At 70.3% G+C, this 57,671-nt stretch carries 50 protein-coding genes and 1 pseudogene (2 of these 51 cut by a window edge); 36 read left to right on the forward strand and 15 right to left on the reverse strand.

Features of this window, described 5'->3' with window-relative positions; translation table 11 throughout:
• Positions 1–540, forward strand: the 3' portion of a protein-coding gene (locus tag FY549_RS08275) for a hypothetical protein (protein ID WP_149084616.1). It extends 531 nt beyond the left edge of the window; only the last 540 of its 1,071 coding nucleotides appear in the window; its start codon lies off the left edge, out of view; it ends in the stop codon at positions 538–540.
• 4 nt (positions 541–544) lie between these two features.
• Complete coding sequence (locus tag FY549_RS08280) at positions 545–1,687, forward strand: hypothetical protein (protein ID WP_149084617.1); 1,143 nt, start codon at positions 545–547, stop codon at positions 1,685–1,687.
• Between the two features lie 5 nt (positions 1,688–1,692).
• On the opposite strand, the gene FY549_RS08285 is transcribed toward FY549_RS08280, so the two are convergent.
• The gene (locus FY549_RS08285) at positions 1,693–2,898 is read right to left on the reverse strand and encodes a class I SAM-dependent methyltransferase (RefSeq protein WP_149084618.1); all 1,206 of its coding nucleotides are present in this window, start codon (positions 2,896–2,898) and stop codon (positions 1,693–1,695) included.
• 150 nt (positions 2,899–3,048) lie between these two features.
• Between FY549_RS08285 and groES the strand changes: the two genes are divergently transcribed.
• The 3 genes from groES (at position 3,049) to FY549_RS08300 (ending at position 5,809) form a co-directional block, all read left to right on the forward strand.
• The gene (gene groES, locus FY549_RS08290; RefSeq protein WP_017203655.1) at positions 3,049–3,345 is read left to right on the forward strand and encodes a co-chaperone GroES; all 297 of its coding nucleotides are present in this window, start codon (positions 3,049–3,051) and stop codon (positions 3,343–3,345) included.
• A gap of 131 nt (positions 3,346–3,476) precedes the next feature.
• Complete coding sequence (rarD, locus tag FY549_RS08295) at positions 3,477–4,409, forward strand: EamA family transporter RarD (RefSeq protein ID WP_149084619.1); 933 nt, start codon at positions 3,477–3,479, stop codon at positions 4,407–4,409.
• 143 nt (positions 4,410–4,552) lie between these two features.
• Positions 4,553–5,809 (forward strand): ABC transporter substrate-binding protein, encoded by a 1,257-nt coding sequence (locus FY549_RS08300; RefSeq protein WP_149084620.1) that lies wholly within the window; start codon positions 4,553–4,555, stop codon positions 5,807–5,809.
• A 63-nt stretch (positions 5,810–5,872) separates the two neighbouring features.
• Here FY549_RS08300 and FY549_RS08305 read toward each other — a convergent pair whose 3' ends face one another.
• The 4 genes from FY549_RS08305 to FY549_RS08320 are packed head-to-tail and all read right to left on the reverse strand — an operon-like array spanning position 5,873 to position 9,889.
• Positions 5,873–6,610 carry an ABC transporter ATP-binding protein gene (locus FY549_RS08305; protein ID WP_149086046.1) on the reverse strand — a complete coding sequence of 246 codons (738 nt, stop codon included), beginning with the start codon at positions 6,608–6,610 and terminating at the stop codon, positions 5,873–5,875.
• A 26-nt stretch (positions 6,611–6,636) separates the two neighbouring features.
• A complete protein-coding gene (locus FY549_RS08310; RefSeq protein WP_149084621.1) occupies positions 6,637–7,632 on the reverse strand; it encodes an ABC transporter ATP-binding protein in 996 nt (331 codons plus the stop codon).
• On the reverse strand, positions 7,622–8,599 hold the full coding sequence (locus tag FY549_RS08315; RefSeq protein WP_149084622.1) for a branched-chain amino acid ABC transporter permease: 978 nt from the start codon (positions 8,597–8,599) through the stop codon (positions 7,622–7,624). The genes FY549_RS08310 and FY549_RS08315 overlap by 11 nt, the downstream gene beginning before the upstream one ends.
• A 3-nt stretch (positions 8,600–8,602) precedes the next feature.
• Complete coding sequence (locus tag FY549_RS08320; protein WP_149086047.1) at positions 8,603–9,889, reverse strand: ABC transporter permease subunit; 1,287 nt, start codon at positions 9,887–9,889, stop codon at positions 8,603–8,605.
• A gap of 315 nt (positions 9,890–10,204) precedes the next feature.
• Here FY549_RS08320 and guaB point away from each other — a divergent pair, with 315 nt between their 5' ends.
• Entirely contained in the window at positions 10,205–11,707 is a 1,503-nt protein-coding gene (guaB, locus tag FY549_RS08325; protein WP_149084623.1) for an IMP dehydrogenase, read from the forward strand.
• A gap of 71 nt (positions 11,708–11,778) precedes the next feature.
• Here guaB and FY549_RS08330 read toward each other — a convergent pair whose 3' ends face one another.
• The gene (locus FY549_RS08330) at positions 11,779–12,045 is read right to left on the reverse strand and encodes a hypothetical protein (RefSeq protein ID WP_149084624.1); all 267 of its coding nucleotides are present in this window, start codon (positions 12,043–12,045) and stop codon (positions 11,779–11,781) included.
• A gap of 252 nt (positions 12,046–12,297) precedes the next feature.
• Between FY549_RS08330 and FY549_RS08335 the strand changes: the two genes are divergently transcribed.
• The 17 genes from FY549_RS08335 to FY549_RS08410 all read left to right on the forward strand — a co-directional run bounded on the left by FY549_RS08335 (position 12,298) and on the right by FY549_RS08410 (position 33,435).
• Positions 12,298–12,609: a DUF2277 domain-containing protein gene (locus FY549_RS08335; RefSeq protein ID WP_149084625.1), complete on the forward strand. Its 312-nt coding sequence runs from the start codon at positions 12,298–12,300 to the stop codon at positions 12,607–12,609.
• A 138-nt stretch (positions 12,610–12,747) separates the two neighbouring features.
• Positions 12,748–13,794 (forward strand): response regulator, encoded by a 1,047-nt coding sequence (locus tag FY549_RS08340; protein ID WP_149084626.1) that lies wholly within the window; start codon positions 12,748–12,750, stop codon positions 13,792–13,794.
• Positions 13,795–14,784: an ATP-grasp domain-containing protein gene (locus FY549_RS08345; protein ID WP_149084627.1), complete on the forward strand. Its 990-nt coding sequence runs from the start codon at positions 13,795–13,797 to the stop codon at positions 14,782–14,784.
• Positions 14,781–15,494: a PHP domain-containing protein gene (locus FY549_RS08350; RefSeq protein ID WP_149084628.1), complete on the forward strand. Its 714-nt coding sequence runs from the start codon at positions 14,781–14,783 to the stop codon at positions 15,492–15,494. The genes FY549_RS08345 and FY549_RS08350 overlap by 4 nt, the downstream gene beginning before the upstream one ends.
• Entirely contained in the window at positions 15,494–16,981 is a 1,488-nt protein-coding gene (locus FY549_RS08355; RefSeq protein WP_149084629.1) for a glycosyltransferase family 2 protein, read from the forward strand. Before FY549_RS08350 ends, FY549_RS08355 begins: the two co-directional genes overlap by 1 nt.
• Complete coding sequence (locus FY549_RS16505; protein WP_187614834.1) at positions 16,978–17,121, forward strand: hypothetical protein; 144 nt, start codon at positions 16,978–16,980, stop codon at positions 17,119–17,121. The genes FY549_RS08355 and FY549_RS16505 overlap by 4 nt, the downstream gene beginning before the upstream one ends.
• Complete coding sequence (locus FY549_RS08360; protein WP_149084630.1) at positions 17,118–17,465, forward strand: response regulator; 348 nt, start codon at positions 17,118–17,120, stop codon at positions 17,463–17,465. Before FY549_RS16505 ends, FY549_RS08360 begins: the two co-directional genes overlap by 4 nt.
• A complete protein-coding gene (locus FY549_RS08365; RefSeq protein WP_149084631.1) occupies positions 17,462–19,282 on the forward strand; it encodes a PAS domain-containing sensor histidine kinase in 1,821 nt (606 codons plus the stop codon). The genes FY549_RS08360 and FY549_RS08365 overlap by 4 nt, the downstream gene beginning before the upstream one ends.
• A gap of 46 nt (positions 19,283–19,328) precedes the next feature.
• Entirely contained in the window at positions 19,329–21,017 is a 1,689-nt protein-coding gene (locus FY549_RS08370; RefSeq protein WP_149084632.1) for an ABC-F family ATP-binding cassette domain-containing protein, read from the forward strand.
• A 45-nt stretch (positions 21,018–21,062) separates the two neighbouring features.
• Positions 21,063–22,178 carry a GuaB3 family IMP dehydrogenase-related protein gene (locus tag FY549_RS08375; protein ID WP_149086048.1) on the forward strand — a complete coding sequence of 372 codons (1,116 nt, stop codon included), beginning with the start codon at positions 21,063–21,065 and terminating at the stop codon, positions 22,176–22,178.
• A gap of 57 nt (positions 22,179–22,235) precedes the next feature.
• Entirely contained in the window at positions 22,236–22,994 is a 759-nt protein-coding gene (locus FY549_RS08380; protein ID WP_149086049.1) for an SURF1 family protein, read from the forward strand.
• Positions 22,995–23,235: 241 nt separating this feature from the next.
• Complete coding sequence (locus FY549_RS08385) at positions 23,236–27,876, forward strand: ExeM/NucH family extracellular endonuclease (RefSeq protein ID WP_149084633.1); 4,641 nt, start codon at positions 23,236–23,238, stop codon at positions 27,874–27,876.
• A 198-nt stretch (positions 27,877–28,074) separates the two neighbouring features.
• Positions 28,075–28,587 (forward strand): DUF3817 domain-containing protein, encoded by a 513-nt coding sequence (locus FY549_RS08390; RefSeq protein ID WP_062635876.1) that lies wholly within the window; start codon positions 28,075–28,077, stop codon positions 28,585–28,587.
• Positions 28,584–30,170 (forward strand): glutamine-hydrolyzing GMP synthase, encoded by a 1,587-nt coding sequence (guaA, locus tag FY549_RS08395; protein WP_149084634.1) that lies wholly within the window; start codon positions 28,584–28,586, stop codon positions 30,168–30,170. Before FY549_RS08390 ends, guaA begins: the two co-directional genes overlap by 4 nt.
• An 8-nt stretch (positions 30,171–30,178) precedes the next feature.
• Complete coding sequence (locus FY549_RS08400) at positions 30,179–31,567, forward strand: glycosyltransferase (protein WP_149084635.1); 1,389 nt, start codon at positions 30,179–30,181, stop codon at positions 31,565–31,567.
• 127 nt (positions 31,568–31,694) lie between these two features.
• The gene (locus FY549_RS08405) at positions 31,695–32,123 is read left to right on the forward strand and encodes a YciI family protein (RefSeq protein WP_149084636.1); all 429 of its coding nucleotides are present in this window, start codon (positions 31,695–31,697) and stop codon (positions 32,121–32,123) included.
• 40 nt (positions 32,124–32,163) lie between these two features.
• A complete protein-coding gene (locus FY549_RS08410) occupies positions 32,164–33,435 on the forward strand; it encodes an RNA polymerase sigma factor (protein WP_149086050.1) in 1,272 nt (423 codons plus the stop codon).
• Positions 33,436–33,534: 99 nt separating this feature from the next.
• Here the strand turns inward: FY549_RS08410 and FY549_RS08415 are convergent, their stop codons facing one another.
• Positions 33,535–33,807 (reverse strand): GlsB/YeaQ/YmgE family stress response membrane protein, encoded by a 273-nt coding sequence (locus tag FY549_RS08415; RefSeq protein WP_025103755.1) that lies wholly within the window; start codon positions 33,805–33,807, stop codon positions 33,535–33,537.
• 156 nt (positions 33,808–33,963) lie between these two features.
• Complete coding sequence (locus FY549_RS08420) at positions 33,964–34,890, reverse strand: Bax inhibitor-1/YccA family protein (protein ID WP_149084637.1); 927 nt, start codon at positions 34,888–34,890, stop codon at positions 33,964–33,966.
• A 91-nt stretch (positions 34,891–34,981) separates the two neighbouring features.
• Between FY549_RS08420 and FY549_RS08425 the strand changes: the two genes are divergently transcribed.
• Positions 34,982–35,968 (forward strand): glycerophosphodiester phosphodiesterase family protein, encoded by a 987-nt coding sequence (locus tag FY549_RS08425; RefSeq protein ID WP_149084638.1) that lies wholly within the window; start codon positions 34,982–34,984, stop codon positions 35,966–35,968.
• Between the two features lie 10 nt (positions 35,969–35,978).
• On the opposite strand, the gene FY549_RS08430 is transcribed toward FY549_RS08425, so the two are convergent.
• The gene (locus tag FY549_RS08430) at positions 35,979–36,377 is read right to left on the reverse strand and encodes a YccF domain-containing protein (RefSeq protein ID WP_060922036.1); all 399 of its coding nucleotides are present in this window, start codon (positions 36,375–36,377) and stop codon (positions 35,979–35,981) included.
• An 89-nt stretch (positions 36,378–36,466) separates the two neighbouring features.
• Here FY549_RS08430 and FY549_RS08435 point away from each other — a divergent pair, with 89 nt between their 5' ends.
• The 6 genes from FY549_RS08435 to ligD all read left to right on the forward strand — a co-directional run bounded on the left by FY549_RS08435 (position 36,467) and on the right by ligD (position 46,575).
• On the forward strand, positions 36,467–37,447 hold the full coding sequence (locus tag FY549_RS08435; RefSeq protein WP_149084639.1) for an ABC transporter ATP-binding protein: 981 nt from the start codon (positions 36,467–36,469) through the stop codon (positions 37,445–37,447).
• Positions 37,444–38,460 (forward strand): ABC transporter permease, encoded by a 1,017-nt coding sequence (locus FY549_RS08440; RefSeq protein ID WP_149084640.1) that lies wholly within the window; start codon positions 37,444–37,446, stop codon positions 38,458–38,460. The genes FY549_RS08435 and FY549_RS08440 overlap by 4 nt, the downstream gene beginning before the upstream one ends.
• Positions 38,461–38,596: 136 nt before the next feature.
• Positions 38,597–41,722 (forward strand): lamin tail domain-containing protein, encoded by a 3,126-nt coding sequence (locus FY549_RS08445; protein WP_149084641.1) that lies wholly within the window; start codon positions 38,597–38,599, stop codon positions 41,720–41,722.
• A gap of 82 nt (positions 41,723–41,804) precedes the next feature.
• The gene (locus tag FY549_RS08450; protein WP_149084642.1) at positions 41,805–44,258 is read left to right on the forward strand and encodes an ATP-dependent helicase; all 2,454 of its coding nucleotides are present in this window, start codon (positions 41,805–41,807) and stop codon (positions 44,256–44,258) included.
• 43 nt (positions 44,259–44,301) lie between these two features.
• Positions 44,302–45,441, forward strand: a complete 1,140-nt coding sequence (locus FY549_RS08455; RefSeq protein WP_149084643.1) for an SseB family protein — start codon at positions 44,302–44,304, stop codon at positions 45,439–45,441.
• A gap of 63 nt (positions 45,442–45,504) precedes the next feature.
• On the forward strand, positions 45,505–46,575 hold the full coding sequence (gene ligD / locus FY549_RS08460) for a non-homologous end-joining DNA ligase (RefSeq protein ID WP_149084644.1): 1,071 nt from the start codon (positions 45,505–45,507) through the stop codon (positions 46,573–46,575).
• A gap of 6 nt (positions 46,576–46,581) precedes the next feature.
• Here ligD and FY549_RS08465 read toward each other — a convergent pair whose 3' ends face one another.
• Complete coding sequence (locus FY549_RS08465) at positions 46,582–47,625, reverse strand: ATP-dependent DNA ligase (RefSeq protein WP_149084645.1); 1,044 nt, start codon at positions 47,623–47,625, stop codon at positions 46,582–46,584.
• 423 nt (positions 47,626–48,048) lie between these two features.
• Positions 48,049–49,119, reverse strand: a pseudogene (locus FY549_RS08470) (phytoene desaturase family protein); the annotation flags it as partial.
• 65 nt (positions 49,120–49,184) lie between these two features.
• Between FY549_RS08470 and FY549_RS08475 the strand changes: the two are divergent.
• Positions 49,185–49,667 carry a hypothetical protein gene (locus tag FY549_RS08475; protein WP_149084646.1) on the forward strand — a complete coding sequence of 161 codons (483 nt, stop codon included), beginning with the start codon at positions 49,185–49,187 and terminating at the stop codon, positions 49,665–49,667.
• Positions 49,667–50,215 carry a GNAT family N-acetyltransferase gene (locus FY549_RS08480; protein ID WP_149084647.1) on the forward strand — a complete coding sequence of 183 codons (549 nt, stop codon included), beginning with the start codon at positions 49,667–49,669 and terminating at the stop codon, positions 50,213–50,215. The genes FY549_RS08475 and FY549_RS08480 overlap by 1 nt, the downstream gene beginning before the upstream one ends.
• Here FY549_RS08480 and FY549_RS08485 read toward each other — a convergent pair.
• Positions 50,212–51,447: an acyl-CoA dehydrogenase family protein gene (locus FY549_RS08485; RefSeq protein WP_149084648.1), complete on the reverse strand. Its 1,236-nt coding sequence runs from the start codon at positions 51,445–51,447 to the stop codon at positions 50,212–50,214. The two genes, FY549_RS08480 and FY549_RS08485, sit on opposite strands and share 4 nt — an antisense overlap.
• 66 nt (positions 51,448–51,513) lie before the next feature.
• Positions 51,514–52,176 (reverse strand): TetR/AcrR family transcriptional regulator, encoded by a 663-nt coding sequence (locus tag FY549_RS08490; protein ID WP_149084649.1) that lies wholly within the window; start codon positions 52,174–52,176, stop codon positions 51,514–51,516.
• Positions 52,177–52,336: 160 nt separating this feature from the next.
• Between FY549_RS08490 and sucC the strand changes: the two genes are divergently transcribed.
• Positions 52,337–53,503 carry an ADP-forming succinate--CoA ligase subunit beta gene (sucC, locus tag FY549_RS08495; protein ID WP_025103777.1) on the forward strand — a complete coding sequence of 389 codons (1,167 nt, stop codon included), beginning with the start codon at positions 52,337–52,339 and terminating at the stop codon, positions 53,501–53,503.
• Positions 53,504–53,521: 18 nt separating this feature from the next.
• Positions 53,522–54,424: a succinate--CoA ligase subunit alpha gene (gene sucD / locus FY549_RS08500; protein ID WP_149084650.1), complete on the forward strand. Its 903-nt coding sequence runs from the start codon at positions 53,522–53,524 to the stop codon at positions 54,422–54,424.
• Positions 54,425–54,496: 72 nt separating this feature from the next.
• Here sucD and FY549_RS08505 read toward each other — a convergent pair whose 3' ends face one another.
• Positions 54,497–55,075, reverse strand: a complete 579-nt coding sequence (locus FY549_RS08505; protein ID WP_149084651.1) for a TetR/AcrR family transcriptional regulator — start codon at positions 55,073–55,075, stop codon at positions 54,497–54,499.
• 76 nt (positions 55,076–55,151) lie between these two features.
• On the opposite strand from FY549_RS08505, the gene FY549_RS08510 reads away from it, so the two are divergent.
• Positions 55,152–55,553, forward strand: coding sequence for a VOC family protein (locus tag FY549_RS08510; RefSeq protein ID WP_149084652.1), 402 nt, complete (start codon positions 55,152–55,154; stop codon positions 55,551–55,553).
• A 180-nt stretch (positions 55,554–55,733) separates the two neighbouring features.
• On the opposite strand, the gene FY549_RS08515 is transcribed toward FY549_RS08510, so the two are convergent.
• On the reverse strand, positions 55,734–57,209 hold the full coding sequence (locus tag FY549_RS08515) for an NCS2 family permease (protein ID WP_149084653.1): 1,476 nt from the start codon (positions 57,207–57,209) through the stop codon (positions 55,734–55,736).
• Between the two features lie 91 nt (positions 57,210–57,300).
• Between FY549_RS08515 and FY549_RS08520 the strand changes: the two genes are divergently transcribed.
• Positions 57,301–57,671, forward strand: partial view of a DUF6350 family protein gene (locus tag FY549_RS08520; protein ID WP_200839087.1) — the 5' end (the start) only. 916 nt of this gene lie beyond the right edge of the window; only the first 371 of its 1,287 coding nucleotides appear in the window; the start codon lies at positions 57,301–57,303; the stop codon falls past the right edge of the window.

The raw sequence follows: 57,671 nt of genomic DNA on the forward strand, positions 1-57,671 counted from the left end.
GGGGCGGGGGAGAGCCCGACGCCGAGCTGCAATCAGCGGGAAGCGGTACAGAAGGAGGGGCTCTGGGGCCAGGTGACGACGGAGCGGGACGACGAGTACACGCGACAGATCGTGGCGCAGCTGCTCCTCACGCCCGACGGCGAACCGGCCGTGAGCGTCGGCGTCTCGGAGTACGGTTCCGGCGAGGGCGGCGGCCTCACCTACGCGAACGAGACGGAGACCCGAACTGCCGGGCGTCTCGCCGATGAGGGCTTCGATCCGAACTCGATTTGGGTCGCGGGCTACGACGGGGACGTCCCGATCTGGACGGCTTCGGAAGCCGCCACCGGACGGCAGTGCCTCGTCTACGACGGCTCCGGCGCGGACGCTCCGATGGCCTGCGAGACGGCGGAGACGCTGCAGGAACACGACGGCCGCCTGCGCCTGCAGCTGACCGATGTCGAGAGTGGAGCGGTCACGACCTATGAGCTGCCGACCGGTGGGCCCGGCTTGTTCATGATCATCCGAGAGGGGACGGGCGTCGGTGCGGGAGGAGACTGATCGGGTGGAGAGCGACGACGCGGAGGAGCTCCGTGCGCTTGAGCGGGCCGCCTATGGGCGCGACGGGGGCCTCGACGCCGCGGCGTCGCGGCGCCTGCGCGAACTCCAGGAGAAGCACCGCCGTCGCGCGGTGGCTGCCGACGCCGGGCCGGCATCGACCCCGGAGCCGCCGACCGAAGCGGAGCCCGCTGCGCCGACGGCGGTGTCTGATCCCGGTCCAGCGGCGCCGGCCGAACCGGACGGCGAGCGCGCTCCCGAGCCGAGGCCCGTCGCTCGCCGTGTCATCGTGCCGGTGCTCGCTGCGGCGGCCGCACTCCTCGCGATCGGCGTGGGGGCGGGGTGGGGGCTGTTCGCTTCCCGGATGGACGCGGTGGCGTTGACCCCCGAACAGGACCAGCGGCGGCTCGAACTCGCCGGAGAGGGCTACGACCCCGGATCGGTCCGCCCGGTGGCGGAGGCGGAAGGCGCGCTCGCCTGGTTCGCCACGCAGGACGATGGCGGGACACGGTGCCTGATCCTCGACTTGGGCGAGGACTCCCAGACCGCGTGCATGCCGCAGGATGAGGTGGCGCCCGGCCTGTTCGCCTCGCTTCCTGCCGTGGACGGCGACGGGGAGGACGCGGTCTCCGTCGACAGCGTGTCGGCGACGATGATCTTCTCCACCACGGACGAGCCGATGGTGAGCATCCAGCGGTGGAGCGCCGGGTCGTCTACGATCGCGCAGTTCGAAGGTCCACAGCGCGCCAGGGCGGAGGAACTCGTCCGCGACGGGTACACGGTCGGTCTCACTCTCCTCGGTTCCTTCCGGGAGCAGCCGGTCTGGCTCGGCGATCGCCCGTCGGAGGACGGGCCCACCCAGCGCTGTCTCATCGTCGACGCCGACGGCTCGCGACAGTGCACGGCGCTGTCGGAAGCGGTCGAGGCCGGCCTCGGCGTGCAGGTCACCGACGTCGAGCAGACGTCGGGGGCCGTGCTCGCGATCTCCGTCATCGAGGTCGCCTTCACCCGCTGGCAGGTGCCCTACCTCACCGTGACGACCGCATCGACCGCGGCCGGGACGCTCTCCGGCGACTCCTACCTCGTGACCACCGGTCCGCCGGGCGACCCGATCCGCATCGACATCCCGGGCGGCGACCCGGACGGCTGACGCGCTCAGTCCGCCGCCGGCACCCGGTCGGCGAGGATCGCCCGCCGCTGGTCGCCGTACCGCGCGAGGATCAGCGTCGCTTCGGCATCGCCGCGCAGGGTCAGCTTCCTGCGGAAGGCCGCAGGGTCGACATCCACTCCGCGCTTCTTGATCTCGATGCGGCCGATGCCGTGCGCGTTCAGGGCCGCGTTGATCGTCTTGGGTGTGATGGGCAGCGTCTCCCGGACGCGGAAGGACTGCACGAACGGGCTCGTGAGGGCGGCGTCGGAGGTCAGGTACGCGATGCGCGGGTCGAGCATTCCGGCGTCGAGGCTGCGGGCGACGTCGCCGATGAGGCGGGCCCGGATGACGGCACCGTCCGGTTCGTGGAGGAACGCGCCGAGGGACCGGACGGGGGCGTCCTCGGTGTCGGCGGGGGCGGTGAGCTCGTGCGAGCGCTCGCCGCGGATCACGAGCGCCGAGCGCCGCACGCCCTCCCGCGCCAGCTCCCTCGACCACACCACGAGTTCGACGACACTGCCGTCGGCGCTGACCCACTGCGTCTCCGCGTCCAGCGGCAGGGTGCCGCGGTCGTGGGCGGGACCGAGCTTGATCCCGGTCGGGCGCTCCGCGGCGACGCCGAAGGCCCAGTCGAGGGAGGGCGAGTAGTCGTCGGCGGAGACACGTCTGGTCTCGCTGTGACCGGAGGTGCGGCGAGCCGGATCCATCCAGACGGCCTGCCCGGCGACAGGTTCTCCGAGCGCCTCCTCCGCGGTCGCGTGGCGCACCGCGGCGTCGTCTCCGAAGGGCGCGAGGTTGTAGGCGGCGAGGGCCGCGGTCACCTCATCGGCGTCGACCGCCAGCACGGTGAGGCCGGCGCCGGCGAACGCGAGGGCGTCGCCGCCGATGCCGCAGCCGAGATCGGCCACCTCGGCGAGGCCCGCGCGACGGATCCGCTGAGCGTGCCGTGCGGCCACCGCGAGGCGCGTGGCCTGTTCGAGGCCCGCGCGGGTGAACAGCATGCGCGCGGCGAACGGACCGAACTTCGCCGTGGCCCTGGCGCGCAGGTGCGCCTGGCCGACGACCGCGGAGACGAGGTCGGGGGAGTGGCCCGCGGCGCGGAGCCGCGACACGGCGGTCGCGGCCTCGGCGGTGGACGTGATCGGCCCGACGGCGTCGAGCAGTTCGAGGCCGGCAGGGGTCAGCAGGGCGCGCAGCTCGGACATCTCCACCCTCTCAGCCTAGGTCCCGCCCGGCGACCGACCCGGGTTGGCACTCGCATTGCATGAGTGCCAGCCGACCGCCTACACTGGCATTAGCACTCTCGGGTTGAGAGTGCGAACGAGTCTTTCGTGTCAGCGTCAAGAAAGAAGAGGTAGACCGTGTCGGTTTCCATCAAGCCGCTCGAGGACCGCATCGTCATCAAGCAGGTCGAGGCCGAGCAGACCACCGCGAGTGGCCTGGTCATCCCCGACACCGCCAAGGAGAAGCCCCAGGAGGGCGAGGTCGTGGCGGTCGGCCCCGGCCGCATCGACGACAACGGCAACCGCGTTCCGCTCGACGTCGCCGTCGGCGACCGCGTGCTCTACAGCAAGTACGGCGGCACCGAGGTGAAGTTCGGCGCGGACGAGTTCCTCGTCCTGTCGGCTCGCGACGTCCTGGCGGTCGTCGTCCGCTGATCGCAGACCCCGGCTGCCTCCGCCCGCGGACGGCGGCCCGGTCCGAAGAGGGTCCGGATGCTTCGGCATCCGGGCCCTCTTTCGCGTTCGTGAGAACATCGGCCGGTCCTCGACGGGCATAGGGTTGTGCGGTGACCCCCGAGACGACCCGTGCCACCCGGACGGCGGGCGTCGCCTACGCCGGGAGCGCCTACCTGCTGTGGGGCGTGCTCCCGCTGTACTTCCTCCTGCTCCAGCCCACGGGCCCGTGGGAGGTCGTCGCCTGGCGGGTCCTGCTCTCCTTCGTCTTCTGCCTCCTGTTGCTCACCGTCACCCGCGGGTGGCCCGCGTTCCGTGCGATCGTCCGCGACCCGCGGCTGCTGGGGTGGACGGCGCTCGCCGGCCTGCTCATCTACGTGAACTGGCAGGTGTTCGTGCTCGGCACGCTCAGCGAGAACGTCGTGGAGACCGCGCTCGGCTACTTCATCAACCCGATCACGACCGTGCTGCTCGGAGTGTTCGTGCTGAAGGAGCGTATCCGTCGCCTGCAGTGGGCGGCGATCGCGATCGCGGGGGCGGCAGTCGTCGTCATCATCGTGGCGTACGGCGCCTTCCCGTGGATCGCCCTGTCGCTCACGGCGTCCTTCGGCCTGTACGGGCTCATCAAGAAGAAGATCGGCCCCGCGGTCGATGCGGTCAGCGGCCTGACTCTCGAGTCGTTCTGGCTGATCCCGATCGCCGGCGTGCAGCTCGTGGTCGTGGCACTGACGCCCGCCGGACTGACACTGGGGACCAACGGCTGGCCGCACGCCGTGTTGCTTGCGTGCGCCGGGGTGGCCACAGCCGTCCCGCTGCTGCTCTTCGCGGCCGGCACCCGGCGCGTCGACCTCACGGTCATCGGCATGCTGCAGTTCCTCACGCCGATCCTCCAGTTCGTGATCGGCGTCGCCGTGCTGCACGAGCCCATGCCGGCGGAGCGCTGGATCGGCTTCCTGCTGGTCTGGCTCGCGATCACCGTGTTCGTCGTCGACCTGCTGCTCGCCGCCCGCCGCGGGCGCCGCCTCGCCCGCGCGACGGGGCTCTGAGACTGCGACCGGAGCCCGGAAACGACGGGATCGGATCGTTAACGCACCGAGATACTTGCCTCTCCTGCGCGCGGGTCGCACGCCCTAGTGTTAGAGCACCCGACTGTGGTCACCATCCACGTTCGTTTACGCAAGGGAGCATCATGAACGCACTGAAGGGCTCGCGCAGCGCGAGGATCTTCGCCGGGATCGCGCTGGTCAGCGCCTCCGCCCTCATCATCGCGGGCTGCAGCAGCACGCCGAACGCGGAGCCGTCGGAGGGGGGCGGTGACAAGCCCGCCGCCGACCTGACGCTCAAGCTCGGTTCGCTGCTGCCCGCCACCGGCACGCTCGCGTTCCTCGGCGCGCCGATGGAAGCCGGTGTCCAGCTCGCCGTGAACCAGATCAACGAGGCCGACGCCGGCGTGACGATCGAGCTCACCGGTGCCGACGAGGGCGACCTCGACAACAAGGCCTACGAGACCTCGATCACGAACCTGCGCAACGAGGGCATCACGGCCATGGTCGGCGCCGCATCCTCCAGCGTCACCAAGCTCATCCTCGACGGCAACGCGGGCGCGGACATCCTCACGGTGTCTCCGTCGAACACGTCGCCGGACTTCACGGGTATCAACCCGCTTTACTTCCGCACCGCGCCGAGCGACAACCTGCAGGGCGAAGTGCTGGGCAACCAGATCGCCGAGGACGGCCACAAGACCCTCGGCATCATCTACCAGAACGACCCGTACGGCACCGGGCTGTTCGAGGCGATCAAGTCGACCTTCGAGGGCACGGGCGGCGAGGTCGTCGCCGACGCGTCCTACAACCAGGGTGACGGCCAGTTCAACGCGCAGGTCTCCGAGATCGCCGCGGCGAAGCCGGACGCGGTCGCCATCGTGTCCTACGACCAGTTCGCCACCATCGCGCCGCTGCTCGGCAACGCGGGGATCGACACCGGTTCGCTGTACCTCGTCGACGGCAACCTCAAGGACTGGGGCGCGGACATCTCCGTCAGCCTCGAGGGCTCGAAGGGCACCCGCGCCGGCGCCGAGCTGCCGCAGGACTTCCTGGACCAGCTGAACGAGGTCTGGACCGCCGAGGGCAACGACCCGATCGACGCCGTGACGTACTCCGCCGAGGCGTACGACGCCGTGGTCCTCATGGCGCTGTCGGCGCTCAAGGCCGGCTCCGTGGAGGGGCCGGACATCGCGGCCGAGATGATCGCCGTCTCGGGCGGTGAAGGCGACGGCGAGAAGTGCGACACCTTCGCCGACTGCGCCGCCATCATCAACGACGGCGGCACGCCGGACTACGACGGCCTCTCGGGCGAGATCACGTTCGACGAGAACAACGACCCCAAGGGTGCCGCGATCGGCGTCTACGAGTTCGACGCCGAGAACGTCACCACGCGCATCAAGTAAGGCGCACGACGAAGGCCCCGGATGCTTCGGCATCCGGGGCCTTCCTCGTGTCGGCGTGGATCGTCAGGCGGCGTCGGTGCCGAGCGTGCCGAGGTACAGGCCGATGACCTTGGGGTCGTTCAGCAGCTCCCGGCCGGTGCCCTCGTAGGCGTCCTTGCCCTGGTCGAGCACATAGCCGCGGTCGCAGATCTGCAGGCACCGGCGGGCGTTCTGCTCCACCATGATCGTCGTGACGCCGGCCTTGTTGATGTCGGAGACCCGGATGAAGGCGTCGTCCTGGCGCACGGGGGAGAGGCCGGCCGACGGCTCGTCCAGCAGCAGCACGGACGGGTCCATCATGAGCGCCCGCGACATCGCGACCATCTGCCGCTCGCCACCCGAGAGCGAACCCGCGCGCTGCTTGAGCCGCTTGCCGAGCTCACCGAAGATGCTGCTGACGAACTCCAGCCGCTCCGCGAAGATCTTCGGGTTCTGGTAGAGCCCCATCTCGAGGTTCTCCTGGATCGTGAGCGACGGGAAGACGTTGTTCGTCTGCGGGACGAAAGCGACCCCGCGTGCCACGAGCTTGTCCGCCTTGAGTCCGACGATGCTCTCGCCCTTGACGGTGATGTCGCCGTCGCGCACGTTCACCATGCCGAAGATGGCCTTCAGCAGCGTCGACTTGCCGGCGCCGTTGGGACCGATGATGCCGATCAGCTCGCCCTTGTGCGCCACGAGGTTCGCACCGTTGAGGATGTTCACCCCGGGGAGGTAGCCGGCGTGGACGTTCGTGAGCTCGACGACCACGTCGTCGTTCTTGATCTCGTTCCGCTCGGCGGGTGCGTCGGTCACGGCTTCTCCTCCTCGGTGTCCTCGGCCTCGACCTCGGCTTCGACCTCGGTCTCGATCTGCTCTCTGATGCGCTCGGCGTCGGCGTCGGAGATCACCGGCAGACGACCGGTGACGGCGCCGAGGTCCACGTCCTGGTGAGCGCCCAGGTAGGCGTCCACGACGGCGGGGTCCTCCATGACCGTCTCCGGTGGCCCTTCGGCCACGACGCGCCCCTCGGCCATCACGACGACCCAGTCGGCGATGTGGCGCACCATGTGCATGTCGTGCTCCACGAACAGCACGGTCATCCCGAGGTCCTTGAGGTCGAGGATGTGGTCGAGCAGCGACTGCGTGAGAGCCGGGTTCACCCCGGCCATCGGCTCGTCCAGCATGACAAGACTCGGGTCGCTCATCAGGGCCCGCGCCATCTCCAGGAGTTTCCGCTGCCCGCCGGAGAGGGAGGCGGCGAAGTCCTGCTCCTTGGCGTCGAGCTTGAAGCGCACGAGGAGCTCGTGGGCGCGCTGCTCGATCTCGGCCTCCTGCTTGCGCCACAGGAACGGGAACAGGCCGGCCCAGAAGCCCTCGCCGCGCTGATCCTTCGCACCGAGCTTCATGTTCTCCAGCACCGTCAGCAGCGACAGCGACTTGGTGAGCTGGAAGGTGCGCACCTGTCCCATCCGGGCCACCTTGAACGAGGGGATCCCGGAGAGGTTCTTGCCGTCGTACGACCAGGTGCCGCTGTTGGGCTTGTCGAAGCCGCACAGAAGGTTGAACAGCGTGGTCTTGCCGGCACCGTTCGGTCCGATCAGCGCCGTGATGGCGCCGCGCGGGATCTCCAGGTGATCGACGTCGACGGCGGTCAGGCCGCCGAAGCGCCTCTGCACGGCGTCGACGACCAGGATCGGGTCGACCTTCTTGACCCCGGGGGCGGCAGGACCGGTGGCGAGGCCGGTGGTCTTGGCGCGAGGGGTGCTCTTCGCGGGCGTGACGGCCGCGTCGTTCTCACTTGACAAAGGTCATCTCCCTCTTGTTCCCGAGGATGCCCTGCGGGCGGAACACGACGATGAGCATCAGCACGATGCCGATGAGGATGTAGCGCACCACGTCGGCCTGGGCGCTCGTCATGGGCAGGTAGCCGGCCGTGGCCATCGCGGGGAGGAGCGCGCCGAGGAAGGCGAACACCACCCAGAACAGCACGGCGCCGAGCGTCGGGCCGAACACCGTGGCCGCGCCGCCGAGCAGGAGGATCGTCCACAGGAAGAAGGTCAGCGAGGTGGAGTAGCTGCCGGGGATGACCGCCGACGGCAGGACGAACACGATGCCGCCCAGGGCGCCGATCACGCCGCCGACCACGAGCGCCTGCATCTTGTAGGCGAAGACGTTCTTGCCCAGCGAGCGCACGGCGTCCTCGTCCTCCCGGATGCCCTTGAGCACACGTCCCCAGGGGCTGCGCATGAGCGCCCAGACCACGAGGATCGTCAGCGCGAGGGTGAGGAGGCCGAACACCCGCACCCACAGGTCGTTCGCGTTGTAGGTCCACGGGCCAAACCCGTAGGTCCCTGGCGGGAACGGGTTCGCGTCGCGGAAGCTCTGGTGATACCCGGAGAGTCCGCCGGCCGAGTTCGTCCAGTCCTTGAACAGCTCCGTCACGAACAGCAGGCGCACGACCTCCGCGGCCGCGATGGTCGCGATCGCGAGGTAGTCGGCACGCAGGCGGAGAGTCGGGATGCCCAGCAGCAGGGCGAAGAGCGCGCCGCCCGTGATGCCGACGAGGACTCCCATCCACCACGGGACGCCGAAGGTGAGGATCGAGATGGCGTAGCCGTAGCCGCCGATCGCCATGAAGGCCGCCATGCCGAAGTTGAGCAGACCCGTGTAGCCGAAGTGCACCGCGAGGCCGGTGGCCGCGAGCGCGTACGCGATCGTCGTCGGGCTGAAGAGATAGGAGGCGGTGTTGCCGAAGATGCTTCCGAAGTCCATGCGTCAGCCCAACCTTTCCTTGCGTCCGAGGATGCCCTGCGGTCGCACGAGCAGGATGATGATCAGCGCGACGAGGGCGCTGGCGTACTTGAGGTCCGTCGGCACGCCGAGGAGCGTGGAGACCTCCACCGCGAGACCCACGATGATCGAGCCGATGAGGGCGCCGATCGCGGAGCCGAGACCGCCGAGCGTGATGGCGCAGAACATCAGCAGCAGCATCTGCATGCCCATGTCCCACTTCACGCCGGGCCGGAAGTACGCCCAGAGGATGCCCGAGATCGCGGCCAGTGTCCCGGCCAGAATCCAGACGGTGCGGATGACCTTGTCGACGTCGATCCCGGAAGCGGCCGCCAACTGCGGGTTGTCGGAGATCGCTCTCGTCGCCTTGCCGGTCCGCGTCCGGGTGAGGAAGAACGCGACGCCGAGGATCACGATGATGCTCGTCGCCATGCCGATCATGTCGATGTAGGACAGCGAGATCGGTCCGAGGCGGATCGGCTCCGGGCTCGCGCCGGGCAGCTGATAGGTGTTCCCGCCGATGATGTACTGCAGGCCGTAGCGCAGGGCGAGCGAGAGGCCGATGCTGACGATCATGAGCTGGACGACGCCGAGGCCCCGCCGCCGCAGCGGCTTCCAGATGCCGGCGTCGAGCGCCCACCCGAGCGCCGCCCCGCCGATGACCGCGGCGATGATGCCCGCCCACAGCGGCAGCTGCCAGAACGACGTGAAGACGAGGGTGATCACCGCACCCCAGGTCACCATCTCGCCGTGAGCGAAGTTCGACAGCCGGGTCGTGCCGTAGATCAGCGCGGCGCCCATCGAGGCGAGACCCAGCAGGAGGCCGAAGTTCAGGCCGCCGACCATGCGGGACAGGAGCTGATCGAGGAAGGAGACGGTCACCCGCTCGCCCTCACCGAGGAAGAAGTTGACGATCTTCGTCCCGGTGAGCCCGAACTCCAGCTCGAACGACGCCGTGGTGCCGGAGACCGGCTGGATCCCCTCGGGCAGCTGCGTCGCATCGACGATCACGCCGTCCGGGAGGGTCGACTCGTCGACCGTCAGCGTGTAGGTCTCCTTCTCGGGCACGTACAGCCGCCACTTGCCCTCGGCGTCGGTCTCGGTCTCGGCGTCGAAGCCGTTGCCCTCGATCGTCATCACGACGCCCTCGACCGGCTCGTCGCCGTTGGTGACGACACCCGCGAAGTAGAAGTCGGTGACCTCCTGACCGTCGTCCGTGGTCTCGGCGGAGGCCGCTGAGGGAGGGAGCAGGAGTGATGCCGCGAGCGCCATCAGGATTCCGAAGAAGGCGAAAGCCCAGGGGCGCTTCCGCGGTCCGGCGAGTGCTGTGGGTCCCACGCAACCTCCACTGTGAGTGCTGTCTCCGCGGACTCGGGTCGAACCGCGGGGATGGACGACGCACTTGAGCGTAATGGGCGAACGACGATTCACCTATCCTCGCCGCCAACGGTCCGGTAACGACCGGGTGCTGGGAATGTTCTCGGGCGTGTCTCGCTTAGAATCTCCATACGGGTCACGCCCGCGCACCGGTCGTCGTCGCCCACCCCTACGCACCCGGACTCGCGCACTCGCGCAGGAGGAGAATCAATGGACCAGCACGATCCCTTCGGCTTCGTCGGACTGACCTACGATGACGTGCTGCTGCTCCCGGGGCACACCGACGTCATCCCCAGTGAAGCCGACACGTCGTCCCGGATCACGCGTCGCATCTCGGTCGCGACGCCGCTGCTCTCCAGCGCGATGGACACCGTGACCGAGTCGCGGATGGCGATCGCCATGGCACGGGAGGGCGGCATCGGCATCCTCCACCGCAACCTCTCCATCGCCGACCAGGCCGCGCATGTCGACCGCGTGAAGCGCAGCGAGTCGGGCATGATCACCGACCCCATCACCACCACCCAGGACGCGACGGTGGAGGAGGTCGACGCGTTGTGCGCGAAGTACCGGATCTCCGGGCTTCCCGTCGTGGACGACGAGGGCCGGCTGGTGGGCATCATCACGAACCGCGACATGCGCTTCGTCTCCGGCTTCGAGCGGCAGAGCACCTTCGTCAAGGACGTCATGACGAGCGAGAACCTCGTCACCGCTCCGGTGGGTGTGGCGGCGGGCGAGGTCATCGCCCTGTTCGCCAAGCACCGTGTCGAGAAGCTGCCCCTCATCGACGAGGACGGCAAGCTCGCCGGGCTCATCACGATCAAGGACTTCGACAAGAGCGAGAAGTACCCCCTCGCCACCAAGGACGACCAGGGACGGCTGCGCGTCGGTGCCGCCATCGGCTTCTTCGGCGACGCCTGGGAGCGTGCCGAAGCCCTTCGCGACGCGGGTGTGGACGTGCTCGTGGTCGACACGGCCAACGGCCAGTCGCAGGGCGTGATCGACCTCGTCAAGCGCCTCAAGGCCGACGAGTCGTTCGCCCACATCGATGTGATCGGCGGCAACGTCGCGACCCGTGAGGGCGCCCAGGCGCTCGTGGACGCGGGCGTCGACGCCGTCAAGGTGGGCGTGGGACCCGGCTCGATCTGCACGACCCGCGTCGTCGCCGGTGTCGGCGTGCCGCAGGTCACGGCCGTCTACGAGGCCTCGCTCGCCGCGCGTCCGGTCGGGATCCCGGTGATCGCCGACGGCGGCCTGCAGTACTCGGGCGACATCGCGAAGGCGCTCGTGGCGGGTGCGGACGCCGTGATGCTGGGGTCGCTGCTCGCCGGAACGGACGAGTCGCCGGGCGAGATCGTCTTCCAGTCCGGAAAGCAGTTCAAGCAGTACCGCGGCATGGGGTCGCTCGGCGCCATGCAGACGCGCGGCAAGCAGACCTCCTATTCCAAGGACCGCTACTTCCAGGCCGACGTGCCCAGTGATGACAAGCTGATCCCGGAGGGCATCGAGGGTCAGGTGCCGTACCGCGGGCCGCTCTCGGCTGTGGCGTACCAGCTCGTCGGCGGGCTGCGGCAGTCGATGTTCTACGTCGGTGCCCGCACCATCGAGGAGCTCAAGCAGCGCGGCAAGTTCGTGCGCATCACCTCCGCCGGGCTCAAGGAATCGCACCCGCACGACGTGCAGATCGTCGTCGAGGCGCCGAACTACAAGAAGTGAACTCCGACCCCGAAAGGGGACGCAGGAAGGGCCGGATGCGACGCATCCGGCCCTTCCTGTCTGCGGCGCGGTCAGCCGCAGCGATACGTGACGCCGCCGACGTCCCAGACGCCGGGGCCGAGCTCGGCGCACATCCCGATCACGCCGGCCAGCACGGTCACCAACAGGATGATGCCGATGATCGCGAGGATCGTCAGGATGGCGCCGACGACGATGCCAGCGATCGCCAGGCCCCTGGGTGCCCTGGCCTTGCCGAGTTGGACGAGGGCGATGATGCTGAGGATGAGACCGACGGGCGGCAACAGGAACGCCAGCACGAGGCCGATGATGGACAGCACCCGTCCCGGTGGGGAGGTCGGCGCGTCCTGCCCGAACGGAGCTCCGGGCGGTGGGGGGGCGTCGGAGCGGCGGGGGATCCCTGGTACGGGCCTCCGGCCGAGGGGCGGGCTGTAGGGCGGCGGGGGAGTCGGGGGGGCGGCGTGTTCGTCATGTTCTCTCCTCGGTGACCGTGGGTAGCCCAGAGCGTACCGAGGGCCGCGCGGACGTGTCATCCCCTTCCGTGGCTCGAGCACCGGGCGTACGGTGCCGGTATGTGCCGAAACATCGTCCCGCTGAACAATCTCGAACCCGCAGCCACGGATGAGGAGTGTCACGAGGCGGCGCTCCAGTTCGTCCGCAAGATCGCCGGGACGACCGCGCCGTCGCGCGCGAACCGTGAGGTGTTCGACCGGGCGGTCGCGGAGATCGCGGCGTCGACGCGTCGGCTGCTCGACGATCTGGTGACGGCGGCGCCGCCCAAGAACCGCGAGGAGCAGGCGGAGAAGAGACGGGCCCGCTCGGCGGAGCGCTACGAGGCGATCCGGCTGTATCAGCAGGAGAAACGAGCGGCGCGCGCGGGCTGAGGCGCCTGCGGCCCGGGACGGGCGCCCTGTGCCAGAATCGACGTACCCCGCTCGACTTTCCCCGCGGCTCGGTGACGAAGGCACCGATGCCGCGATGCCGGCCCCCTCGGCAGGGAATCTCCCCAAGGAGAGCTGTATATGGCTGAGGCCTCCCCTCGCGTCCTCGTCGTCGACGACGACCACGACGTCGCGCTGCTCGTCAAGACCGTCCTGGAACGGCGAGCGGGCTGTGTGGTCGAACTCGCCGACGACGGCCGGTCCGCGATCGAGAAAGCCGCCGTGACACCGCCCGACGTCGTCGTCACCGACATCGAGATGCCGGGACTGAGCGGTCTGGAGTTGTTGGCCGAGCTGCGGCGCACCATGCCGACCGTGCCGGTCATCGTGATGACGGCCCACGTCTCGGTGGAGTATGCGGTGTCCGCACTCCGCGCGCAGGCCGACGAGTTCCTCACGAAGCCGCTCGACAACGCCCGACTCGTGGAGTCGGTCACCCGGCTCGTCGAGGAGTCCCGACGCCGGAAGGCCGAGGCCAAGACCGGCGAGGTCGTCCTCGCGATCGGGGCGCACCCGGACGACGTCGAAATCGGCGTCGGCGGCATCCTCGCCGCACACGCCGCCGCGGGGGACCGGATCACGATCCTCACGCTCTCCCGCGGGGCCCGCGGCGGTGATGCGGACAGCCGCCAGCACGAGTCGCTCGCCGCCGCCGAGCAGGTGGGCGCCCGCCTGTTCGTGAAGGACCTCGTCGACACCGAGATCTCGGGCGGGGGTTCGACGGTCCGCCTCATCGAAGAGGTCGTGCAGGAGATCCAGCCGACCATCGTCTACACCCACTCGCACAACGATCGCCACCAGGACCACCGCGCAGTGAACGAGGCGACGATCGTGGCGACCCGCCGCGTCGGCACGGTCGCCTGCTATCAGAGTCCCTCCGCGACCATCGACTACCGGCCCACGCGCTTCGTCCGCATCGACCGCTTCCTGGACGACAAGCTGCGCCTGCTGGCGTGCTTCCAGTCGCAGACGGCGGCGAACCGGGACTATCTCGCGCCCGAGTTCGTCACCGCCACCGCCCGGTACTGGTCGAGGTTCGGTGGCGGCGAAGCCGTCGAGCCCCTGGAGGTCGTGCGGGAGACCGCCGAGTTCATCGGTGCCCACGAACTGACGCGACGGGAGAGCTGAATGACGAAACGCGTGTTGGTCACCGGTGCCGGTGGCCCCGCCGGCGTCGCGGTGATCCGGTCCCTGCTGCGGCGGGCCGACCTCACCGTCTTCGCCGCGGACATGGACGGGTGGGCCAGTGGCATCTACCTCGTCCCCCCGGCGCAGCGGCGTCTCGTACCGCCGGGGCGTGACCCGGACTTCGTGCCGGCGATCGCGCGGCTGGTCGCGGAGGACGGTCTCGACCTCGTGATCTCGACCGTCGACGTCGAGCTGATCGCCCTCGCGGACCGCCGCGACGAGCTCGCCCCCGCCGTGCTCGCGGCCCCGCCCGCGGACACCCTGCACACCGCTCTCGACAAGCTCGCGCTCGCCGAGCGCTGCGCCCCGACCGGACGCGTGCCGCGCACCGCGCTCGCCGGCCCGGACGCCGCGGAGGTCGCGTGGGAGTTCCCCGTGTTCGCCAAGCCCCGGCAGGGAGCGGGCAGCCGCGGGGTGCGCCTCGTGCCCGATGCGGCCGCGCTCGCCGCGTTGCCCGTGGACGAGGGGCTGATCGTCCAGGACTTCCTCCCCGGTGACGAGTACTCGGTCGACGTGATCGCCGATGCGGCGGGCGGCGTGGTCGCCGCGGTGCCCCGCACGCGCGCCCGCGTGGACTCCGGGGTCGCCATCGCCGGCCGCACCCTCCGCGACCCCGAGCTCGAGGAGACGGCCGCCGCCATCGCCCGGGCGATCGGGCTGGTGGGCGTGGCGAACGTGCAGCTCCGGCGTGACCGCGACGGCCGGGCCGTGCTGCTCGAGGTCAACCCGCGCTTCCCCGGGGCGCTCCCGCTCACGATCGCGGCCGGCGTCGACATCCCGTCGCTCGTGGCCGACCTCTTCCTCGGGAGGGAGATCCCGGTGCACGTGCCGTTCCGCGAGGTCGCCTCGGTGCGCTTCCTGGAGGACGTGATCGTCGAGGTCGACGAGGTCCTCGTGTCGGCGCACGCCGGGCACCAGGAGGAGCTGTGAGCCATCCCGCGCTGCGCGGCGATCACCACGTCCACTCCACGTTCTCCGACGACGCGGTCTCCACGCTGGAGGAGAACGTGGGGGCTGCGGCGGCCGCCGGTCTCGCGACGGTGCGCCTCGTCGACCACGTGCGGCAGAGCACGACCTGGGTTCCCGAGTACCTCGCCGCGGTCCGGCGCCTGCGCGTGCCCGAGGGGCTGACGGTGCTCACGGGCGTCGAGGCGAAGATCCTCGACGTCTCCGGGGAGCTCGACATCCCGTCGCTCCCGCGGGGGATCGACCGGATCCTCATCGCCGATCATCAGTTCCCCGGGGTGGACGGGCCGTTGGGTCCCACCGCCGTCCGCGAGCGGATGGCCGCAGGCTGGGCCGCCGCCGACGTCCTCGATCAGTTCGTGGATGCCGTGATCGCGACGATGCGCCGCCACCCCGGCAACCAGCTCGCGCACTGCTTCTCGATCCTGCCGAAGATCGGTCTCACGGAGGGAGAGCTGGGTGCCGAGCGCCTGGACGCGTGGGCCCGGGCCGCCGCGGAGACCGGCACCCTCGTCGAGGTGAACGAGAAGTGGGTCTGCCCCGGAGCGGAGGCGCTGACCGCGCTGGAGCGCGCCGGCGCGGGGATCGTCGCGTCGACCGACAGCCACGCGGCCGCGGACGTCGGCCGGTACTCCCGAATCGTCCCACTGCTCGAGCCGTCGGAGGGACGCTGATGCCGGAACTGAGCTGGATCGAGACGGTCGTCGTCGTCATCCTCCTCCTGTGCGTGCTCATCGGCACGCTGCCCGTGGTCAACACGGGGCTGCAGTTCCTGATGCTGCCGCTGCACGCCTTCCGCAACCACTACGGCAAGGCCGCCCCGTACCACCCGAACGTGGCCGTGGTGATCCCGGCATGGAACGAGGGACTGGTCATCGGTCCGGCGATCGAGCGTCTGTTGCAGCTGGAGTACCCCGCCGAGCGCCTGCGGGTCTTCGTCGTCGATGACGCGTCCACCGACGACACCCCGGCGATCGTGCAGCAGAAGGCCGCGACCTACCCCGGTCGCGTCGTCCACCTGCGGCGGGAGAAGGGCGGCGAGGGGAAGGCGCACACCCTCAACCACGGCCTCGATGTCGTGCTCGCGGACCCGTGGACCGAGGCGGTGCTCATCATGGACGCCGACGTGATCTTCGCTCGCGATTCACTGCGCAAGCTCACCCGGCACCTCGCCGACGAGAAGGTGGGGGCGGCCACGGCCTACATCGCGGAGGGCAGCAGGGACCGCAACTACCTCACGCGCTTCATCGCGATCGAGTACGTCATCGGACAGCTCTCGGCGCGGCGCACACAGAATGTCGGAGGAGCCATCGCGTGTCTCGCCGGGGGAGCGCAGCTGCACTCCCGAGCGAATCTCGAGGCGATCGGCGGCCGCATCCCGACCGGCACGCTCGCCGAGGACACCATGACGACCTTCGAGAGCCAGCTCCGGGGCCGCCGGATGGTGTTCGAGCCGCATGCCGTGGTGTTCGCCGAGGAGCCGCGCACGATCGACAGCCTGTGGAAGCAGCGTCTGCGCTGGGCGCGCGGGAACGTGCAGCTCACCTCGATCTACAAGAAGCTGTGGTTCCGGCCGAGCCGCGACCACAACCTCGGCAGCATCGCCTTCGGTCTCGCCTGGTTCACGATCCTGCTGATGCCGGCGCTCATGCTCCTCGCCGCCGCCGCGATGATCGTCCTCCTGCTCCTGCACAGCGACATCGCCGAGTTCATCTTCCGGTTCATGTGGATCGCGGCCGCGTGCATTTACATCTTCTCGATGCTCTACTCGGCACAGCTCGACCCGCGGATCGGGCGACAGTCCTGGCGTGAGGCGATCATGTTCCCCGGCCTTGGCGCCCTCATCCTCATGGCACTGGCGCTCTTCCCGTGGGCCTTCGACAGCCTGATCCGGGCCTTCGGAGAGGAGCCGTCCGAGCAGACACGCGTGCTGTGGCTGGTGGCCTTCTATCTCTGGGGGCCGGTGTCGATGCTGGGCATCTGGCTCGCCAGAGCGGTCGAGCCGCTGCCCGCCGGTCGCTTCTTCGCGGGGCTGCTCCTGTACGTCTGCGGGTACGGTTCGCTGCTCTGCGCGATCACCGCCGACTCCTACCTGAAGGAATGGCGTCGCGCGGATGCCTCCTGGATCAAGACCGAGAAGATCGGACGGGTCGACTCATGAGCGATGCCCCCTCGCACGACGCCGAAGTCGAAGAGATCGCCGCCGATGCCCGGAAGGAGCGGCGGCTCGTCCCGCAGGCGCTGCTCTCGCTCGCCGTCGTCGTCGTGATCGTCGTCGTCCGAGAGCTGCTCCTGCGATGACCGGACGGCCGCTCGCCCTGGTCGTCGAGGACGCGCCGGACCAGGCGACCCTCCTCGGGCGCTACCTCGACCGTGAGGGCTTCGACGTGTTCGTCGCGCCCGATGCGGAATCCGCGATCGCGGCGTTCCCCGACATCGAGCCCAAGGTCGCCGTCCTGGATCTGCTGTTGCCGGGGATCTCCGGTCAGGCCTGCTGCCGGCTCGTCCACGAGCGCTACCCGGACTGCTTCGTCATCGTCAGCTCCGTCCTCGACGTCGCGGAGTATCCGCCGGCCGACGCCGCACTGCCGAAGCCGATCACCGGGGCGGACCTGCATCGCGTCGTGGAGAGGGTGCCGCGGTGAGGGCCACGCCACTGGAACGCGCGGAGAACCGCTGGTACCGGGTCGTCGACAACCCGAGCCCCATCGTCAAGCAGATGCCGACGCTCGTCGCCGCCGCGCTCGCGGGCGTGATGACGTGGGCCATCCCCGGTCTGCCGTTCACCGATGTCGCCCTCGCGCTGGTGGGCCTCGCGGTCGTCCTCGTCGCGACGGTGCACGCCGGCGTGCTCAGCGCACGGCACATCCGCGAGGGCTGGATCGTGCTGCTGGTCCCGATGGTCGACATCGTCGGACTCGGGCTGTTCCGGGCCGGGACCGGAGGCGCGGCGTCGCTCTTCGGGTCGCTCGTGCTGCTGCCGGTCATCTGGATCGCCGCCGCTCCCGGGATCCGCTGGGTCTTCGTCGTCGGCGCCCTGACGTCGATCGCTCTCCTGATCCCCTACGTCGCCGAGCCGCCGACGAACGCGGTGGTGTGGCTCCGCGGGGTCGTGGGGCCTCTCGTCTTCGCCGCCGTCGCCGCGGTGGTGAACGAGCTCTCACGGCAGCAGCGCCTGCGGGTCCAGCAGGCGGAGGAGCTGGTCACCGAGCGGACCAAGGCGCTTTCCGAGAACGTCTCGATGATCGTCCAGCTTCGGCAGAAGGAGCACGAGTACCGGGTGCTCCTCGACTCGTTCGAGGGTCTGTGGGCGTCCATCACCGCCCAAGCCGTGATCGGCACGGACCGAGCCGGCCGGGTCACGGCCTGGAATCCCGGGGCCGTCCGCCTGCTCGGCCTCTCCCACGACGAAGCCCTCGACGACGTCCGCGTGGACCGCTTCTTCTCGGCGTCGGCGCTGACGTTCCTGGCGGAGGACACGGAGGCGCGCGGGGAGGTCGCGGGTGCCTCGCCCGTGCGCGACGAGGCGCCCGGGCACAGCGAGCTTCCGGAGGGACTTCGTGCGCTCTTCGCGCAGGCGGACGCGGGGCAGACCGTCGACGGTGACATCGAGGTCAGGACCGCTGGTGGGACCACGGTGCCGGCGCGCGTGACGGTGACCCCGCACAAGGACCCGTCGGGTGCGCAGCAGGGCTACCTCTTCGTGCTCACCGACGAGACCAGAGCCGTCGAGGTCGCCCGGATGAAGGACGAGTTCGTCGGCATGATCTCCCACGAGCTGCGCACGCCGCTGAGCGCCATCATCGGCTTCCTCGACCTGCTGCAGAACGATCCGGGACAGCCTCTGACCGAGGACCAGCAGGAGTTCGTCGGCATCATCGAGCGGAACGCGAAGCGCCTCCTCAACCTCGTCGGCGATCTTCTGTTCACGGCGCAGGTGGAGTCGGGACGCTTCCCCCTGGAGCGGGACGAGGCAGACGTCGCCGACATCGTGCGCTCGGCGGTCGCCTCCGCGGGGCCCCACGCCCAGCGCGAGGGGATCGAGCTGGACCTGCAGGTCGGCGATGAGCCGATCCCGCTGTTCGTCGACCCCGGTCGCATCGGGCAGGCGGTCGACAACCTCCTCTCCAACGCCATCAAGTTCACTCCACGCGGCGGCCGCGTGGCGGCGGTCGTGCGCCGGGTCGACGGCGGCGTGCAGATCGCCGTCGCCGACACCGGCGTCGGCATCCCGGAGGACGAGCAGGGCATGCTGTTCACCCGGTTCTTCCGGGCATCGACGGCCACGCGGAACGCGGTGCCGGGCATCGGTCTCGGTCTCACGATCACCAGGGCGATCGTGCTGGCGCACGGCGGCACGATGGACGTCACCAGCCAGGAGGGCGTCGGCACCGAATTCCGCTTCGTGCTCCCGGCCGCTCCCAAGACCGAGGTCCTGCAGACGCTCAGCCGCGCGGACTGATAGCCTGGTCGGCTCGCCGTCCGCGGGCGGAAGGACGGCCACGCTGGTGGGGTACATCGACGCATCCGGGATCTCGCTGACGCTTCCCGACGGCAGACCGCTTCTCGACGACGTATCGTTCCGCGTCGGCGCGGGGTCGACGAGCGCCCTCATCGGGCCGAACGGGGCGGGCAAGACCACGCTGTTGCGGATCATCCGCGGCGAGCTGCCTGCCGACGACGGCGTCGTGGCCATCGACGGCGGCCTCGGCGTCATGGACCAGTTCGTCGGGCACGGCGAACCGGGCCAGACCGTGCACGAGCTGCTCGTGCGCGTGGCCCCCACGCGTCTGCGGGCGGCGGCGGAGGCGCTGGACGCGGCGGAGAACGCGCTCATCGACCGGGACGAGCACGACACCCAGATGGCCTACGCCTCGGCTCTCGCCGAGTACGCGGACGCCGGAGGCTACGAGCACGAGACGATCTGGGACCAGTGCACGGTCGCGGCTCTCGGGGTGCCGTTCGAGCGCGCCCGCTACCGCGAGCTCACCTCGCTCTCGGGAGGCGAACAGAAACGCCTCGCCTTGGAGGCGCTGCTGCGCGGGCCCGACGAGGTCCTCCTCCTCGACGAACCGGACAACTATCTCGACGTGCCGACCAAGCGGTGGCTCGAGGAGAGGCTGCGCGCCACGGACAAGACCGTGCTGCTGGTCTCGCACGACCGCGAGCTCCTGGCCCGCGCCGCCGATCGGCTCATCACGCTCGAGCCCGGCGCGGCGGGTTCGACCGCCTGGGTGCATGGCGGCGGCTTCGCCACCTACCACCAGGCTCGGACCGACCGGATGGACAGGCTCGACGAGCTGCGACGGCGGTGGGACGAGCAGCACGAGAAGCTGCGCGTCCTCGTGGCGAACCTCAAGGTGAAGGCCGCGGCCAACGACGGGTTCGCTTCGCGCTACCAGGCCGCTCAGACACGGCTGCGGAAGTTCGAGGAGGCGGGCCCGCCGGAGGAGCGGCCCCCGGCGCAGGAGTTCGACATACGGCTGCGCGGTGCCAGGACCGGGAAGCGGGCGGTGGTGGCGGACCGGCTCGGGTTGTCGGGCCTCATGCGTCCGTTCGACGCCGAGATCTGGTACGGCGACCGCGTCGGCGTCCTCGGCTCGAACGGCTCAGGCAAGTCGCACTTCCTGCGGCTGCTGGCCCGGGGCGGGACCGACCCGGATCCGTCGCTCGGCCACGTCACCGCCGCAGGGGAGGAGCTCGGCCCCGTCGACCACACCGGACGTGCGGTGCTGGGCGCGCGGGTCGTGCCGGGGCTCTTCGCGCAGACCCACGCCCACCCGGAGTTCGTGGGCCGTACGCTGCTGGAGATCCTGCATCGCGGAGACGACCTGCGCGACGGCATGCCCCGCGACGCGGCCAGTTCTGCTCTGGACAGGTACGGCCTGGTCCGACAGGCGCAGCAGCCGTTCGAATCGCTCTCCGGCGGGCAGCAGGCACGCTTCCAGGTGCTCTTGCTCGAGCTCTCCGGGGCGACCCTCCTGCTCCTCGACGAGCCCACCGACAACCTCGATCTGGAGTCGGCGGAGGCGCTGGAGGACGCGCTCGAGCGCTTCGAGGGCACGGTGGTCGCCGTCACGCACGACCGTTGGTTCGCGCGCTCGTTCGACCGGTTCCTCGTGTTCGGCGCGGACGGCGAGGTCTACGAGTCCGATGAACCAGTGTGGGACGAACGGCGGGTGGCGCGTGCACGTTGACCGCCGCGGAGGCTCCCGGGCGCCGGGTAGGCTGGACGGGTGACCATGGAGATCGAGCTCGGCCGAGGAAAGCGTGCGCGTCGCGCGTACACGTTCGACGACATCGCGGTGGTGCCGTCGCGGCGCACCCGGAACCCCGAGGACGTGTCCACCGCATGGACGATCGACGCCTTCGGGTTCGAGATCCCGGTGCTCGGCGCGCCGATGGACTCTGTCGTCAGCCCCCGCACCGCGATCATGCTCGGGCAGCTCGGCGGCCTGGGGGTGCTCGACCTCGAGGGGCTGTGGACCCGTTACGAGGATCCGGAGCCGCTGCTCACCGAGATCGCCGGTCTGGCGGAGGACCGTGCGACCGTGCGCATGCAGGAGCTGTACTCCGAGCCGATCAAGCCCGAGCTCATCACCCGCCGTCTCGCTGAGATCCGCGAGGCGGGTGTCACCGTCGCCGGGTCCCTCACCCCGCAGCGCACGCAGGAGTTCTACGACACCGTCGCCGCGGCGGGGGTGGACCTGTTCGTCATCCGGGGCACGACCGTCTCCGCCGAGCACGTGTCGAGCGTGGCGGAACCGCTGAACCTCAAGAAGTTCATCTACGACCTCGATGTGCCGGTGATCGTGGGCGGCGCGGCGACCTACACGGCCGCGCTGCACCTCATGCGGACGGGCGCGGCCGGCGTCCTCGTCGGCTTCGGCGGCGGTGCGGCGTCCACCACCCGCGCCACCCTCGGCATCCACGCGCCGATGGCGACCGCGGTGTCCGACGTGGCGGCCGCGCGGCGCGACTACCTCGACGAGTCGGGCGGGCGCTACGTCCACGTGATCGCCGACGGCGGTGTGGGCACGTCGGGCGACATCGTGAAGGCGGTCGCCATGGGTGCCGACGCGGTCATGCTCGGCGTCGCCCTGGCCCGCGCCACGGACGCTCCGGGGCAGGGTTTCCACTGGGGCCCGGAAGCTCACCACCCGAAGCTCCCCCGGGGTCGTCGGGTGGAGGTCGGCGGCATCGGCACGCTGGAGGAGATCCTGTACGGGCCGGCCCCCGTCGCCGACGGCACCGCGAACCTCATCGGCGCGCTGCGCAAGTCGATGGCCACCACCGGGTACTCCGACCTCAAGGAGTTCCAGCGGGTCGAGGTCGTGCTGGCCCCGTACGAGGCCTGAGGTCTCCGCGCCACCGTGACCGCTCCTGCTCCGTTCCCGCCGACCCTCCGCGAGGTCATGCTGCGGGGACGCTGGATCGCGATGCTCCTCCTGTGCCTCGTCGTCGCCGGGGTGTTCGCCTGGCTCGGTCAGTGGCAGCTGGAGCGGGCGATCGAGACCGATCCGCCGCCGCCCGGGGCGACGGAGCAGGTGCGCCCGCTGACGGAGGTGGTCGAGCCGGGGGAGTACCTCCCGGAGCCGCTCGTCGGCCAACGCGTGGAGACCGAGGGTGTCTGGATCCCCGGCGACTTCCTCGTCGTCGGGAGCCGCTTCAATGACGGCGTGGAGGGCTACTGGGTGACCGGACAGCTCCGCGTCGACGAGCGGCTCTCGCTGGCGGTGGCGATCGGTTGGGCTCCGGATCGCGATGCCGCGGACGCGGCCGTGGAGCGCCTGGAGTCCGCCGCGGACGGTGCCGTGGTGGAGGTCGCCGGCCGCGTCATCTCGGACGAGGGCCCGTCGGTGCCTCCGCGGACGGACCCGGAGCAGCTGGACCGGATGTCCCCGGCCGCCCTGCTGAGCCGCTGGCACGATATCGAGCAGCTCGACGTGTATCGCCCGTACCTCGCTTCGACGACGGCATCGGCGGGACTCGTCGACATCGCCTCCCCGGCCCCGGAGGAGCAGTCCCCGGTCAACTGGCTCAACGTCTTCTACGCGGCCGAGTGGGTCATCTTCGCGGGCTTCGCGTTCTACCTCTGGTATCGCCTGGCGAAGGACGCGTGGGAGCGCGAGCTCGAGGAGTTCGAGGATGCCGAGGGAGCGGCGGCGGTCTGACGGCGCCTGCGCATCCGCGCGTCCACCCATGCGCTTCTGCGCGCGGCGAGGCCCCCGTGTGAACCTTCGTCAGGGGGTGTCGCGGCCGATCGGTGAGCGCTGGGTGACCAATGGGAAAACTCCGTTGAGGATGTCCGGACCGCTCCGTATGCTCGCTCCATGTGCGCACGCTGGGAGTTCCCGATGCGCGCGATGACAGCGTCCTGAGCAGCGCCGGAACACGATCGAGGAGACAGCACCGATGATGTCCGCTCCTGAGCACGGGGAGACCCTGACCCCCGTCTCGCACCGCAGAATCCGAGGGCGCGTCGGCGCTCTCGCCGCGACGTGCGTCGCCGCCCTGAGCCTCGGCTCGCTGGTGGCAGCGCCCGCCTCGGCGAACACCGAGGGCACCGGGGTGGTGATCAACGAGGCCTACCTGTCCGGCGGAAGCGCCGGCGCGGCGTTCACGAACAAGTTCGTCGAGCTGTACAACCCGACCACGGCCCCCATCGCCCTCGACGGGATGTCGCTGCAGTACCGGTCGGCGACCGGGACGGGTGCCTTCAACGGCGTCGCGCCGCTGAAGGGGACGATCCCGGCGGGCGGCTACTTCCTCGTGCAGGCCAACAGCAACGGCACCAACGGCGCCGCGCTGCCCACGCCCGACGTGACCACCACGCTGAGCCCGAGCGGCACCAACGGCACCCTGGCCCTCGTCGAGGGCACGGCGGCGGTCACCCTGACCCCCGGCTCGGCGGTCGGCGTCGACGGCGTGATCGACCTCCTCGGCTACGGAACCTCGAACACCTTCGAGACGGCCGCGGCGACCAGCCCCTCGAGCAACACCGACGTCCGGTCGCTGAACCGCACGGCCGGCACCGACGCGGACGACAACAAGGCCGACTTCGCGCTGTCGGCCACCATCACCCCGCAGAACTCCGGCGGCGGCGACCCCGGCACCGACCCGGGCGAGGAGCCGGGAACGGAGCCGAAGGCCGCCACGATCGCCGAGGTGCAGGGCACCGGTGAGGTCTCGCCGCTCGCCGGGCAGCGCGTCCGCGTCGAGGGTGTCGTCACCGCCGACCACCGCACCGGCGGCTACAAGGGCATCGTGATCCAGACGCAGGGCTCCGGCGGCGGCACCGATGCGACCCCTGGCGCCTCGGACGGCGTGTTCGTCTTCCTGAACAGCCTCGCGCCCACGCTCGAGATCGGCGACCTCGTCTCGGTGACCGGCACGGTGAGCGAGTACTACGGTCAGACCCAGATCGCGCCGACCGCGGCGGCCGACGTCTCGGTCGTCACGGCCGGTGTCGGCGTGCCCTCCCTCACGCCGCTTCCCGACACGGTGCGTGGTGCCGACCGCGAGCAGTACGAGAACATGTACGTCGCCCCGACCGGCACGTATCGTCTCGCCTCCAGCCACCAGCTGTACAACTACGGCACGCTGTGGCTCAACACCGGAGACGACCTCAACGTCAAGAGCACGGAGACCACGCGTCCGGGTGCCGAGGCGGCGGCCATCGCGGCCGCGAACCGCGCCAACCGCATCCTGCTCGACGACGCCTGGTCCATCCAGGTGACCAACAACGGCCACCCCGGCGAACAGCCGTACTTCACGGAGGACGCGGTGGTGCGCAACGGCGACACCGTGGACTTCGGATCCAACGGCTACGTGCTCCAGTGGGGCTTCGACGACTGGCGGCTGCAGCCGGTCGTGCCGATCGACGACTCGTCGCCCGCGGAGCGCAAGGTCACCTTCGAGGCCACGAACCCGCGTCCCGAGAAGGCCCCGGAGGTGGGCGGTGACGCCCAGGTCGCGTCGTTCAACGTCTACAACTACTTCACGACGCTGAAGAGCGAGAACGGCGACGCCCGCGGCGCGGCGAACGCCGCCCAGTTCGCGATCCAGAAGTCCAAGATCGTCTCGGCCATCAACGGTCTGGACGCCGAGATCGTGGCGCTGATGGAGATCGAGAACTCGGTCAAGCTCGGCAAGCCCGTCGACACCGCCCTGAAGGACCTCGTCGCCGGTCTCAACGCCGATGCGGGCTCCGACGTCTGGGACTACGTGCCGACACCGGAGGCCCTGCAGGACCCCGCGACGACGGACTACATCACCAACGCGATCATCTACAAGAAGGACGCGGTGAGCACGGTCGGCGACAGCGCCACCGTCACCGACGAGTCCGTGTGGGGCAATGCCCGCGAGCCGATCGCGCAGGCGTTCGACATCGACGGCCGCGTCGTCACCGTCGTCGCCAACCACCTGAAGTCGAAGTCCCCGCCGCAGGGCGCCGGGGCCGAGCCGGCCGACGGCCAGGGCTTCTTCAACGCCGACCGCGTGAAGCAGGCGCAGGCCGTCCTCGCCTTCACGGAGGAACTGGCAGAGAGCAGCGGTAGCAGCGACATGCTGCTGATCGGCGACTTCAACGCCTACGGCCAGGAAGACCCCATCGACGTGTTCACCTCGCAGGGGTGGAGCGACGTGGCCGCCGACAAGGCCGCCGGGCAGTACACCTACACCTTCGACGGGGAGCTCGGTTCGCTCGACCACGTGATCGCGTCGCCGTCGCTCGTCCCGTCGATCACGGGTGCGGGCGTGTGGGGCATCAACTCGCCCGAGTGGAGCGACCGCGGCTACGCGTTCGGCGCCGCCGAGGAGGGCACGCCGTACCGCTCCAGCGACCACGACCCGATCCTCGTCGGCGTCTCCTCGGAGGTCCCGCCGGTGAGCATCGACGTCGTCACGGTGAACGACTTCCACGGCCGCATCGAGGCCGACGGGGCTGCAGCCGGTGCCGCCGTCCTCGCGGGCGCCGTGCAGCAGTTCCGTGCGGCCAACCCGAACACGATCTTCGCCGGAGCTGGCGACCTGATCGGTGCGTCGACGTTCACCTCGTTCATCAACGACGACAACCCGACGATCGATGCGCTGAATGCGGCCGGCCTCGACGTGAGCGCCGCGGGCAACCACGAGTTCGACCAGGGCTGGGAAGACCTGCGCGACCGGGTGCAGGAGCGCGCGGACTGGGAGTACATCTCCTCGAACGTGTTCGTGACGGAGACGGGTGAGCCCGCGCTCGCCCCGGCCTGGGTGAAGGAGCTCGACGGGGTGCGCGTCGGTTTCGTCGGTGCCGTCACGGAAGACCTCGACTCGCTCGTCTCGCCGGAGGGCATCGCGGATCTCGAGGTGCGCAGCATCGCCGACTCCGTGAACGCCGTGGCCGACGACCTGCGCGACGGAGACCCTGCCAACGGCGAGGCCGACGTCATCATCCTGCTCGTGCACGAGGGGGCGGAGAGCACCGCGCTCTCCGCCATCACCGAGGACTCGCCGCTGGGCGAGATCGTCTACGGCGTCGACGACGACGTGGACGCGATCGTCTCGGCGCACACGCACCTCGTGTACAACCACGTCATCGACGGCCGACCGGTCGTGTCGGCCGGTCAGTACGGCGAGAACCTGGGCCTCATGAACATCCAGGTCGACCCCGAGACGAAGGAGCTGCTCTCGATCACCAACGAGATCAAGCCGCTCACCTCCGCGGGCAAGCCGCTGTACCCGGCGGTGCCGGAGGTGCAGGCGATCGTCGACAAGGCGAAGGCGGAGGCTGACGTGCTGGGGGCCGTGAAGGTGGGCGACATCACCGCCGACTTCAACCGCGCGCGTCAGACCAACGGCGCCGAGAACCGTGGCGGCGAGTCCACCATCGGCAACTTCGTCGCCGACGTGCAGAAGTGGTCCACGGGGGCGGACATCGCTCTCATGAACCCCGGTGGCATCAGGGCGAACCTGACGTACGCGTCGAGCAATGCCAACGACCCGAACGGCAACGTCACCTACCGCGAAGCAGCGACGGTGCAACCGTTCGCCAACACGCTGGTCACGCTGACGCTCACCGGTGCGCAGGTGAAGAGCGTCCTGGAAGAGCAGTGGCAGCCGACGGGTGCGGCGCGACCGTTCCTCAAGCTCGGCGTCTCCGAGGGCCTCGTCTACACATACGACCCGACGGCGGCGCAGGGTTCGCGAATCACTTCCATCACGCTGAACGGCACGGCGATCGACCCGAACGCGGAGTACACCGTGGCGGCGAACTCCTTCCTCGCAGGGGGCGGAGACAACTTCGCCACCTTCAAGGAGGGGGAGGGCAAGCGCGACACCGGCAAGATCGACCTGCAGTCGATGGTCGACTGGTTCGACGCGAACAAGACGGCGACTCCGGATCTCGCCCAGCGCGCGGTCGGCGTGACGGTCAGCCCTGCGGACGCTGACGGCTACCGCGCCGGCGACCAGGTGACGGTCTCCCTCTCCTCGCTGGCGTTCAGCGGCGGCGAGGCGGCCCCCGGAGCGGTGACGCTGTCTCTGGGTGACACCGAGCTGGCAGCAGGAACGGTCGACCCGGCCGTCGTGGACACGACCGACGAAGGCGGCCGCGCCACCCTCACGTTCACGGTGCCCTCGGGCGTGTTCGGTGAGCAGCAGCTCACGGTCGAGGTCCCGGCGACAGGCACCACGGTCCAGGTGCCGTTCACGATCGCCGGCGAGGAGGAGTTCGCGGGGACCATCGCGCTCGGCTCGTCGAAGGTGGCCGCGGGCAAGAAGCTCTCCGTCACCGGCGAGGGCTACCAGCCCGGCGAGACGGTCACGGTGGAGCTCCGACCGAAGAAGGGTCAGGGCGTCGAGGTGGGCACGGTGCAGGTTCGTCAGGACGGCACCTTCAGCGCCTCCGTGACCGTGCCGAAGAACGCCCAGCCGGGGAAGTACACGGTCGCGGTGTCGCAGGCGGACGGGGACGAGGCCACGGCCACCGTCACCGTCAACCGCGCCGGCGGCATCGGCGGGATCATCAAGGACATCGTCGACTGGCTGTGGGACCTCCTGACCGGGTGGTTCTGACACCGCACGGCGGATGACGAGGCGGAGGCCGTCGGGGTGACCCGGCGGCCTCCGTCGTCTCCCGCTGACCGCCACTGCGGAGCTCGCCGCCGACACGCCGCCGCCTGGCGGCCTGGCACGGGGTGTCGCCCCTCGTCTCCGAAGCTGGGCCCCTGGGACCGGGTCGGGGTGTCGCGCGCCGCCGACTAGACTGGGGGCATGCCCGAACCGAAAGTCGCCAGCTTTCCGGCGATCCGCGGTGCGCTGAAGTTCTACCAGATCGCGTCGATCATCACGGGAGTCATGCTGCTCCTGCTGCTCGCCGAGATGGTGCTGAAGTACACGCCGATCCACCTCGAGCTCTTCGCCGGAGGATCGGGCGGCCCGCTCTGGTTCGCGGGCGTCATCGCCGGACCGGACTGCCAGTGGTGGTCGCTGTTCGCGCCGTGGACGAACTCGTGCGAGATGACCTCCCTCGGGGACGGCTTCAACATCTCGCTGTTCATCCTCGTCGCCCACGGCTGGTTCTACGTCGTCTACCTCTTCGCGTGCTTCCGCATGTGGAGCCTGATGCGGTGGCCGTTCCGCCGGTTCATCCTCCTCGCGCTCGGCGGTGTCATCCCGCTGCTGTCGTTCTTCATGGAGGCGATCGTCGCCCGTGAAGTGAAGACCTATCTCGCCACCCGGGAGGCCGCCGAGGCCTCCGCGATCGCCCCGGAAGGTGTCCGTTGACCGAACAGTCCGAGACCCAGCAGCGCCCCGCGCTCGTCGTCGACTTCGGCGCCCAGTACGCGCAGCTCATCGCCCGCCGCGTGCGCGAGGCCGGCGTCTACAGCGAGATCGTGCCGCACACCGCCACGGCGGAGGAGATCGCCGCGAAGAACCCGGTCGCGATCATCCTCTCCGGCGGCCCGTCATCGGTGTACGAGGAGGGGGCGCCGAAGCTCGACCCGTTGGTTTTCGACCTCGGCGTTCCGACGCTCGGCATCTGCTACGGCTTCCAGTACATGGCGCAGACCCTCGGCGGCGAGGTCGCGCACACCGGTCTCCGCGAGTACGGCGCGACCGACGCGGTCATCTCGGGTGACGGCGGCACGCTGCTGAGCGGGCAGCCGACCGAGCAGAACGTGTGGATGAGCCATGGTGATCAGGTCGCCAAGGCTCCGGAGGGCTTCGAAGTCCTCGCCACGACGGAGGCCACCAAGGTCGCGGCCTTCGCCAACGAGGAGCGCGGCTTGTACGGCGTGCAGTGGCACCCCGAGGTCAAGCACTCCGATCACGGCCAGCGGGTCCTGGAGAACTTCCTCCACAAGGGAGCGGGGCTCGCCTCCGATTGGAATCCCGACAACGTGATCGCCGAGCAGGTCGAGCGCATCCGTGAGCAGGTCGGCGACGCCCGGGTCATCTCGGCGCTGTCCGGCGGCGTGGACTCCGCCGTCTCCACCGCCCTGGTGCACAAAGCCATCGGTGATCAGCTCACGGCCGTCTTCGTCGATCACGGGCTGCTCCGCAAGGGCGAGCGCGAGCAGGTCGAGAAGGACTACGTCGAATCCACGGGCGTGCGGCTCATCACGGTCGACGCTGCCGAGACGTTCCTCGGTCACCTCAAGGGAGTGACCGACCCAGAGGAGAAGCGCAAGATCATCGGCCGCGAGTTCATCCGCGCGTTCGAGAAGGTGCAGCTCGACCTCGTCGAGGAGGCGAAGGCCGACGGCGGCGCCCCGGTGAAATTCCTCGTGCAGGGCACCCTCTACCCCGACGTCGTCGAATCCGGCGGCGGCGCGGGCACCGCCAACATCAAGTCACACCACAATGTGGGCGGTCTCCCTGACGACCTCGACTTCGAGCTCATCGAGCCGCTGCGGGCGCTCTTCAAGGACGAGGTCCGTGCGATCGGTCGCGAGCTCGGCATCCCCGAGGCGATCGTCGGTCGCCAGCCGTTTCCGGGGCCCGGCCTCGGCATCCGGATCATCGGTGAGGTCACCGCTGACCGTCTCGAGATTCTGCGTGAAGCCGACGCCATCGCCCGTGAGGAACTGACGAAGGCGGGTCTGGACCAGGAGATCTGGCAGTGCCCCGTCGTGCTCCTCGCCGATGTGCGCTCGGTGGGCGTGCAGGGCGACGGCCGCACGTACGGTCATCCGATCGTGCTGCGCCCGGTCTCCAGCGAGGACGCGATGACGGCCGATTGGACCCGTCTGCCGTACGACGTGCTCTCGAAGATCTCGAACCGGATCACCAACGGCGTCCGCGACGTCAACCGCGTCGTGCTCGACGTCACGTCGAAGCCGCCGGGGACGATCGAGTGGGAGTAGGGGGCGCGATGCCCCTGTTCTCGGCGCCGGGCCTCCCGGATGCCGAGTACCTGGTGCTGTCCAGCCGGCTGATCCCGGGGCTTGACGGCGGGTACACGATCGCGACGCTCGCGCGTGCCCGACTGCTGGCCGCCGCAGGCGCCGGCGAGGGCAGGGGGCCGCAGCTGCTGACCTTCGATCCGGGAACCCGCGCGGATCACGCCGAGCATCGCAGGGTGTTCGCGGGCCGCGGCGCGCTCGCCGACCCCGATCGCCTGCGGAACCTGTTCGACGAGGCTGCTGCGCCGGAGGGCGGGGCCGCAGAGTGGCTGCGTGACGCCGCGGACGCCGCGGTGACGGCGGACCCCGATGCGGAGTACCGCGTGCTCTCGGACCCGGAGGGCCGTCCCTTCGTGGCGCTTCCGGTGATCCCCGGCAATCCGGACTGGCACCTCACGGACGAGCCCGTCCTCGTGTACGACGAGAGCGGAGCGGTCGTCGGCGCGCTACACGGATTCCGCGGACTCTACGGCGCCTGGCTCGGCCACGTCACCGCGGCGCTGGGGGCCCGGCCGATCGTCGTGATCTGCGAGTCCCGTCAGCTCGGCGAACTCGTCGCCGACTGGTCCGACCCGCGCGTCCGCATCCTGCACCCCATCCACACGATGCACGTCGAGGCGCCGTACACCCCCGATGCGCCGATGAACACGCTCTGGACCCGGTGGTTCCGGCTGGCCGACCGCTTCGACGCGGTGATCTGGCCGACGGCCACGCAGCGTGACGACGTCGTGGCACGGTTCGGCGACGCCGCGAACCACGTCGTCGTGCCCAACCCCATCGAACCCGTCGAGCGACGGGACGACCTGCGCGAGGAGGGGCTCGTCGTCGTGCTCGGACGCCTGGCCGCGGGCAAGCGCATCGACCACGCCATCCGTGCCTTCCTGGCCGCCGACGTGCCGGGCGCGCGAATGGAGATCTGGGGCGGGGGGCCGGAGCAGGATGCGCTGCAGTCCCTCATCGCCGAGCTCGACGCCGCGGACCGCGTCGTGGTGGCGGGGTACACCGACGATCCCGCGACGGTGCTGGACCGTGCGTCGGTGCTGGTGACGTCGACCGCGTTCGAGGGGCAGCCGCTGGGCATCGTGGAGTCGCTGCTCCACGGCACTCCGGTCGTGTCCTACGACGTCCGGTACGGCATCCGCGATGTCCTCGGCGCGGGCGGGGGAGTGCTGGTGCCGGGCGGAGACGAAGCTGCGCTCCGGGACGCGCTCCGTGACCTGCTCAGCGATCCGGAGCGTCTGGCGGCCTTGCGGGCCGAGGCGCCGTCCGCTGCTGAGGCGTGGAGCCCCGACCGCTCGCTGGCGGCCCTGACCGCCGTGATCACCGACGCTGTCGCGAAGCCCTCCCGCCGCCGCTGAGGCGCCGTCGTCGCGTGCGGTGTCGGGCCTTCGGAGTTTTTTCCCGCCCGTGTCGATCTCCGGTGTTCCCGTTCGACGTCTGTGATGAGAGGGTCGAGACACGACCCTTCGGGACAAGGAGAACATCATGAAGTTCATGCTCATCATGCGCGCGACCGACGAAGCGGTCGCGTCCTACGAGGAGATGCCGTTCGAGCAGGTCATCGAGGCCATGGGCCGTTACAACGAATCCATGATGAAGGCGGGTGTCCTCGTCGCGGGCGAGGGGCTGACCGATGCGGCGGAAGGTTTCGTCGTCGACTTCAGCGCGGAGAAGCCGCTCATCACCGACGGGCCGTACGGGGAGACGAAGGAGCTCTTCAACGGCTTTTGGATCATCGAGGTCTCATCGCGTGAGGAGGCCGCGGAATGGGCGAGTCGGGCGCCATTGGGTGCGGGGTCCTTTCTCGAGGTGCGCCGCGTGACCGGACCGGAGGACTTCCCGGCCGACAACGAGTGGATCGAGAAGGAGGCGGGCTGGCGCGAGGAGCAGGCCCGCCGCGCCGAGCAGTCGTGACGCCGTTCCGCTGATGGACGTCCCCGAGGGATCGTCGGCGATGGACTCGGCCGCCTCCGCGCAGGAGGCGACCGAGCGGGCGGTCGCGGCGGTGTGGCGCATCGAGTCCGCGCGCATCGTGGGCACGCTGACGCGGCTGGTCGGCGACTTCGGCCTCGCGGAGGATCTCGCGCAGGAAGCCCTCGTCGACGCGCTGCGGCAGTGGTCGGCCGACGGGATCCCGCGCAACGCCGCCGCGTGGCTCACGGCGGTGGCGAAGCGCAAGGCGGTGGACGGGTGGCGCCGCCGGGAGCGGCTGAACGACCGGCTCGCGCTGCTCGCGCAGGATCTGCATCGCGAGCAGGCGCAACAGCCCGAGCTGCCCTGGGACCCGGATGCCGTGGACGACGACGTGCTGCGGCTCGTGTTCATCGCGTGCCACCCGGTGCTCTCGAAAGAGGCGCAGGTCGCGCTCACGCTGCGGGTCGTCGGCGGGCTGTCGAGCGAGGAGATCGCCCGCGCGTTCCTGGTCCCCACAGCGACAGTGCAGCAGCGGATCGTGCGGGCGAAGAAGACGCTCGCCGCAGCGCAGGCGCCGTTCGAGGTGCCACCGCGGGAGGAGCGCGCGGCACGTCTCGGTGCCGTCCTCGGGGTGCTGTACCTCATCTTCAACGAAGCGCATGCGGCCAGCAGCGGTCCGGACTGGATGCGGCCTGAGCTGAGCGACGAGGCGATCCGGCTCGGCCGCGTGCTCGCCGCTCTCCTGCCCCGGGAGCCGGAGGTGCACGGGCTGCTCGCGCTCATGGAGCTCACGGCGGCGCGTTTCCCCGCCCGGCTCGACCGGAGCGGCGAGCCGGTGCTGCTCGCCGATCAGGACCGGCGGCGATGGGATCGCGGCCGCATCTCGCGGGGGAGAGCGGCCCTGGCGACGGCGGATGCGCTCGGCCGCGGTCGGGGCCCGTACAGTCTGCAGGCCGCGATCGCTGAATGTCATGCGGTCGCGCCGTCGGTGAGCGAGACCGACTGGGACCGCATCGTCGTCGTGTACGAGGCGCTCGGGCGCATCGCGCCGTCTCCGGTCGTCGAGCTCAACCGTGCGGCCGCGGTGGCGATGGCGACGGGGCCCGCCTCCGCCCTGCGCCTGCTCGACGAGCTGGCCGCGGCGGGGTCGCTGCGCGGGTACCACCTGCTCCCGGCGACGCGCGGAGAACTGCTGCGCCGGCTCGGGCGGGAGGACGAGGCGCGCAGCGAGTTCGCGGTGGCGGCGGGTCTGGCGGGCAACGACCGGGAGCGCGAACTCCTCGTGCGCAAGTCTCGCGGTGCCGCAGGCTGAGATGGCTCGGCACACGAAAAGACCCGCCCCTCACGGATGCTCTCGCAGCCGTGAAGGACGGGCGTGGGTGACGCGGGGGCGCGTCGAGTGGGGCCTGCGTCAGTCGTTGACCCGCTGGCCGCGGCCCGCGATGAGGCCGTAGATCAGCAGCACGATGATCGAACCGCCGATGGCGAGGAGCCAGGTACCGAGGTCCCAGAACTCGGTGAGCGGACGGTTGAGGATCAGGCTGCCCAGCCAGCCGCCGAGCAGGGCGCCGACGACGCCGAGCAACAGCGTGATGAACCATCCGCCACCCTGCTTTCCGGGCAGGATCAGCTTGGCGATGGCTCCGGCGATGAGGCCGAGAAGAAGAAAGCCGAGAAAACTCATGGTCAGCTCCTTGGGTCGGGAGCCCCGGGGTGCCGGGGCTTCGTGACACCTACTGTGCCCGGTGCCCGGATCGCGCGCCAACCCCTTGCGCGCTCCCCTCACGGTATGGCAAGAGGCCCGCCCCCTCACGGAGACGGGCCTCGTGCGCAGCGGCTGTCAGTCGTTGCCGCGGACGATCGCGATGATCCGCAGGATCTCCACGTACAGCCAGACGACCGTGACCATGATGCCGAAGGCGCCGAGCCAGCCGTACTTCCGGGGGGCGCCGTTGCGGACGCCCTGCTGGATCTGGTCGAAGTCGAGCACCAGCGAGTAGGCCGCCATGATGACGACGAGGACGCCGATGATGAGGCCGAGCGGAATCCCCATGATCTCGGCGCTGTACAGGCCGAAGGCCTGGTCCTGCGGGAGAACGCCCGTCCACATGAGGATGAGGTTGAGGAGCGAGAAGACCAGGTAGCCGATCATCGCGATCATGAAGATCTTCGTGGCCTTCTTCGACGCGCGGATCTTGCCGCTGGCGAAGAGCGCGAGGGTCACGCCGACGACCGAGAGGGTCGCGAGAGTCGCCTGGAAGACGATGCCCGGCCACAGCACCTCGAAGTACGACGAGATGCCACCGATGAACAGACCCTCGAACGCGGCGTACGCGAAGATCAGCGCGGGGCGGACCTTCTTACGCGACGTGAAGGAGATGACCATCGCGAGCACGAAGCCGCCGAGCGCGCCGACGATCCAGGGCAGCAGGTTGGGGGCGTAGTCGCTGTACGGGTCGCGCTCCGGGACGGTGATGCCGCCCAGGGTCAGCACCCAGCCGATCGCGGCGGTGACGAGAAGGATGCCGAACAGGCCGGCGGTCTTCCACACGGTGTCCTCGACGGACATCCGGTCGGTCTCGAGAGAGCCGGCAGCGGGGGCGGCGTACATGCCCTCGAGCTGCGCGTTGGCAGCGGCATCCATCGCACCGTGCTGGAACGACGCGGTCTGGGCACCCTGAGCAGCCTGGGGCGCACCCGGATACGTCGCGACGTTGCGCGGGTCCTGCTGCTGGAAAGCAGGATTGTTGAAAGCGAAGTTGCTCATCGGTGGGCCTCACTCCAAAAGGGGGGTCGTAGGTCGCTTTCCTCCACGATACCCGCGTGGCGACACTCCCGGGGTGGCTTACGCTGTGAGCGTGCCCAGCAAATCCCCGCTCGTCATCGGGCATCGCGGTGCTCCGGGCTACCGGCCCGAGCACACCCGTTCGTCCTACGAGCTCGCCCTCGCGCTGGGCGTCGACGCGGTCGAGCCGGACGTGGTGGCCACCAAGGACGGCGTCCTCGTGGTGCGACATGAGAACGAGATCTCCGGCACCACGGACGTCGCCGAGCATCCGGAGTTCGCGGATCGCCGGACGACCAGGCGTGTCGACGGCTCAGCGCTGACCGGGTGGTTCACCGAGGACTTCACCTGGGCGGAGCTGTCGACGCTGCGGTGCCGGGAACGGCTTCCGAAGCTCCGTGCGGCCAGCGCCTCCTTCGACGGGACGGAGCCGGTGCTGCGCCTGCGCGACGTGCTCGACCTCGTGCGCGCGGCAGCCGAGGAGCAGGGCAGGGAGATCGGTGTCGTGCTCGAGGTCAAGCACGCCACCCACTTCGCGAGCATCGGGCTCGACCTCGCTCCGCTGATCGCGCAGGAGCTGCGGGATGCGGGGTGGGCGGCGGGAGCGCTGCCGCTCCTCGTGGAGAGCTTCGAGTCGACCGTGCTCCGGCGGCTCCGTGCCGAGGGCGTCGCGGCGGGGTTCGTGTACCTCATCGAGGCGGCGGGACAGCCGTACGACCTGCTCGTCGCCGAGGGGCCTGGGACGCTGACGTACCCCGAGACGGTGACTCCCGAGAACCTCGACCGCCTGGTCGGCCAGGTGGACGGGATCAGCGTGGACAAGAAGATGCTGCTCGTCCCTGGGACGACGCTGGTGGCCGACGCCCATTCCCGCGGCCTCACCGTCTTCACCTGGACCTGCCGCCCGGAGAACACCTTCCTCGCGGCGGCGTACCGCGGACCCGGAGGCAAGAGGGCGTTCGGGGACTACGAGGCCGAGTGGGGCGTGATCGCCCGGCAGGGTGTGGACGGCGTCTTCGTCGACCACCCCGACCTCGGCGTCGCGTTCTTCCGCGGCTGAGCCGGGCCGGTCAGAGCGTGCGGTCGAACGCGCCCTGACGGGTGGAGACGATCTCCTTGCCGAGCGGCATGAGTGACACGGGGACCATCTTGAAGTCGGCGATGCCCATCGGGATGCCGATGATGGTGATGCACAGCGCCAGTCCCGACACGATGTGACCGAGGGCGAGCCACCACCCGGCGAGGATGACCCACAGCACGTTCCCGAGGAACGAGCCGACGCCGGCCGTCGGCTTGCTGACGACCTCGCGGCCGAACGGCCAGATGGCGTAGGCGGCGATGCGGAACGAGGCGATGGCCCAGGGGATCGTGATGATCGGGATGCACAGCAGCAGGCCGGCGAGTACGTAGCCGAGGAACAGCGCCCAGCCCGCGAGGATGACCCAGATGATGTTGAGGATCGTGCGCATACAGCGATTGTGTCACCCGCCGGGCGGCCGGGCTGGGGATCCGCCGCGAGGTCCCCGGTGTCGACGCCGCGCGATGCCAGACTGACCGCATGACCGGAATAGTGGTGGACGACGTCAGCAGAGCGTTCGGGGACGTGCAGGCCGTGCGAGGGGCCACCCTGCGCGCCGAGGCGGGGAGGGTGACGGGCCTGGTGGGTCCGAACGGCGCGGGGAAGACCACCCTGCTGCTCATGCTCGCCTCGTTGCTCGCTCCCGACAGCGGCACGATCCGCATCGGCGGCGTCGACCCCGAGGCCGACCCGCTCGCGGCACGTCGGGTGCTGGGGTGGATGCCGGACGCCCTCGGCGCCTGGCCCTCGCTCACGGCCCGCGAGACGATCGTCACCACGGCCCGCCTCTATGGGATCGACCGTCAGGACGCGGAACGGCGGGCACAGCATCTCCTCGACCTCGTCGGACTCGGACCCCTCGCGGACTCGGCCGCGAAAGTGCTCTCCCGTGGGCAGAAGCAGAAGCTCGGCCTCGCCCGGGCCCTCGTGCACGACCCGCAGGTGCTGCTCCTCGACGAGCCGGCATCGGGGCTCGACCCCGAGGCCCGCGTGCAGCTGCGGGTCCTCCTGCGGCGGTTCGCGGCCGAGGGGCGCACGGTCCTCATCTCCAGCCACGTGCTGTCCGAACTGGAGGAAGTCGTCGACGACGCGGTGTTCCTCGTGGGCGGAGCGGTCGTCGATGCCGCGCCGGCGCAGAGCACCGTCCGGGCCTGGCGGGTACGGCTCGCCGGCGCGACCCCGGAACGGCTGAACGCGGACACGTGGCAGGTCGCCTCGACTCTCGAGCTCGCTCCCGAGTCCCTCGCCGTCGACCGCGGCGCCGTCCTCGTCGGGTTCGCCGGTGAGGAGGCCGCCGCCGCGTCGCTGCGCCGTCTCGTGGAAGCCGGGCTCCCGGTCGCGGAGTTCGCGCCCGCGCAGAGCGACCTGGAGCACACGTTCCTCGCCCTCCGGCACCCGCAGCCGCCCATCGCGACGACGCCGCCGCCCGCGGCACCCCACGGAACGGAGGCGGGAGCATGAGCCTCGCGAACATCGGCGTCATCGCGCGCCTCGAGCTGACCCAGCGGTTGCGGAGCGTCGGCTGGTACGTGCTCCTCGGCGTCTTCGCGCTCGTGCTCCTCGGCGTCACGGGGCTGTCGTTCGCGGTGTACTCCTGGGGGGAGGACGTCGGGGCCGGCGTGTCGTCCATCGTCGTCAACGTCGTCCTGCTGCTGGTCGTGCTCGTCTCGCCGACCCTGAGTGGCAACGCCATCAACGGCGATCGGGATGCGGCCACGCTGGCGCCGATCCAGGTCACCGCGGCGTCCACCGGCGACATCATGTTCGGCAAGCTGCTCGCGGCGATCGCGACGGGCGGTGCGTTCCTCCTGGTGGCCGTCCCCTTCCTCGGGGCGTCGCTCTTGGCAGGCGGGACCGATCCGGTCGTGCTGCTCGTGGCGTTGCTGATCCTCGCGGCCGAGATCGTCATCGTCGCCGCCATCGGCGTCGGCCTGAGCGGCCTGATCGCCCGGCCGCTCTTCTCGGTCGCATCCACCTATCTCGTCGTCTCTGCTCTCGTGATCGGCACGCTCATCGTGTTCGCGCTGGGCGGCATGGCCGTGCGCAGCGAGGCGACCACCTACACCCGCCCCTACGACGGCAACGGCAACGTGGACTGCGAGAGCTGGGAGACCTACACGTACGAGGTGCCCCGGTTCGACCTCGTGTGGTGGGCGCTCGCCGCCAACCCGTTCGTCGTCCTCGCCGACGCCACCCCCACGGAGTTCAACACGGCCGGTTATCCGATCGACCTCTACGGACAGATCAAGTTCGGCGTCCGCAGTGCGCAACTCTCGCCGTTGGAGCAGCGCTGGGACGACTGCGACCTGGAGAGCACGTCGCGGACGGCCGAGCAGGTGATCGACGAGACGGTGCCGAGCTGGTTCGTGGGTCTCGGGGTCCAGGTGGTGCTGGCCGGGGCGCTGTTCGCCGGTGCCTGGGCGCGAACGCGCACGCCCGCCAGACGGCTGCCACCCGGCACCCGTATCGCCTGACGGGGACGGGAGCGGAGGAAGCCGCCACGTGTCGTTCACCGGCCGTCCACCGACGTGTCGTCGGGCGGACACCCGGCGGCGGTGATCTGGGCGGGTACCCGTCTGTGCTCAGTCGAGCCCTCTTCCAGGAGCCCCCATGCCCCGACTGCAATCCGTGGCGGCTGTCGCGGCGGCGTGCGCACTGAGCGCCGCCGCCCTGATCGCCGCTCCCGTCGCCGCCTCCGGCGCCGTCGCCCCGGTGGAGGCCGCGCCGACGGCCGCCCCGGGCCTCGTGCTGAACGAGATCGTGTACGACGACGCGGCGACGGGACTCGCCGATCAGATCGAGCTCTACAACGCGGGCTCCACGGCCGTCGACCTCACCGGCTGGCGGGTCTCGGACGAGAAACGCGACAGCTTCGGCGCGGCACCGGCCGGTACGGTGCTCGCGCCCGGCGCATTCCTCGTGCTGGTCAAGGACCAGGACTTCGACTTCGGGCTCGGTAAGGGTGACGAGGTCGTCCTGCATGACCCGAACGGGGCCGAGGTCGACGCCTACGCGTACGCGAACACCGCTCCGTTGGCGGTCTGGGCGCGCTGCCCCGACGGGACCGGCGACTGGGCGCATGCCACCGCGGCGACGCCCGGTGCGCCCAATGACTGCCGCGTCGCGCCGGTCGCCGGGGCGATCCGCATCAACGAGGTCGACTCGCAGCCGGCCGACTGGGTCGAGTTCCACAACCCCGGCACGGAGGCGATCGACGTCTCCGGCTACGAGATCCGTGACAACTCCGACGATCACCGGTGGCGTTTCCTCCCCGGCACCACGATCGAGCCCGGTGCTTTCCTCGTCGTCGAGGAGGGTACCGTCGGGCTCGTGGACGGCGTCGAGACGGCGTTCCGCGACCCGATCGGCATCGGCAGCGCGGATCGCATCCGCCTCTTCGACACCGTGGGCACGCTCGTCGATGACACGCCGCCCTGGGAGGGGCATGCCGCCATCGACGGGGACACCGCCGCCGCCACGCTCGCGCGCTGCCCGGACGGTGCCGGCGCGTTCGTGCTCGCTCACGCGACACCGGCAGCGCCCAACGCGTGCGTCCGCCCGGACGTCGCGATCAACGAGATCGAGTCCAACGGGGACGCCACCGACTGGGTTGAGGTCGTGAACACCGGGAGCACCGCGGTCGACCTGTCCGGGTGGTCGGTGATGGACAGTGATCCCGTCGGACACGCCACCGAGACGACCCCCGCACCCGCCGGAACGCTGCTGCCTCCGGGCGGCTACCGGGTGTTCGATCAGCCGGCCGACTTCGTCTTCGGTCTGGGAAACGGCGACACCGTGACCCTGCGGGACGCGAACGGCCTCACGGTCGACGAGCACGTCTACACCGCGCACGCCGACGGTGTCTGGGCTCGCTGCGCCGACGGCACCGGGGAGTTCATCGACGCGCCCGCGGCGACCAAGGGCCAGCGCAACGCCTGCGGGAACCCGGTGCGGATCAACGAGGTCGAGTCGGACGGCGGGGCGCCGGACGACTGGATCGAGCTGGTCAACCCGACCGGGGCCTCGCTCGATGTCGGCGGGCTCGTCGTGAAGGACGACGACGACGCCCACGTCTACACGGTGCCTGCCGGCAGGACGATCGCGGCCGGAGCGTACCTCGTCATCGAGCGGGCGGAGCTCGGCTTCGGACTCGGGGCCGGGGATTCCGTCCGGCTGTTCGACGGGGATCTGCTCATCGACGAGACGACGTGGGGGGAGGGGCATGTGGCGACCACGTGGGGTCGGTGCCCGGACACCTCCGGAGTCTTCGCGGCGACCGCGGCGCCCACGAAGGGGACGGCGAACGTCTGCGCGGGCGAGGTCGCGGTCGGCACCTGGCCGGGGTCCGCCGAGGTGCGTGTGCTCGATGACGTGCCGACGTTTCTGGAGGACAGCTCCGGCCTCGACGTGCAGGAGACCTCGGACGGCGCCTTCCTCTGGGCGGTCGACAACGGCGAGGGGCGCATCTGGAAGCTCGAGGCCCGCGCGGACGGCTCGGTGGAGAAAGCCGTGGGCTGGGATGAGGGCAAGCGGGTGCGCTTCGCGAAGGACGCCGACGACCCGGGCGCCGCAGGGCCGGACACCGAGGGGATCACGGTCGATGGGAAGGGCCTGGTCTACGTGGCGTCCGAGCGCGACAACAGCGCGAAGGGCGTGAACCGGAACGTGTTGCTCCAGGTCGACCCCGAAGCGTCCACCGGTGACCTGGTGGCGCAGCGGGAATGGGATCTCACGGCGAAGCTCCCGGCGGTCGGTGCGAACCTGGGCATCGAGGCCGTGCAGTGGGTGCCGGACACCGCGCTCGCCGGGAAGCTCTTCGACGACACCACCGGCGCCGCCTACGACCCCACGGCACACCCCGGTCACGGGGACGGTCTGTTCTTCGTCGCCGTGGAGGACAACGGGCACGTCTACGCGTTCGCGCTCGCCGCAGACGGCGGGGCCACGCTGGTCTCCGAGATCGCCCCCGGTCTGAGCGGTGTGATGGCCCTCGACTGGGACACGGTGCGTGGCACGCTGTGGGCGGTGTGCGACGACGGCTGTCAGGGCCGCTCCGCGGAGCTCACCCTGAACGGGACGGCCGAGCCGGACGTGGCGCACTATGCGCGGCCGTCCGGCATGCCAGACATCAACAACGAGGGCTTCGCCACGGCCCCCGCGACGCTGTCGATCGACGGAAAGCGTCCGGTGTGGTGGTTCGCCGACGGCTTCGCCTCCCAGGCGCTGCGCACCGGAACGCTGCCGGGCGGCACGGGCGGCGAGAACCCCGGTGGCGAGAATCCCGGTGGGGAGAACCCCGGTGGGGAGAACCCCGGTGGGGAGAACCCGCCGCTCCCGGGCTCGAGTCTCGTGGACGGCAACCGCCACGGTGTCACGGTCGACCCGGCGATGGCGGCGCGCGGACAGCGGGTGACCGTCTCGGTCGGTGTGGATGCCGCCGGAGCGCGGGCGGCGATCTGGATGTACTCCGACCCCGTCCGCCTGGCCGCAGGAACGCTCTCCGCGACCGGTGCCCTCACGGTCACCGTTCCGGAGGACGCGCCGCTGGGCGCGCACCGGATCGCCGTCTTTGCGGCGGACGGCAGGCTCCTCGGCTGGGCGGACCTGCGCGTCACCGCCGCGGGCGAGGGACTGGCCGCGACCGGGGCCGACCTCCCGGTGGTGGCCGTCGCCCTCGCGCTGATGCTCCTCACGACCGGGGTCCTGGTGCTGCGCCGATGGAGGAGGGCGGTCTGACCGGGGAGGGTGCGGGCGGGTGCCCCGCCCCTCCGCCCGCGCGGACCGCGATGTCGGTGCCGCCGCCTAGACTCGAGAGGTCATGACCGAAGCCCCTCTCATCGTCCCCGGATCCGTCGGCCCGCAGTCCTCCGGCGCTCCCGCGCAGGACGACCTCCTCGCCGGCCTCAACCCCCAGCAGCTCGAGGCCGTCACCTATCGCGGCCCCGCGCTGCTCATCGTCGCCGGCGCCGGGTCGGGCAAGACGAGCGTGCTCACGCGCCGCATCGCCTCGCTCCTGCGCAGCCGGGAGGCGTGGCCGAGCCAGATCCTCGCGATCACGTTCACCAACAAGGCCGCCGGCGAGATGCGCGAGCGCGTCGAGGGGCTGATCGGCGACGCCGCGCGCGGCATGTGGATCTCCACTTTCCACTCCGCATGCGTGCGCATCCTCCGCCGTGAGGCGCAGCAGTTCGGGTTCACGAAGAACTTCACCATCTACGACTCCGGCGACTCCCGCGCGCTGCTCAAGAGGCTCGTCAAGGAGCACGAGGCCGACGCGTACGGCCTCACGCCCGCCGCCGTGCAGGGCCGTATCTCCAAGCTCAAGAACGAGCTCTCCGACGCCGAGTCGTACGCCCGCCAGGCCAATATGAGCGATCCGGCAGAGCGCGTCTTCGTGGAGGTCTTCGCCGACTACCAGCGACAGCTCCAGAAGGCGAACGCCTTCGACTTCGACGACCTGATCGGCCAGACGGTCTACCTCTTCCGGGCGTTCCCCCAGGTCGCCGACACCTACCGCCGCCGGTTCCGGCACATCCTCGTCGACGAGTACCAGGACACCAACCACGCGCAGTACGCGCTCATCCACGAGCTCACCCGGCCGGTCTCCGGCGTCGGCGCCGCACCGGAGCCCTATGCCTCGAACGGCATGATGATCTTCGAGCCCGATCCCGAGCCGGCCTCCGGCGCGGGCGAGGCCGGGGCGTCGCTGACGGTGGTCGGCGACTCCGATCAGTCGATCTACGCGTTCCGCGGTGCGGACATCCGCAACATCAGCGAGTTCGAGCGCGACTTCCCCGGGGCGAAGGTGGTGCTCCTCGAGCAGAACTACCGGTCCACGCAGAACATCCTCTCCGCGGCGAACGCCGTCATCGGCAACAACTTCGACCGCAAGGACAAGAAGCTCTGGAGCGATCGCGGCGAGGGCGACAAGATCATCGGCTTCACCGGCTACTCGCAGCACGATGAGGCCCAGTTCGTCGCCGATGAGATCGAGGCGCTGCATCGCAAGGGCATGCCGTACTCGGAGATGGCCGTCTTCTATCGCACGAACTCCCAGTCCCGCGCGCTGGAGGAGATCTTCATCCGCTCCGCCGTGCCGTACAAGATCATGGGCGGCACCAAGTTCTACGAGCGCGCCGAGATCAAGGACGCGCTGGCGTACCTCGTGGCGGTCGCGAACCCCGCAGACGAGATGGCCGTCCGCCGCATCCTCAACAAGCCGCGGCGCGGCATCGGCGACGTCACCGAGACGGCGATCGCGCGCTTCGCCGAGGAGCATGGCATCTCCTTCCGCGATGCCCTGTCGCTTCCGGGGCAGCTCGGCGTCGGCCCGAAGATCCAGGCCGCCATCGCGCAACTCGATGCGGTGCTCGCCGAGGCGACGGCGATCATGCTGCCGCCGACGGGAGAGGTGCCACCGCCCACCTCCGTGGCGGACGGGCTCAGCCTGCTCCTGGCGAAGAGCGGGTACCTCGATGCGTTGCGGGCCAGCCGCGACCCGCAAGACGAGGCGCGGGTGGAGAACCTCGACGAGTTCGTGGCCGTGACCCGGGACTTCGCACGCAACAATCCCGAGGGGACGATCACCGACTTCCTCACCGAGGTCGCGCTGGTCTCCGACGCGGACGACCTCGACGACGAATCCGGGTCGGTCTCGCTCATGACGATGCACACCGCCAAGGGCCTCGAGTACGACGCGGTCTTCGTGACCGGCGTCGAAGAGGACCTCATCCCGCACCGCATCTCGGCGGGCGAGCCCGGTGGCCCGCAGGAGGAGCGGCGCCTGTTCTACGTGGGCATCACGCGCGCCCGGAAGCGCCTGCACCTGTCGCTCGCCATGACCCGCGCGCAGTTCGGCGAGGTGACCGTGGCGATGCCGAGCCGGTTCCTGCAGGAGATCCCCGCGGCTCTCATCGACTGGCGGCAGTCGCCGGGTGACGTGAACTCGCGCGGCGGCATGCAGTCCCGGGCGTTGAACGCCCGCCGTTCCGGAGGCTCGGGAGACCGCTTCGGCGTCAAGGCACTGCCCCGGGAATCCCTCAAGCCGCTGTCGACGGCGATGGACAAGATCCCCAACCGCGTCACCGCCAAGATGCGCGACAACGGCGACCTCGAACTCGTCGCAGGCGACCGCATCCGCCACGACGACTTCGGAGAGGGGCGGGTCGACGCCGTCACCGGCGAAGGCGCCAAGCGCATCGCCCACGTCCGCTTCGACACGGCGGGGCAGAAGAAGCTGCTGATCAAGGTCGCCCCCATCCAGAAGCTCTAGCGGGCGGCGAGGAGGGCGGGGAGAGGCGGTTAGGCTGGCTCTCATGGCCCTCTTCTCCCGCCGCAAGAAGTCCGGCGACGACGCCGTCACTCCCGCCCCGTCCACCGCGCCCGAGGCCGGAACGGAGGAAGACGCGAGTCCGGCGACCGAGGAGGCTGCGGCCCCGACGGTCGAGGGGTCTCCCACCGTCGGCATCTCCGTCCAGGCCTTCCGTGGCGTCGGCGCGGAAGCGGGACCCGAAGTCGCCCTGCCGGATCCGGAGGCTGCTGCGCCACCCGCGCGCCCCGTGAGCCCGGAGCCGTCCCGCCCTGCGGCGGAGCCCCCCGCTCCCGCGCCGGAACGGAAGCTGCCGCTCGCCCCCGCGCTCCCGCCCGAGCAGACCGAGACCGTCGCCGGCATGAAGGACAACGTGCTGCTGCGCGAGTCCCTGACCCAGATCGAGGCGGGCGCCTCCAACGAGCAGCTCCTGGGAGTGCTCCGGCAGGCGCTCCAAGGTCACCTCTACATCCGCGTGAACGGCGACGCCCGCGCGCAGATCAGCGAGGGCAAGCCGCTCGCGGTGGCCGTGGTCCGCGACGGTGAGCGGCAGTTCATGCTCGCGTTCAGCTCGGCGGCCGCCGTCCGCGACTCCGTGCAGCTCGAAGCAGACCCGTCCGCGACGTCCGCGGTCGCGCAGCCGACCACCTCGGTCATGCAGCAGGTCGTGTCCGGCGACTTCGCGGGTCTCATCATCGACAACGCGTCCGCGCCGCACCGCGTGGTGTTCCCCACCGAGCTCCTGCAGAAGACCCTGGAGCAGGCCGACGTCGACATGACCGTGAAGTCGCTGCTCGCGGCACCGCGGGAGCAGGACTCGCCCGCCCGGGTGGGCGAGGCTCTCGCCACGACGCGCATGTGGGTGGCCGTGAACGACGGATCGGGTACCGGTCAGGTCGGCATCGCCGAAGCCCAGACCGCCGACGGCCGCCGCTTCCTGCAGCTCTTCACCCACCCTCTGGAGGTCATCGCCCTCGGCCGCGGAGACCGTCCGCTCCCGTTCGAGCCGGAGCAGCTCGCCAAGGTGCTGTCGAGCCACCCCGAGATGGCGGGCGTCATCATCGACTCCGCCGGTCCGTCCATGGTGGTCGAGCGCACCGCCCTCGCTCCCGTGCTCGTGCGCGCGGTGCAGATCGACGACGACTGACGGCCTGCGCACCCGGGTCCGCCGGGGGTTCCGTGCGTCGGAACCTCCCCCTAGGGTCGGAGCATGGCCTCCGAACGCGTGACCCTGACCGTCGCCGACACCGACGGAGAGCGCGAGGTCGCGCTCTCCAGCCCGAACCGGGTCGTGTGGCCCGACCTCGGGATCACCAAGGCGGAGCTCGCGGAGTACGTGCAGCTCGCATCCGTGCCCTTCCTGTCGGCGAACGGGAACCGGCCGGTGTCCCTGGAGCGTTTCCGCGACGGGGTCGGCGCCACCGGTGAGCCTCGCAGGGAGGGGTTCTTCTCGAAGAATCCGCCGAAGGGTACTCCCGAGTTCGTCGACGCCGTGACCGTCACCTACAACAGCGGCCGCCGCCACCCGCAGATCGTCCTGAACCGCACCAGCGCGATCGTGTGGGCCGTGCAGATGAACACGATCGTCTTCCACCCGTGGGCGTCGTTGGCGACGGATTCCGACAACCCGGTCGAACTGCGCATCGATCTCGACCCGCAGCCGGGCACCGGGTTCGCCGAAGCCGTCCCCGCGGCCCACGCGCTCCGGGACGTGCTGCGTGAGGCCGGGCTGGAGGCGTTCGCGAAGACGAGCGGCAACCGCGGCCTGCACGTCTTCGCGCCCATCGAGCCGACCCACGAGTTCCTCGATGTGCGGCACGCCGTGATCGCCGCCGGCCGCGAGCTCGAGCGGCGGATGCCCGACCGGGTCACCACGAACTGGTGGAAGGAGGAGCGCGGGGAGCGCCTCTTCGTCGACTTCAACCAGGCCAACCGCGACCGCACCATGGCCGGCGCCTACAGTCCCCGCGCCCTGCCCGGAGCGACCGTCTCCACGCCCGTGCACTGGGAGGAGCTCGACGACCTCGACCCCCGTGCGTTCACCGTGCGCAGCATCCCGCAGCGACTCGACGAGGTGGGTGACCCCTGGGCCGACATGCAGGCCAGGCCCGGGCGCATCGACACGCTGCTGGAGTGGTGGGAGCGCGACAAGGAGGACGGCCTCGGAGAGCTGCCGTTCCCGCCGGAGTTCCCGAAGATGCCCGGTGAGCCGCCGCGCGTGCAGCCGAGCAAGAAGAACGCGGCGAACTGGGACGCCGACGGCAACCCCGTCGAGGGCTGAACCGGGTCAGCTCAGGACGTCGGCCAGGTCGTAACCCTCGACGGTGTCGAGCTGGTCGTAGGTGCAGGAGCGCGCGTCGCGGTCCGGCCGCCACCGCTCGAACTGCACCGTGTGCCGGAAGCGGGCGCCTTCGAGCTGGTCGTACCGCACCTCCAGCACGCGCTCGGGGCGCAGCCGCACGTACGACACGTCCTTCGCGCCGCTGAAGCGCGACCGTTCGCCCTCGCCGGTCACTGCGGCACCGTTCTCGTCGCGTTCGACAAGCGGGGCGAGCTCCTCCACGAGCTGTTTGCGCTTCGCGTCACTCCATGCCGCGACGCCACCGACCTGACGCAGCGTCCCGTCGGCGTCGTACAGGCCGACGAGCAGCGACCCCACCCCGGTGCCGGACTTGTGGATGCGGTAGCCGAGGGCCACGACGTCGGCGGTCCGGGCGTGCTTGATCTTGAACAGGGTGCGCTTCCCCGGGGCGTACGGTTGCGCCAGTGGCTTCGCGACGACGCCGTCCAGTCCCGCCCCTTCGAACTCGTCGAGCCAGCGCACGGCCGCGTCCCGGTCGCGGGTGGTCCGCGTCAGGTGAAGCGGGTGATCCACGGACTCCATGAGGCTCTCCAGCCGCGCGCGCCGTGTCTCGAACGACTGGTCCCGCAGGTCGTCCTCTCCGGAGGCGAGCAGGTCGAAGGCGATGAACATCGCCGGCGTCGCGGCGGCGAGCGTGGCGACGCGGGAGGCCGCCGGGTGGATGCGCTGGCTGAGCGCCTCCCAATCCAGTCGTTGCGCGCCGCTCCGTCCCGTCGCCACGACGATCTCACCGTCGAGCAGGCAGGGGACCGGGAGGAGCTGCGGGATCGCGTCGACGAGCTCCGGGAAGTAGCGGGTGAGAGGCTTCGCCCCGCGCGAGCCGATCTCCACCTTCTCCCCGTCCCAGGCGATCAGGCCGCGGAATCCGTCCCACTTCGGCTCGTAGAGCAGACCGCCGGGCGTCTTGTCCGGGTCGGGGACCGCGGCGACGGCCTTCGCGAGCATGGGGGCCGGAATCTCGTAGCGCATGCACCCCATCCTGGACCGGGCGGACGTCGGGGGAAAGGGCTGGTCAGTCGAACAGGTCGTCGAGCTCGGCGGGCGTCCCGGCGTCCCGCAGCACCGTGTGCGCCGCGTGCCACCCGGCCATGCCGTTGACGGCGGGGCCGGGCGGGGTCGAGGCGGAGGCGAGGTACACGCCACGCATGGGGGTCCGCCACGGGGCGGGGAGAGGACGGGGCGCCGCAGGGCCTGCCGCATGTCGAACACGCCCCCGGAGATGTCGCCGCCCACTTCCGCGGGGTTGATCGCCTCACGAGAGGAGGCCGGCACCGCGTGGCGGGCGAGGATCCGGTCGCGGAAACCGGGGGCGAAGCGCTCGACCTGTGCGGTGATGAGCTCCGTCGGGTCGAGGTCGGAGCCGTTCGGCACGTGGATGTACGCCCAGAGCACGGCCTTGCCCTCCGGGGCCCGGGTCGGGTCGAACAGCGACGGCTGCACGGCCAGGACATAGGGGCGCTCGGACACCCGGCCCACGGCGACCGCGTTCTCGCTGTTCCACACCTCATCCCTCGTCCCGGCGACGTGCACGGTCGGGGCGCTCCGCACGTGCTCGTTCGTCCACGGCACGGGGCCGTCGAGCGCGAAGTCGACCTTGGCGGCGGCGGCGCCGTAACGATAGCCGCGGAGGGCACGAGCGTAGGAGGCGGGGATGTCCGGGTGGGTGAGCGCGAGTCGGGGGGAGGTGTTGAGGAGCAGGACGTCGCCGCGGTCGGGGTCGCCCGCGTCCAGCGTCGCGAGGTCGGTGATGCGGACGCCGGTCTCGATCGTGCCACCGTGGGCTTCCAGGTCGGCGACGAGGGCGTCCGCGATCACCTGCGACCCGCCGCGCGGGTAGGGCCAGCCGCCGGCGTGGGCCAGCCCGGCGAGCAGCAGTCCCGCCGCGGCGCCGGCGAGCGTGGGTTGCGGAGAGTTCGCGTGCGCGACGACCCCGGCCATGAGCGCGGCCGCTTCCTCCGTGCGGAAGGCGGCGCGCGCGAGGGGCGTGCCCTGATCGAGCATGCGGATCGCGTAGCGCACGGCCGTGATCGGGTCGCGCGGGACGCGGAGGAGCTGATTGAAGGTGAAGTCCGTCACCCCGTCGATGCGGGTGCTGAGCGGGCGGAGTCGGCGCAGCCACGCGTCCCCGTCGACGCCGAGACCGCCGGCGGTGCGCTCGATGTCGCGCCAGGCGACGGCGGCGCGGCCGTCATCGAGAGGGTGGGCGAAGGAGATCTCCGGCCGGATCCACTCGATCCGCTCGTCGAGCCCGAAAGCCCGGAAGAACGGCGAGGCGACGGCTGCCGGGTGGACGGCGGAACAGACGTCGTGTCGGAAGCCCGGGAGCGTGACCTCCTGCGTGCGCAGCCCGCCCCCGACCGTGTCCGCGGCCTCCAGGACCCGTACCCGGTAGCCGGCGCGGGCGAGGGAGACGGCGGCGGAGAGGCCGTTCGGTCCGGATCCGATGATCGTCGCGAGTGCCATGCGGCCAGTCTCGCACGCGGGCCCGCGGTCGGCGGAGGGGGTTGCGCCGTGCGATCCTGGAAGGGATGAATGAAGTCCAGGGCCCGACCCCCGCCGGCACCTCCCGTCCGTACCGTTCGCTTCCCGAGGCGCTCCGCGCCCACCGCATCGACCCGGTGAACCACGCGTTCATCACCGAGATCGTCGCGTCCGCGGGGGTGACGTCGCTGATCGACCGGGGTCGCTACATCGAGGCGATCCGTCGCGAGGGGGCGGCGCTGCACATCGGCCGCACGTACACGAACGGCTTCACGGAGGACGAGGTCGTGACTGTCGGTTCGACCCGCCTCCGCCTGCAGCCCAGCGAGGGGCGCGCGCCGTACTTCTACGTCACGCACCCGAGCGAGTTCGCCCCGCAGACCCCCGTCAAGGCCAAGCGCTCCTCGACGCCGCGCACCCCCGCCGCTGCGCGCACGCCCGCGGCTCCGAAGCCCGTCGAGCGCGACTACGGCGTGTGTGACGTGTGCTTCATGGTGAAGACCCCCGCCGGCGGCTGCGGCTGCGACTGATGTGCGCCGCTCCCGCGCGCGGCGGCGTCTCCGTCCGCGAGGCAGAGTGGCCGGGAGACGCGGCTTTCGTGAGTGCCGCCGTATCGACATACCTCAGACAGACCGAGCAGGAGAAGCACGACATCCTGGGTGACCCGGCGGAGCCCGAGGGTGAGCTCCCCGAGCGGTACCGGCCGGAGGTCCGCGACCCCGAGACCGCATACGCCGGAGGGCGGGTGCTCGTGGCGGAGGTCGACGGGGGTCCGGTCGGCGTGGTGATCGCCCTTCCGCATGCCGGGTACACCGAGATCAAGCGGCTCTGGGCGGATCCGACGGTCCGCGGCCGAGGCGTCGGGTCCGCGCTGCTCGACGCCGTCCTGCGGGAGGCGGAGGGGGCGGTGCGGCTGTCGGTCTGGGACTGGCGCGACGCCGCGATCCGGCTCTACACATCCCGCGGCTTCCGCCCCGCCGATGCCCGGGACGACCGCGATCGCCTTCTCTGTTTCGAATCGCGCACTTCGCTGCATCCGGCGGCCGAACGCAGCAAAGGGCGCGATTCGAAGGGCTAGGCGAAGGCGCTCATCCCGGTGATGTCACGGCCGAGCAGGAGCGCCTGGACCGACTCGGTGCCCTCGTAGGTGTGGATGGCCTCGATGTCGGCCATGTGCTGCATGACGCCGTTCTCCAGGAGGATGCCGTTGCCGCCGAGGAGGTCCCGCGCCGTCGCCGCGATTCGCCGGGCCGCCCGGGTGTTGTGGAACTTCGCGAGCGACGCCTGGGTCGGCCGCAGGGCGCCCGCCTGCTCCAGATCGGCCATCCGGCGGCAGTACAGCTGCATCGCCGTGAGATCTTCCAGCATGTGCGTCAGGCGCTCCTGCACCATCTGGAACTTCGCGAGCGGCTTGCCGAACTGCACCCGCTCCTTCGCGTAGGCCAGAGCCGCCTCGTAGCAGGCGGTCGCGTGACCGAGGGCCGACCAGGCGACACCGGACCGGGTGGCGTAGAGCACGGTCGAAGCGTCCTTGAAGCTCCTGGTCCCGGGAAGCACCGCGTCCAGCGGCACCCGTACGTCGTCCAGGCGGATGTGGGCCTGATGGATCGCGCGGAGGGAGGCCTTCCCGCGGATCACGGTGCCGGTGTAGCCGGGGGTGTCCTGCTCGACGAGGAAGCACCGCACCGATCCGTGTTCGGCGGCGGAGTCGTCGTCGACCCGCGCCCAGACGAACGTGATCCCGCCGGAGGCTCCGTTGCCGATCCACTTCTTGGTCCCGCGGAGCACCCAGGAGTCCCCGTCGCGACGGGCCACGGTCTCCAGCGAGACGGAGTCGGAGCCGTGGTCGGGCTCGGTCAGCGCGAACGAGCCGAGCACGGAGCCGTCGGCGAGGGCGGTGAGCCAGCGGTCCTGCTGGGCGGGGGATCCGAACAGGGCGAGGGTCCGGAGGGCGAGACCGCCCTGGACAGCGAGGATCGTGCCGAGCGAGCCGTCCCCGCGCGAGATCTCCATGTTCACCAGTCCCGCGGCGAGCGGGGAGAGGCGGGTGAGGGCGGGATGATCGATCCCGTCGACGACGAGGTCCATCTCGCCCATGCGCCGTGCGGCCTCGAGCGGGTACTCGGCGCGGTCCCAGGCCTCCGCCATCTGCGGGGCGACCTCGTCGACATACGCCTTGGCGCGCTCCCAGGCCTCCCGGTCGGCGGCGGGGAGGTCCGCGAAGACCGCGTAGTAGTCGCTGTCCTGTCGCGCGGTGACGTCGTAGGACGCGACGCGTTCGCCGGGCAGAGGTGACGCTTCGGGGCTCATGGTGACTCCTTCGTGACACCAGGTATCGTACTCCTCGATACTCGGTGCCACGACCCGCGTGCCCGCTCAATCGAGTTCGGAGCGCAGCCTCCGCGTGACCTCGGCGATGGGCATGGAGCGGGGGAAGACCGCCACGACCATGTCGTCGGGGGCCCCGGCGGCGGCGTCCTCCCCGACCCCGTATCGGCGCCGGGCGTCCGCGAGCGCGGACTGGAGCGTCGCCAGCGGCACCTTCTTCCGTCCGCGCAGGAGCTGCCGCAGGACGTGGTTGTGCACCGCGGTCACGAGTGCAGCGAATCCGACCGCATCGAGCGGGTCGACACCCGGCAGCGCGCTCCGCAGGTACTCGTCGAACAGTCGCTCGTAGCGGAACACCGTGATGATCTCGCGCTCTCGGAGCACCGGGACCTGGCGGACGACCTGATACCGGCGCCGTGCGAGCTCGGGATCGTTCGCGAAGTGGGTGAAGACGGCTTCCGACGCCGCGCACACGGCACCCCACGGATCGTCGTGACCCTCCGCCAGGAACTCGCGGAGCTGCTCCAGCAGCACCTCGTGGTCGGCGAAGACGACGTCTTCCTTGCCACCGAACTGGCGGAAGAAGGTCGAGCGGGAGACCCCGGCCGCCTTGGCGATCTGCTCGACGGACGTCTGGTCGAACCCCTGGGTCTGGAACAGCTCGAGCGCGGCGGCGACCACGGCGTCGCGCGGATCGGAGAAGTCTCGCATGACGCAAAGCCTAGGACCTCCCGCCCGCATCGCACCGGCTCCACGGGCCGCCCGCGGGCCGCAGGAGCGCCCAGGACGAGGTAGTAGGCTGGGGGACTGGTCGATGTCTCGACATCGAGAGAATCACCAGACCAGACCGCAGCCCAGTGAAGGAAGCACAGTGGATCTGTACGAGTACCAGGCACGAGACGTTTTCGAGAAGTACGGAGTGCCGGTCCTCGCCGGCATCGTCGCGGACACCCCCGAGGAGGTGAAGGCGGCTGCCGAGAAGATCGGCGGTGTCGTGGTCGTCAAGGCCCAGGTCAAGACCGGCGGCCGCGGCAAGGCCGGCGGTGTCAAGGTCGCGAAGACCCCCGACGAGGCGTACGAGGCCGCGAAGGCCATCCTCGGGCTCGACATCAAGGGCCACGTCGTCAAGCGGGTCATGGTCGCGCAGGGCGCTCGCATCGCCGAGGAGTTCTACTTCTCCGTGCTGCTGGACCGCGCCAACCGCTCCTACCTCTCCCTGTGCTCCGTGGAGGGCGGCATGGAGATCGAGCAGCTCGCCGTCGAGAAGCCCGAGGCCCTCGCCCGCGTCGAGGTCAACCCGCTCACGGGTATCGACAAGGAGAAGGCGGTCGAGATCGCCCGTGCCGCGAACTTCCCGGAAGACCTCGTCGAGAAGGTCTCCGACGTGTTCGTGAAGCTCTACGACGTCTACAAGGGTGAGGACGCGACGCTCGTCGAGGTGAACCCGCTCGTCCGCACCGAGGACGGCGACATCATCGCGCTCGACGGCAAGGTCACGCTCGACGACAACGCGTCCGAGATCCGCCACCCCGAGCACGAGGCGCTGGAGGACAAGGACGCTGCCGACCCGCTCGAGGCCAAGGCCAAGGCGTCGGGCCTCAACTACGTCAAGCTCGACGGCGAGGTCGGCATCATCGGCAACGGCGCGGGCCTGGTCATGTCGACGCTCGACGTCGTCGCCTACGCCGGGGAGAACCACAACGGCGTCAAGCCCGCCAACTTCCTCGACATCGGCGGTGGCGCCTCGGCCGAGGTCATGGCCGCCGGCCTCGACGTCATCCTCGGCGACCCGCAGGTCAAGAGCGTGTTCGTCAACGTCTTCGGCGGCATCACGGCGTGCGACGCCGTCGCCAACGGCATCAAGGGTGCCCTCGAGACGCTGGGCGACACGGCCTCGAAGCCGCTGGTCGTCCGCCTCGACGGCAACCGCGTCGACGAAGGTCGTGCGATCCTCGCCGACTACGCGCACCCGCTCGTGACCCTGGCCGCCACGATGGACGAGGGCGCCGACAAGGCCGCCGAGCTCGCCAACGCCTGAGACTGAAGGACTAGAAGAATGTCGATCTACCTCAACAAGGACTCCAAGGTCATCGTCCAGGGCATCACCGGCGGCGAGGGCACCAAGCACACCGCGCTGATGCTCAAGGCCGGCACCCAGGTCGTCGGCGGCGTGAACGCCCGCAAGGCCGGCACCACGGTCTCGCACACCGACAAGGACGGCAACGCCGTCGAGCTCCCCGTCTTCGGCTCCGTCGCCGAGGCCATGAAGGAGACCGGAGCCGACGTCTCGATCGCCTTCGTCCCCGGCGCCTTCACCAAGGACGCGATGATCGAGGCCATCGACGCCGAGATCCCGCTGCTCGTCGTCATCACCGAGGGCGTGCCCGTCGGCGACTCGGCCGAGGCCTGGGCGTACGCGCAGAGCAAGGGCAACAAGACCCGCATCATCGGCCCGAACTGCCCCGGCATCATCACCCCCGGTGAGGCGCTCGTCGGCATCACGCCCGCGAACATCACCGGCAAGGGCCCGATCGGCCTCGTGTCGAAGTCGGGCACGCTGACGTACCAGATGATGTTCGAGCTGCGCGACCTGGGCTTCTCCACGGCCATCGGGATCGGCGGCGACCCGGTCATCGGCACCACGCACATCGACGCGCTCGCGGCGTTCGAGGCCGACCCCGAGACCAAGGCCATCGTCATGATCGGCGAGATCGGCGGCGACGCCGAGGAGCGCGCGGCCGAGTACATCAAGGCGAACGTGACCAAGCCGGTCGTCGGCTACGTCGCGGGCTTCACGGCTCCGGAGGGCAAGACCATGGGTCACGCCGGTGCCATCGTCTCCGGCTCGGCCGGTACCGCGCAGGCGAAGAAAGAGGCCCTCGAGGCCGCGGGTGTCAAGGTCGGCAAGACGCCGTCCGAGACCGCCGCTCTCATGCGTGAGATCGTCGAATCGCTCTGACCTGAGCTACGATCGACCTGAAGGCCCCGGGCTCCACCCCGGGGCCTTCGTCATACCCCGGGGAATGCTCGCTCAGCCCGCGTCGTCCACGGCATCGAGCAGGGCGTCGAGAGCGCGGTGTGCCTGGCGTCGCGCCGCCGGGTCGTCGGGCCGGGCGGCCAGCCAGAGCGCGAGCTCGTTCATGGCCCCGGAGAGGGCGGCGGTGAGCGCGTCACGGAGGGGCGTCGGGACGCCGGCCTCTCGCAGCCCGGCTCGCAGCTCCTGCTCCGGCCCGGTCGCGTCCAGGCGTCGCCACTGCTCCCAGCCGAGAACGGCGGGGCCGTCGACGAGCAGTACCCGCGCGGCTGCGCCGACGGTGATGGCTTCGAGGAACGCGTGGCTGCCGTCCCGGAGTGCGGCTGCCGGGGAGCTGTGCGCCGTGGCGGCCAGGATGGCCGCGGTGACGCGCTCCTGCTGGGCAGCTGCGACCGCGGTGAAGAGTCGGGGTTTCGACTCGTAGTGGTGATAGACGGCGCCGCGCGTGACGCCGGCTGCTCGGGCGATCTCATCGACGGAGGCCGTCGCGTAGCTGTGGGCGGCGAAGTGCGCCGTGGCGACGTCGAGGATTCGCCGTGCCGTCTCGGCGGCGTCGGCGGCGGATGCTCGGGGCATGGGGTTCCTTTACGTGCGGTCTGTATGTATCGTAGCGCTCAGAATACAGACACGCTGTATGTAAAGGAGAGTCCGCATGGAGATCACGAGCTTCTACCCGGTGCTGATGGTCGACGATGTCGCCGCAGCCGCCCGGTTCTACCGCGAGGAACTCGGCTTCGAGTCCTCCTTCGAAGCCGAGTGGTACGTCAGTCTGCGCGTCGACGGCGGTGAGCTGGCGATCCTCGACCGCAGGCACGAGACCATCCCGCCGGGTTTCCGCGAGCCGGTGCGGGGGCTGCTGCTCAACGTCGAGGTTCCGGACGCGGCGGCGGCGCACGCCCGCCTCGTCGAGGAGCGGGGCCTCCCGGTGCGGCTGCCGCTGCGTGACGAGGCGTTCGGCCAGCGGCATTTCATCGTCGAGGCCCCCGGGGGAGTCCTGGTCGACGTCATCGAGCCGATCGAGCCGTCGCCCGAGTTCGCCGCGGCCTACGCCTGAGCCGCGTTCGGGCTCGCCCTCGCTCGCACGAGCAAAGCACGAATGCACGACGGTGTGGGCGATGGAGTCGTGCAGGCGTGGCAGGATCGTGCATCCGACGCCGAGGGAGTGGCGCGGAAACGGAACGACGGAGGGGCGGGTGCCGCAGCGCCCGCCCCTCCGTCTGTCTTCCGGACCGGGTCAGATCCCGACGCCGAAGAGGGCCTCGATAGGACCGCGGGCGAAGAAGATCAGGAAGCCGGCGCCCACCACCCACAGCAGCGGGCTGATGGACTTCGCCTTGCCGGAGAAGGCGTGGATGAGCACCCAGCTCACGAAACCCGCTCCGATGCCGTTGGCGATGGAGTACGTCAGCGGCATGACGGAGACCGTGAGGAACACCGGCAGCAGCACCCGGAAGTCGCCGAAGTCGATGTGCCGGATCTGGGCCATCATCATGGCGCCGACGATGATGAGCGCCGCGGCGGCGATCTCGGTCGGCACGATGGAGGTCAGCGGCGTGAGGAACATCGCGATGAGGAAGACGATGCCCGTCACGACGTTCGCGAGGCCCGTCCGGGCGCCCTCCCCGATGCCCGCGCCGGACTCGATGAAGACCGTGCTCGAGGACGAGGAGGTCGCACCACCGGCGATCGCGCCGACACCCTCGACCACGAGGGCCGACTTGATGCGCGGGAAGTCGCCGTTGTCGTCGGCGAGGTTCGCCTCCTTCGCGAGGCCCGTCATGGTGCCCATGGCGTCGAAGAAGTTCGTGAAGAGGAGCGTGAAGACGATCATCACGAGAGCGACGAGGCTGACCTTGCCGAGGTCGAAAGAGAAGTCGACGGCACCGATGAGGCTGAGGTCGGGGACGCTGACGGGCGAGCCGGTGAGCGCCGGGACGGTGAGGCCCCAGCCACCGGGGTTGACGACGTTGCCCTCATCATCGACGCCTCGGGCGCCGATGTGCCAGATCGCCTCGACGACGACCGCGAGCACGGTGCCGCCGATGAGGCCGATGAGCATTCCGCCCTTGATGCGGAGGGCCACGAGGATGCCCGTGAGGAGCAGCGTGATCACGAACAGCAGGCTCGGCACGGTTGCGACCGAGCCGTTGACGCCGAGTCCGACGGGCGGCGACGAGGCGCCGGTCGCCGTGACGAAGCCCGAGTTGACGAAGCCGATGAACGCGATGAAGAGCCCGATGCCGACCGTGATGGCGATCTTCAGCTGGAAGGGCACCGCGTCGAAGATCGCCTTCCGCAGTCCGGTGGCGGCGAGGAGCACGATCACGACGCCGTTGATCATCACGAGTGCCATCGCCTCGGGCCAGGTCACCTGACCGACGACGGAGAACGCGACGAAGGCGTTGATGCCGAGGCCCGCCGCGAAACCGAACGGCAGGCGGGTGACGAGACCGAACAGGATCGTCATGACGCCAGCGGTCAGGGCCGTCGCGGCACCGACGGCGTTGAAGTCCAGCACGTCGCCGGCGACGTCCGGCTTTCCGGACAGGATGATCGGATTGAGGATCACGATGTAGGCCATCGTGACGAACGTCACCAGGCCTCCACGGATCTCGGTGCCGATCGTCGATCCGCGTTTGCTGATCTCGAAGAAGCGGTCCAGGGTACCGGTGGGCGCGGTGGACGCCGGAGCGGGTGGGGCAGTAGTCATCGGGAAACCTCCGGAGAAACGCTACCGTGTCGCCCGCCTCGCGCGCGCCCACGGGGGCCGGACGGGAACTCGTCGTAGTCTCGGAAGCGCTATGCAACGCCTCCTCGTCGCGCTCCTCGCCGCCCTCGACGCCGCCATCGCCGCGGCGATCGGGCTGGCCGTACTGCTGGCGCCGCTGACGCTCCTGTGGACCCTGGCGTTCGGCGTCACGGCCGACTGGGGCGCGCTCTGGCCTCTCACGGGCACGCTCTGGGAGTTCGGACACGGTGTCCCGCTGGAGGTCACTGTCCCGGACGCGCTGCTCGTCGCCCTCGCGATCCCCGCCGAGGCCGCGCGGTTCGTCGTCTCGGTCACGCCGCTGGCCTTCCTGGTCTTCACCCTCCTCTTCGCGGCGCGCTCCGGTGGCCGGGCGGCGCGGTCGGGCGCCTGGCTGCTGGGGTCGCTGTCGGGGACCGCGGTGTT

It is taken from the genome of Microbacterium sp. 1S1, assembly GCF_008271365.1.
In the GTDB taxonomy this organism is placed as follows: domain Bacteria; phylum Actinomycetota; class Actinomycetes; order Actinomycetales; family Microbacteriaceae; genus Microbacterium.

Bases quoted from the DNA above. Each gene is read 5' to 3' on its own strand.
- FY549_RS08300 (WP_149084620.1), top strand. From the start codon at position 4,553: ATGAACGCACTGAAGGGCTCGCGCAGCGCGAGGATCTTCGCCGGGATC.
- FY549_RS08315 (WP_149084622.1), bottom strand. From the start codon at position 8,599: ATGGACTTCGGAAGCATCTTCGGCAACACCGCCTCCTATCTCTTCAGC.
- FY549_RS08320 (WP_149086047.1), bottom strand. From the start codon at position 9,889: ATGGCGCTCGCGGCATCACTCCTGCTCCCTCCCTCAGCGGCCTCCGCC.
- guaB (WP_149084623.1), top strand. From the start codon at position 10,205: ATGGACCAGCACGATCCCTTCGGCTTCGTCGGACTGACCTACGATGAC.
- FY549_RS08335 (WP_149084625.1), top strand. From the start codon at position 12,298: ATGTGCCGAAACATCGTCCCGCTGAACAATCTCGAACCCGCAGCCACG.
- FY549_RS08340 (WP_149084626.1), top strand. From the start codon at position 12,748: ATGGCTGAGGCCTCCCCTCGCGTCCTCGTCGTCGACGACGACCACGAC.
- FY549_RS08345 (WP_149084627.1), top strand. From the start codon at position 13,795: ATGACGAAACGCGTGTTGGTCACCGGTGCCGGTGGCCCCGCCGGCGTC.
- FY549_RS08355 (WP_149084629.1), top strand. From the start codon at position 15,494: ATGCCGGAACTGAGCTGGATCGAGACGGTCGTCGTCGTCATCCTCCTC.
- FY549_RS16505 (WP_187614834.1), top strand. From the start codon at position 16,978: ATGAGCGATGCCCCCTCGCACGACGCCGAAGTCGAAGAGATCGCCGCC.
- FY549_RS08360 (WP_149084630.1), top strand. From the start codon at position 17,118: ATGACCGGACGGCCGCTCGCCCTGGTCGTCGAGGACGCGCCGGACCAG.
- FY549_RS08375 (WP_149086048.1), top strand. From the start codon at position 21,063: ATGGAGATCGAGCTCGGCCGAGGAAAGCGTGCGCGTCGCGCGTACACG.
- FY549_RS08380 (WP_149086049.1), top strand. From the start codon at position 22,236: ATGCTGCGGGGACGCTGGATCGCGATGCTCCTCCTGTGCCTCGTCGTC.
- FY549_RS08385 (WP_149084633.1), top strand. From the start codon at position 23,236: ATGATGTCCGCTCCTGAGCACGGGGAGACCCTGACCCCCGTCTCGCAC.
- FY549_RS08390 (WP_062635876.1), top strand. From the start codon at position 28,075: ATGCCCGAACCGAAAGTCGCCAGCTTTCCGGCGATCCGCGGTGCGCTG.
- FY549_RS08400 (WP_149084635.1), top strand. From the start codon at position 30,179: ATGCCCCTGTTCTCGGCGCCGGGCCTCCCGGATGCCGAGTACCTGGTG.
- FY549_RS08405 (WP_149084636.1), top strand. From the start codon at position 31,695: ATGAAGTTCATGCTCATCATGCGCGCGACCGACGAAGCGGTCGCGTCC.
- FY549_RS08410 (WP_149086050.1), top strand. From the start codon at position 32,164: ATGGACTCGGCCGCCTCCGCGCAGGAGGCGACCGAGCGGGCGGTCGCG.
- FY549_RS08415 (WP_025103755.1), bottom strand. From the start codon at position 33,807: ATGAGTTTTCTCGGCTTTCTTCTTCTCGGCCTCATCGCCGGAGCCATC.
- FY549_RS08420 (WP_149084637.1), bottom strand. From the start codon at position 34,890: ATGAGCAACTTCGCTTTCAACAATCCTGCTTTCCAGCAGCAGGACCCG.
- FY549_RS08430 (WP_060922036.1), bottom strand. From the start codon at position 36,377: ATGCGCACGATCCTCAACATCATCTGGGTCATCCTCGCGGGCTGGGCG.
- FY549_RS08435 (WP_149084639.1), top strand. From the start codon at position 36,467: ATGACCGGAATAGTGGTGGACGACGTCAGCAGAGCGTTCGGGGACGTG.
- FY549_RS08440 (WP_149084640.1), top strand. From the start codon at position 37,444: ATGAGCCTCGCGAACATCGGCGTCATCGCGCGCCTCGAGCTGACCCAG.
- FY549_RS08445 (WP_149084641.1), top strand. From the start codon at position 38,597: ATGCCCCGACTGCAATCCGTGGCGGCTGTCGCGGCGGCGTGCGCACTG.
- FY549_RS08450 (WP_149084642.1), top strand. From the start codon at position 41,805: ATGACCGAAGCCCCTCTCATCGTCCCCGGATCCGTCGGCCCGCAGTCC.
- FY549_RS08455 (WP_149084643.1), top strand. From the start codon at position 44,302: ATGGCCCTCTTCTCCCGCCGCAAGAAGTCCGGCGACGACGCCGTCACT.
- ligD (WP_149084644.1), top strand. From the start codon at position 45,505: ATGGCCTCCGAACGCGTGACCCTGACCGTCGCCGACACCGACGGAGAG.
- FY549_RS08465 (WP_149084645.1), bottom strand. From the start codon at position 47,625: ATGCGCTACGAGATTCCGGCCCCCATGCTCGCGAAGGCCGTCGCCGCG.
- FY549_RS08475 (WP_149084646.1), top strand. From the start codon at position 49,185: ATGAATGAAGTCCAGGGCCCGACCCCCGCCGGCACCTCCCGTCCGTAC.
- FY549_RS08480 (WP_149084647.1), top strand. From the start codon at position 49,667: ATGTGCGCCGCTCCCGCGCGCGGCGGCGTCTCCGTCCGCGAGGCAGAG.
- FY549_RS08485 (WP_149084648.1), bottom strand. From the start codon at position 51,447: ATGAGCCCCGAAGCGTCACCTCTGCCCGGCGAACGCGTCGCGTCCTAC.
- FY549_RS08490 (WP_149084649.1), bottom strand. From the start codon at position 52,176: ATGCGAGACTTCTCCGATCCGCGCGACGCCGTGGTCGCCGCCGCGCTC.
- sucD (WP_149084650.1), top strand. From the start codon at position 53,522: ATGTCGATCTACCTCAACAAGGACTCCAAGGTCATCGTCCAGGGCATC.
- FY549_RS08505 (WP_149084651.1), bottom strand. From the start codon at position 55,075: ATGCCCCGAGCATCCGCCGCCGACGCCGCCGAGACGGCACGGCGAATC.
- FY549_RS08510 (WP_149084652.1), top strand. From the start codon at position 55,152: ATGGAGATCACGAGCTTCTACCCGGTGCTGATGGTCGACGATGTCGCC.
- FY549_RS08515 (WP_149084653.1), bottom strand. From the start codon at position 57,209: ATGACTACTGCCCCACCCGCTCCGGCGTCCACCGCGCCCACCGGTACC.